The 57,671-nt window shown below is 66.6% G+C and carries 47 protein-coding genes and 1 tRNA gene (1 of these 48 running past the window's edge); 12 read left to right on the top strand and 36 right to left on the bottom strand.

Going from position 1 to position 57,671, the window contains the following annotated elements; translation table 11 throughout:
* The 3 genes in view from tilS to dacB are tightly spaced (each overlapping or abutting the next) and all read right to left on the bottom strand, a layout consistent with a single transcriptional unit that may run on beyond the window.
* On the bottom strand, positions 1 to 662 hold the 5' portion of the coding sequence (tilS, locus tag IHE57_RS07560; protein ID WP_209372204.1) for a tRNA lysidine(34) synthetase TilS. 379 nt of this gene lie to the left of the window's left edge; only the first 662 of its 1,041 coding nucleotides appear in the window; the start codon lies at positions 660 to 662; its stop codon lies off the left edge, out of view.
* Complete coding sequence (locus tag IHE57_RS07555) at positions 655 to 1,671, bottom strand: zinc-dependent metalloprotease (RefSeq protein WP_209372201.1); 1,017 nt, start codon at positions 1,669 to 1,671, stop codon at positions 655 to 657. The genes tilS and IHE57_RS07555 overlap by 8 nt, the downstream gene beginning before the upstream one ends.
* Entirely contained in the window at positions 1,668 to 3,161 is a 1,494-nt protein-coding gene (gene dacB / locus IHE57_RS07550; protein WP_253720053.1) for a D-alanyl-D-alanine carboxypeptidase/D-alanyl-D-alanine endopeptidase, read from the bottom strand. The genes IHE57_RS07555 and dacB overlap by 4 nt, the downstream gene beginning before the upstream one ends.
* 106 nt (positions 3,162 to 3,267) lie before the next feature.
* On the opposite strand from dacB, the gene IHE57_RS07545 reads away from it, so the two are divergent.
* Positions 3,268 to 3,756 carry an inorganic diphosphatase gene (locus tag IHE57_RS07545; protein ID WP_209325880.1) on the top strand — a complete coding sequence of 163 codons (489 nt, stop codon included), beginning with the start codon at positions 3,268 to 3,270 and terminating at the stop codon, positions 3,754 to 3,756.
* Between the two features lie 144 nt (positions 3,757 to 3,900).
* A complete protein-coding gene (locus IHE57_RS07540) occupies positions 3,901 to 4,542 on the top strand; it encodes a VOC family protein (RefSeq protein WP_209325881.1) in 642 nt (213 codons plus the stop codon).
* A 67-nt stretch (positions 4,543 to 4,609) separates the two neighbouring features.
* Here the strand turns inward: IHE57_RS07540 and IHE57_RS07535 are convergent, their stop codons facing one another.
* The 12 genes from IHE57_RS07535 to IHE57_RS07485 all read right to left on the bottom strand — a co-directional run bounded on the left by IHE57_RS07535 (position 4,610) and on the right by IHE57_RS07485 (position 17,981).
* A complete protein-coding gene (locus IHE57_RS07535) occupies positions 4,610 to 7,090 on the bottom strand; it encodes a PhoX family protein (protein WP_209372189.1) in 2,481 nt (826 codons plus the stop codon).
* 172 nt (positions 7,091 to 7,262) lie between these two features.
* On the bottom strand, positions 7,263 to 8,024 hold the full coding sequence (locus IHE57_RS07530) for a CPBP family intramembrane glutamic endopeptidase (RefSeq protein ID WP_209372187.1): 762 nt from the start codon (positions 8,022 to 8,024) through the stop codon (positions 7,263 to 7,265).
* Positions 8,025 to 8,048: 24 nt separating this feature from the next.
* On the bottom strand, positions 8,049 to 11,849 hold the full coding sequence (locus tag IHE57_RS07525) for an efflux RND transporter permease subunit (protein ID WP_343071908.1): 3,801 nt from the start codon (positions 11,847 to 11,849) through the stop codon (positions 8,049 to 8,051).
* Positions 11,850 to 11,950: 101 nt separating this feature from the next.
* Positions 11,951 to 13,237 (bottom strand): MFS transporter, encoded by a 1,287-nt coding sequence (locus IHE57_RS07520; RefSeq protein WP_366933892.1) that lies wholly within the window; start codon positions 13,235 to 13,237, stop codon positions 11,951 to 11,953.
* A complete protein-coding gene (locus tag IHE57_RS07515; RefSeq protein WP_209372183.1) occupies positions 13,234 to 14,067 on the bottom strand; it encodes a nitroreductase family protein in 834 nt (277 codons plus the stop codon). The genes IHE57_RS07520 and IHE57_RS07515 overlap by 4 nt, the downstream gene beginning before the upstream one ends.
* Positions 14,067 to 14,597, bottom strand: coding sequence for a peptide-methionine (S)-S-oxide reductase MsrA (gene msrA / locus IHE57_RS07510; protein ID WP_209325886.1), 531 nt, complete (start codon positions 14,595 to 14,597; stop codon positions 14,067 to 14,069). Before msrA ends, IHE57_RS07515 begins: the two co-directional genes overlap by 1 nt.
* Positions 14,598 to 14,930: 333 nt before the next feature.
* Positions 14,931 to 15,596: a peptide deformylase gene (locus tag IHE57_RS07505; RefSeq protein WP_209372181.1), complete on the bottom strand. Its 666-nt coding sequence runs from the start codon at positions 15,594 to 15,596 to the stop codon at positions 14,931 to 14,933.
* Positions 15,597 to 15,609: 13 nt separating this feature from the next.
* Complete coding sequence (locus IHE57_RS07500; protein WP_209372372.1) at positions 15,610 to 16,413, bottom strand: HpcH/HpaI aldolase/citrate lyase family protein; 804 nt, start codon at positions 16,411 to 16,413, stop codon at positions 15,610 to 15,612.
* Positions 16,414 to 16,421: 8 nt separating this feature from the next.
* On the bottom strand, positions 16,422 to 16,955 hold the full coding sequence (locus tag IHE57_RS07495) for a MaoC family dehydratase (RefSeq protein WP_209325889.1): 534 nt from the start codon (positions 16,953 to 16,955) through the stop codon (positions 16,422 to 16,424).
* A gap of 111 nt (positions 16,956 to 17,066) precedes the next feature.
* A complete protein-coding gene (locus tag IHE57_RS16340; RefSeq protein WP_366933905.1) occupies positions 17,067 to 17,363 on the bottom strand; it encodes an SRPBCC domain-containing protein in 297 nt (98 codons plus the stop codon).
* Positions 17,246 to 17,545, bottom strand: coding sequence for an SRPBCC family protein (locus IHE57_RS16700; protein WP_366933904.1), 300 nt, complete (start codon positions 17,543 to 17,545; stop codon positions 17,246 to 17,248). The genes IHE57_RS16340 and IHE57_RS16700 overlap by 118 nt, the downstream gene beginning before the upstream one ends.
* Positions 17,546 to 17,669: 124 nt before the next feature.
* On the bottom strand, positions 17,670 to 17,981 hold the full coding sequence (locus IHE57_RS07485) for an ArsR/SmtB family transcription factor (protein WP_209372179.1): 312 nt from the start codon (positions 17,979 to 17,981) through the stop codon (positions 17,670 to 17,672).
* A gap of 171 nt (positions 17,982 to 18,152) precedes the next feature.
* Here IHE57_RS07485 and IHE57_RS07480 point away from each other — a divergent pair, with 171 nt between their 5' ends.
* From IHE57_RS07480 to IHE57_RS07470, 3 genes are read left to right on the top strand one after another with little or no spacing between them, the layout of a single operon-like run.
* Positions 18,153 to 18,320 carry a hypothetical protein gene (locus tag IHE57_RS07480; protein ID WP_209372177.1) on the top strand — a complete coding sequence of 56 codons (168 nt, stop codon included), beginning with the start codon at positions 18,153 to 18,155 and terminating at the stop codon, positions 18,318 to 18,320.
* On the top strand, positions 18,317 to 19,777 hold the full coding sequence (locus tag IHE57_RS07475; protein ID WP_209372175.1) for a purine-cytosine permease family protein: 1,461 nt from the start codon (positions 18,317 to 18,319) through the stop codon (positions 19,775 to 19,777). The genes IHE57_RS07480 and IHE57_RS07475 overlap by 4 nt, the downstream gene beginning before the upstream one ends.
* A gap of 45 nt (positions 19,778 to 19,822) precedes the next feature.
* Complete coding sequence (locus IHE57_RS07470; protein ID WP_209372173.1) at positions 19,823 to 20,644, top strand: HAD-IIA family hydrolase; 822 nt, start codon at positions 19,823 to 19,825, stop codon at positions 20,642 to 20,644.
* A 170-nt stretch (positions 20,645 to 20,814) separates the two neighbouring features.
* Here IHE57_RS07470 and cls read toward each other — a convergent pair whose 3' ends face one another.
* The 4 genes from cls to IHE57_RS07450 form a co-directional block, all read right to left on the bottom strand.
* Positions 20,815 to 22,287, bottom strand: a complete 1,473-nt coding sequence (cls, locus tag IHE57_RS07465; protein ID WP_209372171.1) for a cardiolipin synthase — start codon at positions 22,285 to 22,287, stop codon at positions 20,815 to 20,817.
* A 190-nt stretch (positions 22,288 to 22,477) separates the two neighbouring features.
* Positions 22,478 to 23,650 carry an acyl-CoA dehydrogenase family protein gene (locus IHE57_RS07460; protein ID WP_209372163.1) on the bottom strand — a complete coding sequence of 391 codons (1,173 nt, stop codon included), beginning with the start codon at positions 23,648 to 23,650 and terminating at the stop codon, positions 22,478 to 22,480.
* A 35-nt stretch (positions 23,651 to 23,685) separates the two neighbouring features.
* Positions 23,686 to 25,698: an acetyl/propionyl/methylcrotonyl-CoA carboxylase subunit alpha gene (locus IHE57_RS07455; RefSeq protein WP_209372161.1), complete on the bottom strand. Its 2,013-nt coding sequence runs from the start codon at positions 25,696 to 25,698 to the stop codon at positions 23,686 to 23,688.
* 8 nt (positions 25,699 to 25,706) lie between these two features.
* Entirely contained in the window at positions 25,707 to 27,320 is a 1,614-nt protein-coding gene (locus tag IHE57_RS07450; RefSeq protein WP_209372159.1) for a carboxyl transferase domain-containing protein, read from the bottom strand.
* A 131-nt stretch (positions 27,321 to 27,451) separates the two neighbouring features.
* Between IHE57_RS07450 and IHE57_RS07445 the strand changes: the two genes are divergently transcribed.
* The gene (locus tag IHE57_RS07445) at positions 27,452 to 28,078 is read left to right on the top strand and encodes a TetR/AcrR family transcriptional regulator (protein ID WP_209372157.1); all 627 of its coding nucleotides are present in this window, start codon (positions 27,452 to 27,454) and stop codon (positions 28,076 to 28,078) included.
* Positions 28,079 to 28,087: 9 nt separating this feature from the next.
* Here IHE57_RS07445 and IHE57_RS07440 read toward each other — a convergent pair whose 3' ends face one another.
* The 4 genes from IHE57_RS07440 to IHE57_RS07425 form a co-directional block, all read right to left on the bottom strand.
* A complete protein-coding gene (locus IHE57_RS07440) occupies positions 28,088 to 29,008 on the bottom strand; it encodes an NADP-dependent oxidoreductase (RefSeq protein ID WP_209372155.1) in 921 nt (306 codons plus the stop codon).
* Between the two features lie 128 nt (positions 29,009 to 29,136).
* Positions 29,137 to 31,308 carry a 3-hydroxyacyl-CoA dehydrogenase NAD-binding domain-containing protein gene (locus IHE57_RS07435; protein ID WP_209372153.1) on the bottom strand — a complete coding sequence of 724 codons (2,172 nt, stop codon included), beginning with the start codon at positions 31,306 to 31,308 and terminating at the stop codon, positions 29,137 to 29,139.
* A 1-nt stretch (position 31,309) separates the two neighbouring features.
* Positions 31,310 to 32,518, bottom strand: coding sequence for an acetyl-CoA C-acetyltransferase (locus tag IHE57_RS07430; RefSeq protein ID WP_209372151.1), 1,209 nt, complete (start codon positions 32,516 to 32,518; stop codon positions 31,310 to 31,312).
* A 396-nt stretch (positions 32,519 to 32,914) separates the two neighbouring features.
* A tRNA-Thr gene (locus tag IHE57_RS07425) sits at positions 32,915 to 32,987 on the bottom strand.
* 195 nt (positions 32,988 to 33,182) lie between these two features.
* On the opposite strand from IHE57_RS07425, the gene IHE57_RS07420 reads away from it, so the two are divergent.
* Complete coding sequence (locus IHE57_RS07420) at positions 33,183 to 34,301, top strand: M20/M25/M40 family metallo-hydrolase (RefSeq protein ID WP_209372149.1); 1,119 nt, start codon at positions 33,183 to 33,185, stop codon at positions 34,299 to 34,301.
* Positions 34,302 to 34,337: 36 nt separating this feature from the next.
* On the opposite strand, the gene IHE57_RS07415 is transcribed toward IHE57_RS07420, so the two are convergent.
* Both IHE57_RS07415 and tmk read right to left on the bottom strand, forming a co-directional pair.
* Positions 34,338 to 35,495, bottom strand: coding sequence for a DNA polymerase III subunit delta' (locus IHE57_RS07415; protein ID WP_209325500.1), 1,158 nt, complete (start codon positions 35,493 to 35,495; stop codon positions 34,338 to 34,340).
* A gap of 1 nt (position 35,496) precedes the next feature.
* On the bottom strand, positions 35,497 to 38,310 hold the full coding sequence (gene tmk, locus IHE57_RS07410) for a dTMP kinase (protein WP_209325721.1): 2,814 nt from the start codon (positions 38,308 to 38,310) through the stop codon (positions 35,497 to 35,499).
* A gap of 109 nt (positions 38,311 to 38,419) precedes the next feature.
* On the opposite strand from tmk, the gene IHE57_RS07405 reads away from it, so the two are divergent.
* Together IHE57_RS07405 and IHE57_RS07400 are read left to right on the top strand one after the other, a co-directional pair.
* Entirely contained in the window at positions 38,420 to 39,175 is a 756-nt protein-coding gene (locus IHE57_RS07405; RefSeq protein ID WP_343071890.1) for a lipoate--protein ligase family protein, read from the top strand.
* A gap of 16 nt (positions 39,176 to 39,191) precedes the next feature.
* The gene (locus IHE57_RS07400) at positions 39,192 to 39,686 is read left to right on the top strand and encodes a GNAT family N-acetyltransferase (RefSeq protein ID WP_209325501.1); all 495 of its coding nucleotides are present in this window, start codon (positions 39,192 to 39,194) and stop codon (positions 39,684 to 39,686) included.
* A 155-nt stretch (positions 39,687 to 39,841) separates the two neighbouring features.
* On the opposite strand, the gene topA is transcribed toward IHE57_RS07400, so the two are convergent.
* Together topA and IHE57_RS07390 are read right to left on the bottom strand one after the other, a co-directional pair.
* On the bottom strand, positions 39,842 to 42,667 hold the full coding sequence (topA, locus tag IHE57_RS07395) for a type I DNA topoisomerase (protein WP_209372147.1): 2,826 nt from the start codon (positions 42,665 to 42,667) through the stop codon (positions 39,842 to 39,844).
* 168 nt (positions 42,668 to 42,835) lie between these two features.
* Entirely contained in the window at positions 42,836 to 44,437 is a 1,602-nt protein-coding gene (locus IHE57_RS07390; protein ID WP_366933889.1) for a methyltransferase, read from the bottom strand.
* Positions 44,438 to 44,471: 34 nt separating this feature from the next.
* Between IHE57_RS07390 and IHE57_RS07385 the strand changes: the two genes are divergently transcribed.
* Positions 44,472 to 46,748: a DEAD/DEAH box helicase gene (locus IHE57_RS07385; protein ID WP_209325503.1), complete on the top strand. Its 2,277-nt coding sequence runs from the start codon at positions 44,472 to 44,474 to the stop codon at positions 46,746 to 46,748.
* 5 nt (positions 46,749 to 46,753) lie between these two features.
* Here IHE57_RS07385 and IHE57_RS07380 read toward each other — a convergent pair whose 3' ends face one another.
* From IHE57_RS07380 to IHE57_RS07340, 9 genes are all read right to left on the bottom strand, one after another.
* Positions 46,754 to 47,071, bottom strand: coding sequence for an Rv3654c family TadE-like protein (locus tag IHE57_RS07380; protein WP_209325504.1), 318 nt, complete (start codon positions 47,069 to 47,071; stop codon positions 46,754 to 46,756).
* Complete coding sequence (locus IHE57_RS07375; protein WP_209325505.1) at positions 47,068 to 47,454, bottom strand: TadE family protein; 387 nt, start codon at positions 47,452 to 47,454, stop codon at positions 47,068 to 47,070. The genes IHE57_RS07380 and IHE57_RS07375 overlap by 4 nt, the downstream gene beginning before the upstream one ends.
* A 6-nt stretch (positions 47,455 to 47,460) precedes the next feature.
* Positions 47,461 to 47,760, bottom strand: coding sequence for a DUF4244 domain-containing protein (locus tag IHE57_RS07370; RefSeq protein WP_209325506.1), 300 nt, complete (start codon positions 47,758 to 47,760; stop codon positions 47,461 to 47,463).
* Between the two features lie 186 nt (positions 47,761 to 47,946).
* Positions 47,947 to 48,549 carry a GNAT family N-acetyltransferase gene (locus tag IHE57_RS07365; RefSeq protein ID WP_209325507.1) on the bottom strand — a complete coding sequence of 201 codons (603 nt, stop codon included), beginning with the start codon at positions 48,547 to 48,549 and terminating at the stop codon, positions 47,947 to 47,949.
* Positions 48,550 to 48,595: 46 nt separating this feature from the next.
* Complete coding sequence (locus IHE57_RS07360) at positions 48,596 to 49,249, bottom strand: type II secretion system F family protein (RefSeq protein WP_209325724.1); 654 nt, start codon at positions 49,247 to 49,249, stop codon at positions 48,596 to 48,598.
* A gap of 5 nt (positions 49,250 to 49,254) precedes the next feature.
* Entirely contained in the window at positions 49,255 to 49,950 is a 696-nt protein-coding gene (locus tag IHE57_RS07355) for a type II secretion system F family protein (protein WP_209325508.1), read from the bottom strand.
* The gene (locus tag IHE57_RS07350) at positions 49,947 to 51,119 is read right to left on the bottom strand and encodes a TadA family conjugal transfer-associated ATPase (protein WP_209325509.1); all 1,173 of its coding nucleotides are present in this window, start codon (positions 51,117 to 51,119) and stop codon (positions 49,947 to 49,949) included. The genes IHE57_RS07355 and IHE57_RS07350 overlap by 4 nt, the downstream gene beginning before the upstream one ends.
* Positions 51,116 to 52,123, bottom strand: coding sequence for a septum site-determining protein Ssd (gene ssd, locus IHE57_RS07345; RefSeq protein ID WP_209325510.1), 1,008 nt, complete (start codon positions 52,121 to 52,123; stop codon positions 51,116 to 51,118). The genes IHE57_RS07350 and ssd overlap by 4 nt, the downstream gene beginning before the upstream one ends.
* Positions 52,124 to 52,367: 244 nt before the next feature.
* On the bottom strand, positions 52,368 to 54,656 hold the full coding sequence (locus IHE57_RS07340) for a hypothetical protein (protein ID WP_209325511.1): 2,289 nt from the start codon (positions 54,654 to 54,656) through the stop codon (positions 52,368 to 52,370).
* A gap of 336 nt (positions 54,657 to 54,992) precedes the next feature.
* Here IHE57_RS07340 and acs point away from each other — a divergent pair, with 336 nt between their 5' ends.
* Entirely contained in the window at positions 54,993 to 56,930 is a 1,938-nt protein-coding gene (gene acs / locus IHE57_RS07335; protein WP_209325512.1) for an acetate--CoA ligase, read from the top strand.
* Between the two features lie 112 nt (positions 56,931 to 57,042).
* Complete coding sequence (locus IHE57_RS07330; RefSeq protein WP_209325513.1) at positions 57,043 to 57,450, top strand: phage holin family protein; 408 nt, start codon at positions 57,043 to 57,045, stop codon at positions 57,448 to 57,450.
* Positions 57,451 to 57,671: the final 221 nt, after the last annotated feature.

Raw genomic sequence — 57,671 nt, 5'->3', positions numbered from 1 at the left:
GTCCGCACTCGAGCGAAGGCGGTGTCGGCGTTCATCGGGTCGTCCCAGATCTCGATGCCCTGCGCCCGGCAGGCCGCTTCCGTCTGCTCCCGGTCGAGGCCGAGCAGCGGACGCAGCAGCCGACCGGTGCGCGGGCTCATGCCGGCCAGGGACCGGGTGCCCGATCCGCGCATGAGTCCGAGCAGAACCGTCTCGGCCTGATCGCTGCGGGTGTGGGCGGTCAGCGTCCAATCGGCTCCTGCGTTCGTTCGTGCGGACTCGAGTGCGGCGTAGCGTGCGTTCCTCGCCGCGGCCTCGAGCCCTTCGTCCGTCGCGCTGACATCGACACCCACGACCTCGGCGGGCATACCCCAGGACTCGGCAGTGGCGGCGACTCTGTGGGCCACCTCGGCGGTCTCGGATTGGAGCCCGTGGTCGACGGTGACGGCGCGGGCGCGGATGTCGCCTCGGCGGTGGAGGAAGGCGCAGGCGTGGAGCAGCGACATCGAGTCCGCTCCCCCGGACACGGCGACGATGAGCTCGGGCACGACCGCGCCCTCCGCCCCGCTCACAGGACCCGAAGGCAGGTCGGCCGCGGCGGCGAGACACGCCCGCACGGCGTTGCGGACGGCGCCGCTGGCAGGATCGAGGGTCGGTCGCCTCGGCGGAATGCGGTCAGCCATGGACACGGTCGAGCCAGAGCCGCGGTTCGTGGATCTCTTCGGTGCTCGGCAGGTTGGCCGGTTCGGTGTAGATGTGGGAGAAGCCCTTCTGTCCGACCTCGCGGCGGACTGCGCGGACGAACTTCGCCCCGTCGCGGTACTGAGCGAGCTTGAGGTCCATCCCGAGCAGATTCGACAGGAAGCCGCCCTGACCCGCGTCCCGGCGCGCTTCGAACTTCCGGCGCAGTCTGCGCACGCTCGGGATCACATCGGCCCCGACCTCGTCCATGACGACATCGGCATGGCCTTCGAGCAGAGAGAGGATCGCGGTGGCCTCGTCCAGGGCCGCCCGCATCTCCTCGTCCCGAATGAGATCGACGAGGCTGGCCTCGCCCTTGAGGATGCGTCCGACCGTGGCGAAGAGATCCACGATCCCTCCGAGTTCGGGCATGCCGACGCGGGTCGACACGACGCCCGAGAGCAGAGAGCGCATATGGTCGCGCAGCCAGGGTGCGGTGGCGAACTGGACCTGGTGGGTGGCTTCGTGGAGGGCGACCCACATACGGAAGTCTCGAGCGTCGACCTGCATGGCCTCCTCGGCGATGAGCACGGCCGGGGCGACGAACATCAGTCGTCCGGTCTCGACGGCGAAAGGATCGAACTGACCGAGCACTCGGGTCGAGAGCAGGGACAGCACACCGGCGATCTCGACGGCGGCGCCCTTGGCGGTGGTCGGCCCGACGGGCGCCGGCAGAGCGGCCTCGTCGACCATGCCGTTGACGGACTGGGCGTTGGCCTTGACCCAGCCGACTTGGTCGAGCACGAGCACAGTCCCGGCGGCCAGTCGGGTCCGCACATCATCGGCGTGTGCGGGGTCGAGCAGGAAGGAGTTGAGCACCAGATCCTGCGCGGTCAGCGCATTGTCCTTCATTCCGGTCACGAGATCATCGAGTTCACCGGGGTCGGGGACCTGCGCGGCGGAGACGAGCTCGCGGGCGGTGCGGGCGGCGAACCTCTCATCGACGATCATCGGCAACCGCAATTCGCAAGGGCGGTGACGATGTCGTCCACAGTCTTCCTGGCTTCCAAGATCTTGTCCTTGTCCACGTCGTCGATTTGGATGGAGAACACGAGGTAGCGTCCCTCGGCGTCGAGCACGCCTCCGGCCAGGGAGGTCACGGTCGACAGTGTTCCGGTCTTCGCGTGCACCACTCCGGTGGCGTTCCTCTCCTTGGCGAATCTGTCCGTCAGGGTGCCCGTCAGGCCTCCGACCGGGAAGTGGCTGATGAGGCCGGCGAGCGAATCATCGGCGTCGACGGAGGCCTGGAGAACGGTCGTGAGGTCATGTGGGGCGATCCGATTGTCGTAGGACAGCCCCGAGGTGTCCACCAGGTGGGTGCGTCCGAGATCGATCGAGTCGCCGAGGGCCGAGAGCACAGCCCGCGGGCCGGTCTCGAGGCTCCCGTCCTCCCCTTGGGCGATCGCGACCTCGTTGCCGAGCATCTCGGCGACGACATTGTCGCTGTGGACGAGGGCGTACTCGACGATCTCGGAGATCGTCGCCGATTCGACCCGGGCGATCTCCTCGGCACCTTCGGATGCGGGTGCGCGCTGCTCGGCGCGGTTGACGGTGATTCCGGTCCTCTTCAGCTCCTTCTCGAAAGCTGCGAAGGCATCGGCGGCCGGGTGCTCGCTGCGCGCGCGCCACTCCCTGTCCTTCGAACCGATGTAGGCAGTGTCGATCATCAGCGGACGGATCGGGGTGATCACGCCCTTGGCGATGTCGGATCTCTCCCACCCGGAGTCGAAGGGCTCACCCGTGTACCGGCTCGTGTCCAGGCCCAGAGTCACCTCGGTGACGTCGTCGGCCTTGAGCGCCTCCGCAGTGTCCTCGGCCAGCGTGCGCAGCCCACCGTGCCCATTGACCGAGCCCGGATCGGAATCCCCGGACGAGAGCAGCACGTCCCCTCCCCCGGTCAGGGTCAGCGTGCCCGTCTCCTCGTCGAAGCTCGTCGTCGTCGCCAGGCGCTTCTCCCCGCCGATGGACGTGAGTGCCGCAGCCGCGGTGAGCACCTTGGTCACCGAGGCGGGTGTGCGAGGCTTCGTCTCGTTCTTCGCGTAGAGGATCTCGTCGCTGAGGCCGTCCCGGACTTCGAGGCCGAAGCCCTTGACCTCGGATGCTTCGAGGATGGCATCGATCTTCGCCGGGACCGTCGTCGGCACGGGCGCGGAATCATCGACCGCCGAGGTCGGTGCGGGCACCCGGGTGCCATGAGCGTCAGGCCTGGGGACGGCCTGGACTTCGATCGGCGGGTCGGTGGTGAGGATGCCGGGAAGTTCGGGAACGAGATCGTAGGCGTCGACGACGGCGTAGGCCCCGAGAGCGAGCACGAGGACTCCGGCGGTGACGGCGCCTCCTTTCCTCCGCCTCCTGCGACGCTTCGCGGCGGTGCGGTCGGCGCGTGGGGAATCGGACTCCGGCGGGTGCGGTGGGTCCGCCTCATCGGGGATGTCGTTCAAACGCGCTCTCATTCCTCGACGACCGGGCTGCGGTCGCCGTCGGTGGACGGTGACGGGGACTTGTACCATCTATTCTAGTGATGCACCCCTAACGTGAAGGAGCACTATGGAACTGTTGGCCACAATCGAGATTCCGCGCGGATCTCGCAACAAGTACGAGGTCGATCACGAGACCGGTCGGGTCAAGCTCGATCGCTACCTCTACACCTCGATGCAGTATCCCGCCGATTACGGCTTCATCGAGGACACTCTCGGAAACGACGGTGACCCGCTCGACGTGCTCGTGCTGCTGCCCGAGCCCCTGTTCCCCGGTGTGCTCATCGACGTCCGCCCCATCGGCATGTTCCAGATGGAGGACGAGGCCGGCGGCGACGACAAGGTGCTGGCTGTGCCTGCCGGAGACCCCCGCTGGGACGACGTCAACGACATCTCCGACGTCGACAAGTTCACGCTCGACTCGATCGAGCACTTCTTCAGCCGGTACAAGGACCTCGAGCCCGGCAAGTACGTCAAGGGTTCGAGCTGGGCGGCCCGTGAGGCCGCCGAGGCCGAGATCAACGCCTCCATCGAACGCTTCAAGGCAGAGGGACACTGAGCCTCTCCCCGCTCTTCGTCTGATCTTCGACCGCCCGGATGCTCTCGTCCGGGCGGTCTTCTCATTCACAGTCCGTGATGTCGGTCACGATTTATTAGGTGACCCTAAGGGGCAGTGTGAGCCAGGTTATGCGATTGTCGAGTCATGAAACTCGATCATGTGTCATACGCCAGTGAACCCGATGGCTACCGTGCGACCGCCGAGCGGATCTCGGAGAAGCTCGGAGTGGTTCCCTACGACGGCGGTGTGCATCCTCGATTCGGCACCAGAAATCTCATCTTCCCCCTCGCGAACGGCCACTACCTCGAAGTCGTGGAAGCCTTGGAGCACCCGGCCGCTCTCTCGACCCCTTTCGGCCAAGCGGTTCGGGCTCGGTCCGAACTCGGAGGCGGCTGGATGGGCTGGTGCGTATCGGTCGATGATCTCGCCGAAGTCGAGACCCGCCTCGACCGCAAGGCCGTCGACGGCAACCGCACACCTGAGTCCGGTCTGGAACTCAGGTGGCTGCAGATCGGGGTCAAGGGGCTCATCGCCGATCCCCAGCTCCCGTTCTTCATCAAGTGGTCCGCCGACTCCTCGCAGCATCCGTCGACCTATAAGACCAATGGCGACGTGTGCATCGACACCCTGCAGATCGCCGGCGATCGGGACCGTCTGCGTGACTGGCTGGGAACCCAGGTCGCCAAGCCGATCCCAGAGATCCACATCGACTGGTCCGCGCCTCATGGGACGCCGGGCATCATGTCGGTGAGCTTCGAGACGAAGAACGGCCCCATCACCATCTGAGGCTCACACTCGCCGCTGTCGCCGAGACAAAGGTGGAGCACCGTTGTCTCGGCGCCGCTGCTGCGGCTCAGTCGGCGGAAGTCTCCTTCACCGCCTCCTCTGCGCCATCGGCAGCGAACGCATTCTTCCTCCGCAGATGAGCCGCGGTGGCCATGGCACCGCCGACGGCGAGGAGCCCGGCACCGCCGCCGAGCAGAGGCAGAGTGCCGTCCGCACCGGTCCACGGCAGCTCACCTCCGTCCGAGGCGCCCGCTCCGGCGCCCGAACCGCTGCCGCCGGACCCGCCTGCGCCCGTATCACTGCCGGCGTTCGACGCCGCGCTCGCGGCTGCGGCCTCCTTCGCCCCGTCCTGAGAACTGTCCGTCGAACCGGACTCGCCGGCCTCCGTGCCCTTCTCATCCCCGTTCGAATCAGCGTCCTCGGTCGACCCGCTGCCGTCGGCCGAACCGTTCTCATCGGATGCGTTCTCATCCGCACCATCGGCGTCGGCGTCCTTCGGCGGATCCGTCGGATCCGGATCCGCTCCGCCGTCGCCCTTGATCACTTGGACGACCGTCGGGCGGGGCAGTGCGGCGACTCCCCGCTCGACGTCGGTCTCGTCCACATAATCGGGGAACTGCGAATGCTGAGCGGACCATTCGCCGTCCTCGCCCGGATGCTGGACGGCCACGAAGGCCGAATCGTACTCATCGTGCACAAGCGGTCCACACACCTCGGCCTCGCGCGGCACGGAGAGGAACTGCTCGACCCGACCGCGCTGCTCGCCGTCGATCGTGACCCTGAACAGCCCATCGCAGTACCCGATGCCGTCGGGGGCGCCGTCGGTGGAGATCCACAGATTGCCCGCGGTGTCGAAGGCGACATTGTCCGGGCACGAGATGGGTGAGACCTGATCTGCGGGAAACCCCGAGAAGTATGTGGCGTCCCCCTGCTTCGGGTCGCCGCAGACGATGAGCAGCGTCCAGTCGAATTCCGTTCCGGTGTGGTCACCGGAACGCTCGGTGATCTCGACGATGTGCCCGTCTCTGTTCTCGGTTCGCGGGTTCGTCTCGTCGGCCGCGGCCTTCCCGCCGGTGCCGCGATCGGAATTGTTCGTGCAGGCGACATAGATGCGCCGGTTGACCGGGTTCGGTTCGACGTCCTCGCAGCGGTCCATCTTCGTGGGCCCGACCTTGTCCGCGGCCAGTCGGGTGTTGACGAGGACCTCCTCGACGGAGAATCCCGACACCTGCGACTTTCCGTCCTTGACCAGCGGCAGCCACTGACCGGTGCCGTCGAATTCGCCGTCGGAGGGCACGTCTCCGCTGCCGTCGATCTCGGACTTCGGCGAGTTACCGGTGAACTTCGCAACGAAGAGGTCGCCTTCGGTCAGCAGAGTCTTGTTGTGCTCGCGGTCGCCATCGACATAGGTGCCTTTGGACACGAACTTGTAGAGGTAGTCGAACTTCTCGTCATCACCCATATAGGCCACGGCATGGCCCGAGTCGGAGATCGTGATGTTCGCACCTTCGTGCTTGAACCGACCCATGTTCGTGTGCTTGAGCGGCGTGGAATCCGGATCCCACGGATCGACCTCGACGATCCATCCGAAGCGGTTCGCCTCGTTGGCGTATCCGGCATTGTTCGTATCGAAGCGATCGAGGTCGGCCTCCCAGCCGTTGGCCGAATCCTCGCTGCTCAGTCCGTAGCGTCTGTCTGCCGCTGAGGCGCCCTGCGCTTTGAAATAGGAGTTGAAGTTCTCCTCACCGGAGACCAGGGTCCCCCAGGGGGTGAGCCCGCCGGAGCAGTTGCCGAGGGTGCCCTGCACCCTGTCGCCGTTCGGGTAGTCCTTCGTCCTCAGCAGGTCGGAACCGGCGGCCGGTCCAGTGAACTCGTATTCGGTGTCGATGAGGAAGCGGCGGTTCCTCTCTCCGTTGACATCGACTCTCCACGTGGACTTCTCATCCCTGCGGTTGAGTTCGGCAACGGTCAGTCCGTGGGCTTCCCGGCTGATCGCTCGTTTGTCGGCCTCGTCCATGTCGTCGGGGTACATGATGGCGTCGTTGGTGTACTCCTGGTTCGCGAACAGCACCGCCCGGTTCGGGTCCCTGTCGTCGACCTGGATCGAGAGGAAGTCGTTGTTGTACCCGAACTGACGGCGTTGGGACTCCGGACTCTGGTTCTCCGGGTCGAACTTCGGAGAGTCGGGGAACAGCGGATCGCCCCACCGCACGACCGGGTGCCAGGTGTAGCCGTCGGGGACGATGAACTCGTCGACTTCGTGCTGGACCGGATCGATGGCGGCGAAGTCGAGGCTGCCGGCGTCGGCGGCTGCCGCACGGCGAGCCGTCGGGCTCGGCGCGGTGGTCACCGCGACTGCCAGAGCTCCTGCCGCAGAGGCTCCGAGAACGGCACGCCGGCTGAGCTTGGCATCGACGATATCGCGGAAGTAGCCGTTCGAGGAGGTGTTGCACGTCGCCTTGAGGCAGGCGTTATCGCATTTCAGGGCGCAGGTGACCGGGCTGCGCTTGCCTCGCACATGGGCGGCCATCGGCAGAAGTCGTCTCATCGGTTCTCTCCTCGGTTCGGAACTGGGACTCCCTCCTGGCGCCCGCAGCTGCGACGAGCGGTTCCGGAGGGCTCACTGGACCGAGCCTTCCAGTGCCAGCTGGCCCGATTTCAACCCGACGATGAACGGAGTGTGAACCCCGAACGATCTGTGGATATCAGTTTGAGCCGCTTCAGGCGAGGTCGACGAGGGCGAGCACTCCCGGTGCCAGGAATCCCACCGCGTCGATGGCGAAGTGCGCCCACACCAGCGGCATGAGACGCCCCTTGCGCAGGAAGTACCAGCCGAAGATGATGCCCATGGCGAGGTTGCCGATGAACGGGCCGATGCCCTGGTACAGGTGGTAGCTGGCGCGGAAGACGGCAAGAGAGATGATGATCGTCCAGGGACCGTATCCGAGCTGCCGCAGCCGCTGCGCACCGAAGCCGAAGATGATGACCTCTTCGAGGATGCCGTTCTTCGCCGCCGAGAGGATGAGCACCGGAATGGTCCACCAGTGGTCGCCGAGGTTGGCCGGCTGGACCTCGGCAGTGATCCCCAGCGCTCTGCCAGAGGCATAGACACCGAGGGTGCCGATTCCGATGACGAGGAAGATGAGGAGCCCGTGCCCGAGGTCCCTGGCTCGCTGTCCTTCGGCGCCGAGGCGGGCGCGGAGGCGACGCGGATCACGGTCGCGCGTGAGCAGGTAGAGGGCCAGCGCGACGGGTACGAGGGTGAAGGCGATGTCGAGGAGCTGGTAGACCAGGTCGAAGCCGGGTCGGGACGACAGAGACGTGTTGAGCTTGGCCTGGGCTTCGCTGATCGGCCCGCGAGTGGCGATGTCGGCCAGGCGGACGATCGCGTAGGCCGCCGACTGTCCCAGGGACAGCGCCGCGACGAGTCCGAGCTCGAACCACAGGCGCGTTCTCTCCTGCGGTTCGAGCTCGGTCGTCATGAACTCAACTGTAGCCGGGGCGGCTCAGTGTTTGGGCTCGTGTCCTCCGTCGCTGCTGCGCGGCGTGGAGCTGCGCAGACTGAAGTCAGTCGCCCCTGGCCCGGAGTCCTCGCCGGACGGATCGGCTTCTTCCGTCTGCGACGTTCTTTCCGGCACGGAGTCCGTCGACCCCGGATCCGCCGATTGCATCGGTTCCTGCGCCGTCCCCGCTGCCGGGCCCCCGGCACCGATGCCCGCGCCGGCCGACGGCCGTTCGGTGGTGCGGGCGTCCGCGCGTGCCTCGGCGGCGTCGAGGACCTGGCCGCGGGCCGTGTTCTTCACATACTTCTTCTCGGCCCGCCGTTCCTTGGCGCCTTCGAGCAGCAGGTAGAGCACCGGCACGAGGATCAGCGTGAGCAGGGTCGAGCTGACGAGGCCGCCGATGACGACGATCGCCAGCGGTTTCGAGATGAACACTCCCCCACCGGTCAGGCCGAGTGCCATCGGCAACAGCGCGAAGATCGTGGCCGCCGCGGTCATGAGGATCGGACGGTAACGCAGCCGGGCGCCGTGGACGATCGCAGTGCGCAGGTCGACTCCGCGCAGCCGGAAGTGGTTGATGAGGTCGATGAGCACGATCGCGTTCGTGACCACGATGCCGATGAGCATGAGCAGACCGATCATCGACGTCAGGCCCAGCGGCGTATCGGTCAGCAGCGACAGCGCGATCGAACCGGTGGCCGCGAACGGAATCGAGACCAGGAGGATCAGCGGCTGCAGCAGCGACTTGAACGTGGCGACCATGATGACGAAGACGATGAGGATCGCGGCGAGCATCGCCAGCCCCAGCTGTGCGAACGCTTCGTTCTGCTCCTGGGTCGCACCTCCGGTGTCGACGCTGACCGAATCCGGCAGGTCCACCTCGTCGAGGGCGGACTGCACATCGGCCGAGACCGCACCGAGGTCGTCGCCTTCAGGGGTCACCGAGACGGTGGTCGAACGCTGCGAATCCGTGTGCCGGATCGTCGGAGCGGTCTTGACCTCCTTGACGTCGGCCACATCATCGAGCTTGATGAACCGCGGTTCCGACGTCGCGGGTGCGCCGGCCATGGCCCCGGGGTCACCGGCAGCACCGGCTCCCCTGTCGCCACCAGCGCCGCCGGCCGAGCCAGCACCTTCGCCCCCGGCCCCACCTGCGCCGCCAGCGCCTTCGCCGCCGGCGGCACCGGCACCACTGCCGCCGCCGGCGGCACTGCCACCAGCACCGCCTGCCGCTCCCGCACCACCGGCCGCTGGGGCCGTCGCCTTCGGCTTGCCGGGGATCTTGAGGTCACGCAGCTTCTCCACGGTGTCGGCATTGCGGTCGAAGAGCATCACCGAGTGGGAGACATCGTCGATGACGACCTCGCCGATCTGCTGTCCGTGCATCGCTCGCTGCACGTACTGGCCGATGGAGGCTTCGGTGAGATTCTCCTTCGCAGCCTTCTTGTGATCGACCTTGACCTCGATGACGGGCTGGACCGCTTCGACATCGCTGGTGACCGACTGGGTCCCCGAGACGCCGTCGAGCTTGTCCGTGACCTTCTTCGTCGCGTCCTCGAGCTGCTTCGGGTCCGAAGCCGAGAGTGTGATGTCGATCGTCTGCGAACCGGGAGCCGAGCTCTGGCTGAGCACCTCGACGTCACCGACGCCCTCGAGATCGTCGAACTGCTTCTGCAGATCGGTGGAGATCGACTGTGCAGAGACTCCGGACTTCGAATTGACGATATAGGTGCCCGTCAGCGAGGAGTCGTCGGTGTATCCGAAGGTCGAGCCGCCCAGGGACAGCTGATAGGACTCGACGTCGCCGGCATCGGCGAGGATCTTCTCAACTCTCTCAGCCTGTTCCGAGGCCTCATCGAGATCCGTGCCCGGGTCGAACGTCTGCGAGATCTGGAGGGAATCCTGACCAGTGTCCCCGAACAGCTCGGTCTTCAGCTGCGGGATCATCGCCCCGGTGCCGGCCAGCACGAGGACGGCGACGAGGATCATCACGATCGGATGCTTCGTCGAGAACGAGATGGCCGGCATATAGGTCTTCTGCAGCCGCGTCACCGGCGAATGCATGCCAGCGAGCTCGTCGACCTCCTCGGTGCCGTCCTCGGATTCGCCGTAGCGCGGATGGTTCGCTGCGACTCCGGCGGCCCCGCCCCGGGGTGAGCTCGAGGCTTCCTCGGCCCTGTCCCCGTCCGTGGTCTCCTCGGCGCCGGCAGAGATGTCGCGTTTCCTCTCCGCCTTCTTCGCGGCCCTCTTCTCCGACCGCCAGCGGGTGAGCATGGTCTTGCGGCTGCGGCGGATCTCGGCCTTCTCCGCGCGGCTCAGCTTCACCTTGGCCTCTCGCTGGCGCAGGAACCAGTAGGCGAGGACGGGAACGATCGTCAGCGCCACGAACAGCGAGGACAGCAGGGCGATGGTCGCGGTCAGGGCGAAGGGCCGGAACATCTCACCGGTCTGCCCGGTGACGAAGGCCAGCGGCAGGAACACCGCCACGGTCGTCAGGGTCGAGGCTGTGATCGCTCCGGCCACCTCGGAGACGGCCGCGAGGATGTTCGAGAACTTGTCACCGCCGGAGGCATGCCGTCGTCTGATCGCCTCGATGACGACGATGGAGTCGTCGACGACGCGTCCGACGGAGATCGTCAGCGCGCCGAGGGTGAGCATATTCAGCGTCTCCCCACCCATCCACAGGCCGACCAGCGCAATGAGGAGGGACAGCGGGATCGAGATCGCGGTGATGATCGTCGCCCGCACTGAGAGCAGGAAGACGAGGATGACCAGGACGGCGAAGAGCAGACCGAGCCCGCCTTCGTTGAGCAGGTCGTGGATCGACTGTTCGATGAACGGCGCCTGATCGAACGCGGAGACGAACTCCGTGTTCTCGCCCATCGTCTTCTCGAGTTCCGGCAGCTTCTCGGCCACCGCGTGCGAGACATCGACGGTGTTCGCATCGGATTCCTTCATCACCGACACCGACAGCGAGGGCTGGCCGTTGGTCCGCGAGATCGATTCGACGGGTTCGTCGACGAGTTTGACGTCGGCGACGTCGGAGACCGTGATCGGGCCGTCCTCCCCGCTGATGACGAGGTCCTTGATCGCGTCGAGGGATCGGATGCGGGTGCCGACCTCGACCGGGGCCGTACCGTCGGCCCCCTTGAGTTCACCCGCCGAGGTGGGCACGCCGTTGGACTGGAGGATCCCAGCCACCTCGTCGAGGTTGGCTCCTTCGTCCTCGAGGTCGTCGCGTCGGATGCTGATCTCGACCTGTTTGGTCTTCGCCCCGGCGATCTGGACCTGGGAGACACCGTCGATGCGCTTGAGCTCCGGTTCGACGATGTCCTCGAGATCCGCTGCCAGGTGGTCCTCATCGGCGTCGGAGGTCACGGACAGCGCGAGCACCGGGATGTCGTCGGTGCCCATCATCATCACATTGGGTTCGACCCCTTCGGGCAGGGTCGGCTGCACCTGGGAGACGGCACGCTGCAGGGCCTTGATGACGTCATCGGAGTCGTCGCCGTACTTCGTGCTCACAGTGATCTGCGAGCTGCCCGCCGACGAGGTCGAAGTCATGTCCTCGACCTCGGGCAAGGCAGTCAGCGCCCCTTCGAGCGGGTCGGTGACCTCGGATTCGACGGCTTCGGGAGTGGCGCCCTCATAGGAAGCGCTGACTGTGGCCTGCGGGTTCTCGAGCGAGGGGAACAGTTCTTGTTTGAGAGCCCCGGCTCCGATGACGCCGAAGATGACGGCGACGACGGAGATGAGCGCGATCAGCGCCCGGTTCTTCAGGCTCAGCCGGGTCAGGAAACTCACGAGGGGGACTTTCTTATCGAAGGCAGGGCGCCGACGAAGCACGCCGACGTGACCATCCTAGTGAGTGTCCGATGAGAGTCACATGAGGAAAACCTGACTCCTCAGGCTCCGGCAGCCGCACCTCGCACTTCCCGCGGACGGGTCTCCCGCCCGAAGAACCAGAGACCGGCGGCGATGACGCCGAGGACGCCGGTGAGCAGGAACGCCCAGGAGTAGTCGAAGCGGTCGACGATCGCACCGGCGATGATGGGGCCGACGATGGCACCTCCGTCGAGGGCCATCTGATACTTCGCGAGCACGCGACCGCCCTTGCGCTCGCGCCCGATGACATCGGCGACGGTCGCCTGCTGGGCGGGATTGGCCAATCCCGAGCCGATGCCGGCGACGACGGAGAAGACGAAGAACACCCAGATCGCGTCGGTGAAGGCCAGGGCCGCGGTGGTCACGCCGAGGACGAACAGACCCCATTGGATGAAGGGTTTGCGGCCGAGCGTGTCCGCGAAGCGTCCGACGACGGTCACTGCCGAGGCATTGCCGATGGCGAACATCGTCAGGGCCAGACCGGCCACAGCGGTGTCGGCCTGCAGCGCCTGGATGGCGAACAGCGGGTAGATCGCCACCCGGATGCCCATCGCCGACCAGCCTTGGACGAACGCAGAGACCAGCGCGGACCGATATGCGGAGTCCTTCCACGCCTGGCGGAAGGTCATGACCTCCTGCTGCGGTTCGTTCTTGGCCGCTTCCAAGCGTGCGCGCCCGGACTTCGTCGAGGAGCCGAAAGCCGCAGTCGAGGCCAGGAAGACGCGAACGACGATGGCCGCCAACAGCAGGCCGACGGCGTAGATGACGAATGGGATGCGCATCCCCCAACCGGCCATGGCCCCGCCGAGGACGGGGCCGGCGATATTGCCGACGAGGAAGGCAGTGGCATAGGTCGACGAGGCCTTCGCGCGGGCATCGATCGGGGCGAGCCGGACGATGAGCGCCATCGCCGAGACGCTGAACATCGTCGAACCGATGCCTCCGAGTCCGCGGAAGATCAGCAGCTGCCAATAGTTCTGGGCGAAGGCCACAGCGGCGGTGGAGGCGGCGACGATGAGGAGCCCGGTGATGTAGATCCGGCGTTCGCCGAAGGCATCGACGAGGCGGCCGGACGAGGGCGAGAAGACGAAGCGGAAGAACGCGAAGGATGAGACGACGATGGTGGCGGCAGTGACGCCGAAGTCGAAGCTCGCCGCGAACTGCGGAAGGACGGGGGCGATGATGCCGTAGCCGAGCGCAACGATGAACGCCGCAGCGACGAGGACGTAGATCTCCTTGGGCAGTCTTCGGCCGGCCCGATCGGCAATTGCGGCGTCGGTCGTCGCCTCATCGTTGTCCGCGGTCACAGGGTATCGAGGAACTGCTCGGGGCGGGGAAGGGGGCGGGTGCTCGAGGCCAGCCGCTGACGGTACCGTTCGGGCACGGCTCCGATGTAGAACCATCCCATGAGGAGTTCGGAGTCCTCCAGCCGATGGAGTCGCCGGACCGGTGGTGTGTTCGCCAAGGTCCCCGATCGCCACATCACTCCCCAGCCGGCCTGCCAGAGGGCGAGTTCGAGCAGGTGTCCGGCACCGGCGGCGGTGGCACGCTGCTCCCATTCGGGGACTTTCTCGTGCTCGGTCGGTGAGCACACGAGCGCGAGCAGGAGTTCGGCTCGCAGAGGCTTCCTGTTGACCTCTCCGGGTTCGCGAACCACACCGGCGGCCTCGTCGAGTGCCGCACCGAGGCGGTGCCGGTCGTCTCCGCGGAGGATGAGGAAGCGCCAGGGCCGCAGGCCCTTGTGGTCCGCGACCGAGGAGACAGCCCGGATCAGCTCGAGCAGGTCTGAGTCGCTGGGTGTCTCCGGATCGACCTTGGAGATCGAACGGCGGGTGGACATGGCGTAGAGGACGGGATCGGCGACGATGTCGATCGACGAGGGCATCGAATAGTCCGGGCCACGACGAGTGTGCGCAGTGCCGGCGGAGTCGGGATCGGCCTCTTCCGCCGCCGGAGATTCCCGGGCATCCTGGGCGGCCAGAGCCTTCGCCCACGGACCGGTGCTGCCGTCGAGGAAATGGGCTCGCGCACGTTCCCGTTCGAGCTTGCCGGCTTTCTTCTCCGCGCACTCTGCGGTCTGCCCGGAACGATGCCGGTGCTTCTTCTCTTTGTGCTTGTCCTTCTTGTGTCTGCCCATCAGCTCACCCACTCGGCGAAGGCCGCGCGGGCACGGCTGAGCTTCGGGTCGATGATGACGCGGCAGTATCCGCTGTCCGGGTTCTCGGTGTAGAAGTCCTGATGGACCGCCTCGGCGGGGTAGAAGGTCCCCAGAGGTTCGAGCGTGGTGACGATCGGAGCGTCGAAGAGCTTCTGCGCGGACTCGATGGCCTGGGCAAAATGCTCACGTTCCGTTTCATCGCGGTAGAACATCGCCGACCGGTACTGGGTTCCGACATCGTAGCCCTGGCGGTTGAGGCTCGTGGGGTCGTGGCCGGTGAAGAAGAGCCCGAGGATGATGTCCTCGGGAACGGTCTCGGCGTCGAAGGTCACCTGCAGCGCTTCGGCATGACCGGTGGTGCCGCTGCAGACCTCCCGATAGCCGGGATCGTCGGTGTGTCCGCCCGTGTACCCGGAAATCACTTCGGTCACACCAGCGGTCCGCTGGTAGACGGCGTCGAGGCACCAGAAGCAGCCGGCGCCGAGGGTGAGGGTGCGAAGATCACTCATATCTCGTACAACGATGACGCTCTCAGGTTATTCCCCGTCGATGCGAATCCTCAGACGCCGCAGGCGACCGTCATCGATGTCGAGGCTCAGCCGCAGCCTGCTGGTCGAACCACCATTGCTGGCCGAACCACCATCGGCGGTCCCTCTGACCGGGTAGGTCTGCGTCGCCGGGCACCACTGTCGGGGTCGAGGCGGCGGGGCGAACGTCGATCCCGGTCACATCCTCGCCGTCGAGGAGCTGAGTCAGCTGCTGCGGGTCCCGGTGAGCCAGGTCGGGCCCGCATCGGCGAACGCGGTGCCCAGGCGCAGGACGGGCTCGTCCGCAGAGGGGTTTCACATCACCATGCCCGAGGGCAGGGCGAAGCCGAGTTCGGCGGCGGCTTTCTGCGTCGAGGGCTGGTGCCAGAGTCGTGCCACTGAGTCGTTGGTCGCCAAGGAGCGCATCTCGGCCCTGTCGAGGAACAGGATCCCCGAGAGATGATCGGTCTCGTGCGCCACGATGCGCGCCGACCAACCGGACACCACCTCGGCGAGGGGATCTCCTGTCAGGTCGAGCCCTCGCAGTTCGATCTCACGCGGGCGGGCGACCACAGCCTGGTAACCGGGGATCGACAGGCAGCCTTCGTAGAAGGCGACGTCGGCACCGGTGGCGCGTTCGTAATGAGCGTTGAGGACCACCCGCAGAGGCAGCGGCGAGCGCTCACGCACCTCGGCGACCTCGGGGTCGCGGGCTCCGGGATCCTCGGCGACGAACATCGACAGACCGATGCCCAGCTGCGGCCCGGCCAGGCCGACGCCGGGAGCGGCGAGCATGGTCGCGCGCATCACCTCGGCGAGCTGCGCCAGCTCCGCATCGTCGACCTGTCCGTCGAAGGGGCGGGTCTTCGCGCGCAGGATCGGGTCGCCCGCCTCGACGATGGGAGCGATGCCGTCGCCTGCCTCGGCTGCGGCGAGGACGGTTCGGATCTGCTCGGCGATGGTCGCATCGGCGGGAGTCATGGGCGCTCGCTCCTCAGACTGCGCGGGCGACGATGAGCTCCGCGTGCTTGAGCAGCGGTGCGTCGATCATCTTGCCTTCGTAGGCGAAGGCGCCCTTCTCCGTCGCGGCGAGGTCGAGGACGGCCTGGGCCCAGCGCAGCTGTTCGTCGCTGGGACGGAAGGCGTCGCGGACGACCGGCACGTGGCTGGGGTGGATGGACACCTTGCCGGAGAAACCGGACTGCACGGCGTCCTCGGCCTCGCCGGCCAGTCCCTCGAGGTTCGGGATATCAGCCCAGATCGAGTCGAGAGCATACTTGCCGTGAGCGCGGGCGGCGAGCAGGGTCGAGCTGCGCACGTGCTTGGCGACGTCGCGATAGTCTCCCTCGTCGGTGCGGGAGGAGCCGCCGCCGAGGTCGGCGATGAGATCCTCGGAGCCCCACATGAGGGCGTAGGCGTTCGGGGCGGCGGCGATCTCTGCGACGTTGACGGCTCCCAGCGCGGTTTCGATGAGTGCGATGACTTGGTAGTCGGCGAGGATCGTCAGGTCCGCGCCGCGCTCGGACTTCGGCAGCATCACGGCCGCATAGTCGGTCTTCGCAAGCATCTTGAGGTCCTCATCGAGGTGCTCCGAATCCCGGGCGTTGACTCGCACGACCGTCCTCGTGGGGTCGAGTGGGAAGTCGATGATCGACTCCCGGGCGGCGGCCTTGTCCGCGTCGTTGACCGCGTCTTCGAGGTCGAGGATGACGATGTCGGAACGCTCGGCGGCTTTAGTGTATCGGTCGGGGCGATCGCCGGGGACGAAGAGCCAGGCGGGTTTGAATTCCAGGGCCATGCTGCTGCTCACTTTCCGGATTCGGTCGCTGGGTTCTCGGGCTGCGCTTCCGTCTGGGCGGCTTCAGCGGAGTGGCTCGAGTCGAACATCATCGTCTGGCGCACGGCTTTGGCCACCAGCGTGCCGTTCTGGTTGTAGCCGCGGTGCTCAAGGGTGACGATGCCCTGTCCGGGCCGGGACTTCGAATTGCGCTTGTCGAGGATCGTCGTCTCCGCATAGAGCGTGTCCCCGTGGAAGAGAGGCGCGGGGAAGGCGACCTCGGAGAAGCCGAGATTGCCCACGATCGTGCCCTGAGTCAGCTGCGTCACGGACAGGCCGATGAGCGTGGCCAGGGTGAACATCGAGTTGACCAGTCTCTGGCCGAAGGGCTCGGTCTCGGCGAAGGCCGCGTCGAGGTGCAGGGCTTGGGTGTTCATGGTCACGGCGGTGAACCAGGTGTTGTCCGCCTCGGTGATGGTCCGTCCCGGCGCATGCCGGTAGGTGGCCCCGACTTCCATCTCGTCCAGCCACAGACCTCGTTGTTCGATGACCTTATCGCTCATGTGTCGCTCCTCACTCGTGATGATTCGAGTTTATCGTCATTCACCGAAGCCCGGTGAACCAGGGGTCGGGACCGGTGCGCCGGCTCCGACCCCTGCTCTGCGTTCCGCGGCTCAGATGTCGCCCTCCGTCGCTGATGCCTCGCGTTCCGAGGCGAGCGCCTCCTCGAGGACGCGGAAAGCTGATGTCCAGCCGTCGTAGGCGCTTGCGTCCTCGCCGGAGTCGTCGGGAAGTCCGATGAGGGTGAAGGTCATGCGCGTGCGGTCAGCGGCGATCTCTTCGAGTTCGACACTCACTCGCGGAGCGTCGTCGATCGAGCCGGGAACTCCCCATGTGAAGTCGAGACGGACAGGTGGGTCGATTCGCAGGTATCTGCCGGCTGTCGGAAACTCCTGACCGGTCTCCTCGATGCGCATGGTGTGAAGTCGAGACGGACAGGCGGATCGATCCGCAGGTATCTGCCTGCGGTCGGAAACTCCTGACCGGTCTCCTCGATGCGCATGGTGTAGGTGTAGGTTCCGCCGACCCGGAGGTCGACGCTCACGGTTTCACGCGGAGTTTGCAATCCCTCCGGGTGGAACCATCGGGCCATGACGTCCGGGTCCGTCCAGGCCTGCCAGATTCGCTCCCGGGGCGCGGCGAAGTCACGGACGATGGTGAAGCCGGGCTCCTCGTGCGATGGGCTGTTCGGGTTCACGATGGTTCTCCTCCTTGGGTCAGCGATCGTCGTTGAGCACCTGGTCGAGCGCGTCGAATCTCCGCTGCCACTCCTCATGGGCTGCGACCAGCCAGTCGGTTGCGGCGGAGAGCCTGTCGCCGTTGAGCGAGACGATTCGCTGCTGCGCCCTTTTGCTCCTGGTGACCAGGCCGGCCTCCTCGAGCACCTTCAGGTGCTGGGAGACCGCGGATCTGCTGATCGGCAGCGGATCCGCCAGCTCCCCGGAGCTCATGTCTCCGTGGCGCAGATGGTCGACGATCGCCCTCCGCGTCGGGTCGGCGAGAGCTCCGAAGACCAGATCGAGATTCATTTCAGTCTTTCCTTAATTAAGTAGTTGCTACAATACTCTCTTCGAGTCGAGTGTCAAGGTCGGCGTCGACAACAGAAAAGACCGTCCAGACGGTATACAGTCGATCCTGTGAAACGGTCATCAGAAGCCGACGATGACAGCACCGACTCTGGTTAAAGGAGACCGCAGCCGATGATGGACAAAGACTTCCGCGTCGAACTCGAACGCCGCCTCGATCTCTACGAGGACCCCGAAAGCGAGGAGGGCGTTCTCGGTCCTCTCCCCGCCGGGGATATCGCCATTTCGGTTGTCGTGCTCGCCCTTTCGTCGCTCGGGCTTCTGGGATGGTGCTTCCTGTGAGCACGACATCCCGAAGATTCGAGCGCACCGCGCTCACCGAAGCCGGGTCAACCAGCGACCTGCCCCTGCTGAAGAAGGACCGCATCTGGAGTTTCTGGGACTTCTCGGCAGCGAACATCGGGCTCGCCATCGCCACCTGGGCCTTCCTCCAGGGCGGAGCCGTTGCTTACTATGTCGGAGCCAAAGAGGCGGTCGCCAGCATCGTCATCGGTTACGGGATTTCCATCGTCTTCGTGGCTCTGGTCCCATGCATTCCCGCCGTCCGCTACGGAATCGAACAGTTCGTCTCGCTGCGGTCCTCCTTCGGCACTGCCGGCGGCCGTGCTGTCATGCTCGTGCTCTCCGCTCTGCTCGCCGCCGCGTGGGCGGCCGTGCTCGCCATCATGTGCGGGCACGCATTCGCCAATGTCAGCAATGAACTGCTGGGCACGAGGATCGAGTCCGACAGTCTCACCGTCAAGTTCATGGGGCTGACAGCTGTGGTCGTCTCCTGGCTGATCCTCATGCGAGGGCCGAAGTCCATCGAGACCGTCAACAAGGTCGTCTCCCCCGGCCTCGTCCTGGTCACACTGATCATGCTCGCGCTCATCTTCACACAGATCGGTTGGTCGCAGCTGCTGGAGCTGCCGCCCCTGGCGGCCGACTTCGACAGGCATATGGCGTTCATGATCGCCATCGAGCTCAATGTCGCCGGCGGTCTGGCCTGGTGGCCCAACGTCGGCAACCTCGCCCGACTGACCCGCAGTGCTCGTGCTGCGTACTGGCCGAACATGATCGGTCTGTTCCTCGCCTCGGTGATCGCCGCCGTGGTGGGCGCGTTCTCCGCACTCGCCCTGGGTTCGGATGATCCGACGCAGTGGATGATTCCGCTCGGAGGCTTCGTCCTGGGCGGTTTGGCCCTCGTCTTCGTCGGCTTCGCGAACATCACGTCGATCGTCGCGCAGGGATATGCCGCGCTGATCGCCGTTCGCGGAGGCACGGGCAACCTGGGCCGCCGGCTTCCGTGGCCGGTGCTCGGCGGCCTCATTCTCATCCCCGCTGTGGTGCTCGTGTTCTTTCCGGACGCGACGTACAACAACTACGGGCGCTTCGTCTCCTGGGGTGCGATCGTCCTCGGCCCGCTGTGCGCCATCCAATTTGTCGATTTCTTCATCCTCCGTCGTCAGCGCCTCGACATCCGCGCGATGTACGACAATCGTCCGGACTCGCCCTACCATTACACCGGCGGATTCAACCTCGTCGCATTCGTCTCCATGGCCTCGGGCGCCGTCGTCTACGCTGTGCTGCTCGACCCGATCGACTACGTTCCAGTCGACGCGTTCCGCTGGCTGACGGCGTCGATCCCGTCCATGGCCGTATCGGGGATCCTGCACCTCACCCTGACCAGAGCAGTGACCGTCCCCCGCGGCAAGGGCGGGCTCGCCTCCCGTTCCGAAACCGGCGCGAAACGCGACTAGGCTGTCGGTAGGCGCTTCGGCCCACACCCGAGCTCGAGGAGAGACATGGATCGCGATTCGATCGAATGCTGGCTGACCGATATGGACGGCGTCCTGGTCAAGGAGAACAACCCGCTGCCGGGAGCCGCCGAGCTGCTGGCTCAGTGGCGGCAAGCCGAGATCCCGTATCTGGTGCTGACGAACAACTCCATCTACACGGCGCGTGATCTCTCAGCTCGGCTGCGGTCGAACGGGCTCGATGTGCCGGAGACGAATATCTGGACCTCGGCGATGGCGACTGCCGATTTCCTGTCCAATCAGGTCGATCACGGCACGGCCTTCGTCGTCGGCGAGGCGGGCCTGACCACAGCCATCCATGAGGCGGGCTTCGTCATGACCGAACACGACCCGGACTTCGTCGTCGTCGGCGAGACCCATTCCTACTCCTTCGAGGCCATCACGAAAGCGATCCGCCTCATCCAGGACGGTTCCCGCTTCATCGTCACGAACCCCGACGCCACCGGTCCGAGTCCCGAAGGCGTTCTGCCGGCCACCGGGGCCATCGCCGCACTCATCACCAAGGCGACGAACCGCGAGCCCTATGTCGTGGGCAAGCCGAACCCGATGATGTTCCGTTCGGCCCTCAACAGGATCGGCGCACACTCGATGAGCACGGCGATGATCGGCGATCGGATGGACACCGACATCATCGCCGGCATGGAGGCAGGAATGCACACCGTCCTCGTGCTCTCCGGCATCTCGACCGCCGAGGATGTCCGCCGTTTCCCGTTCCGCCCGAATGAGATCGTCGACGGAGTCCACGAACTCCTCGACGTTCCGCTCGAGGCCCGCAGCGAACTCGGCCCCGACACGACCGGCTCCGCCTGACGTTCAATTCGCCGGCGCTCGGCTCCCCCAGCGGCGGCGCTCGGCTCCCCCAGCGGCGCACGTGTCTCCTGCAGGTGGATCCGTTTCGATTCGCGCGAGGATTTCGCGATGGATCCACCCGCAGGAGACACCGCAGCAGCCGTCACGGCTGAGCCGACTCCCTGCACCCCTCACTGCAGCGCCGAGGTCAGCCGCATCGCCGATTCCATGTAACGGCGTCCCAGCGGCCGCTTCTCCCACTCCTGCAGAGTCAGTTCATGACTGGCGCTCCGGTAGTCGGCGACCACCTCGATGATGTCGTCGACGAGATCGCCGCCGGTGGCCAGGAGGCTGATCTCGTAGTTGAGGCCGAAGGAGCGCATGTCCATGTTCGACGACCCCATCACCGCGTAGGTGTCGTCGACGATGAAGCACTTCGTGTGCAGCACGGCCGGCTTCGGGAACAGGAAGATCCGCACCCCGGCTTCGAGCAGCGACCGGTAGTAGGAGGACTGGGCCCGGTCGACCATGTACTGGTCGGCCTGCTCGCTGACGTAGAGCTCGACATGGACTCCGCGCCTGGCGGCCGTGCTCACTGCGGCCAGCAGCGACTCGTCGGGCACGAAGTAGGGACTGACGATGGCCAGACGCGTCTGCGCCAGATACATCAGCGAGGTGAAGACCTTGAGGTTGGGTTCGGTGGTGAATCCGGGACCTGAGGGGATGAGCTGCATCGCGCTCGTCGCTCCGCCCACCTCGGGCTCATTGCCTTCGCGTTCGTAGGGGCGGATCCCCAGCGCCTCGCCGGATTCCGAGTACCAGTCGGTGGAGAACACGGCTTCGAGACCGGCGACGATGGGGCCGCTGAGCTCGACCATGATGTCGTGCCAACGTCGGCCGATCCGGGCATTCTTCGGCTTGAGATAGGTCGAGTCGATCATGTTCTGCGAACCCATCATCGCCCGTCTGCCGTCGACGACGAGGAGCTTGCGGTGATTGCGCAGGTCGACGCGTCGGGCCTTGCCCCGCCAGGGGATGAACGGCAGCATGAGGTGCCATTCGATGCCCGCGTCGCTCAGGCGTTTGCCCAGCCGGTGGAACCCCGGATACTTCCGTGAGCCGATGTGGTCGAACAGCACTCTCACTTCGACCCCGCGGCCGGCGGCGCGTTCGAGAGCGCGGAAGAAGACATCGGTCGTGTCGTCCCACGCCATGATGTAGATCTCGGCGTGGACATACTCCCTCGACTCGTCGACGAGTTCTGCCATCCGCGAGATGCTCGCCTCATAGTCCGAGATCACCCCGTGGCTGTCACCGGTGACCATCGGCAGTTCCGTCAGCGCCCGCCCCAGCTGCGCTACCGAGACGAATTCACGCGTTGCCTGCAGCGATGGTGGGACATCGGGCAGCTCGTCGGCACCTTCGTGCATGAGTTCGTTCGCCTCGGCCTGGATCCGCGCCCGCCGCTGATTGATGTAGGGACTGCCGAGCATGAGGAAGGCCGGAATGCCGACGACCGGGACGAACAGAATGAGCAGGAGCCAGGCCGAGGATGATGAGGGCCGCCGGTTCTCCGGCACGACACCGATCGCAACGATCTTGACGAGGTATTCGATGACGATCAGAGTCACCGACGCCACCGAGGCCACCACACTGAAGTCCATCCGATCCCACTTTCCTTTCGGCCGGGCGCTCACCTCCGCCCCACACTATCGCCTGGCACCTGCGTCCTGACCTCAGGACATGACAAGCCCGCCGAGGCGGCCCGGCGCAACCGTATGGAAGTGCGGGGCCGCCTCGGCGGGCGGAATCGGATCAGTGCCCGAAGAGCGGCTCAGAGTGCGAACGGACCGTTCAGAGCCCGAGTTCGCGGGCGATGAGCATGAGCTGGACCTCGGTGGTGCCCTCTCCGACCTCGAGGATCTTCGAGTCCCGGTAGTGGCGGGCGACGAGGTATTCGTTCATGAAGCCGTACCCGCCGTGGATCTGTGTGGCGTCGCGGGCGTTGTCCATCGCAGCCTCTCCGGCGACCATCTTCGCGATGGCGGCTTCCTTCTTGAACGGCAGACCGGCGATCATGCGTGAGGCCGCGAGGTAGTACGCAGAACGGGCGGCGACGACGCGTGCCTCCATGCGGGCGATCTTGAACGAGATGCCCTGGAAGTCCGAGATCGGCTTGCCGAAGGCCTGACGTTCCTTCGCGTACTTCACGGATTCGTCCACACAGCCCTGTGCCGCACCGACGGACAGGGCGCCGACGGCGATGCGTCCCTCGTCGAGGATGCGCAGGAAGTTCGCGTAGCCGCGGCCGCGTTCGCCGAGCAGATTGGCTTCGGGCACCTGCACGTTATCGAAGGTCAACGGGTGCGTATCCGAGGAGTTCCAGCCGACCTTGTCGTAAGCGGGCTCGGCGGTGAAGCCGGGAGTGCCGGTCGGGATCATGATCGTCGAGATCTCCGGGACCTCGCGGCCGGAGCCCGACGTGCGGGTCCCGGTCACTGCGGTGGCGGTGACCAGCCGCGTGATGTCGGTGCCCGAGTTCGTGATGAAGCATTTGCTGCCGTTGATCGTCCAGGTGCCGCCGTCCAGGGTGGCCTTGGTCTTCGTGCCGCCGGCGTCGGAGCCCGCCTCGGGCTCGGTCAGTCCGAATGCCGCCAGTCCGGAGGCGTCCGTGAGCTTCGGCAGCCATTCGCGCTTCTGCTCCTCGGTGCCGAACCGGTAGATCGGCATCGCGCCCAGCGAGACTCCGGCCTCGAGGGTGATCGCCAGCGACTGGTTGACCCGGGCGATCTCCTCGATGGCCAGGCACAGGGCGAAGTAGTCGCCGCCCATGCCGCCGTACTCTTCGTCGAAGGGCAGACCGAACAGGCCCATCTGCCCCATCTTGGCAACGAGGTCATAGGGGAACTCGTGCTTGGCATCGAGTTCGGCGGATACGGGTGCGACCTCTTCGTCGGCGAACTTCGCGACTCCTTGACGCAGGTCCTCGTATTCTTCGGGCAGCATGCCCGGAACGAACGTTTCCATTTCTTTCCTCCCCGCTCGCGGCGTGGTTGTCGTGATCAGCTGACTGGTTGTTCTTCGGCGGCTTCGGCCTGCGGTTCGTCGACGACGGCGGCGAGCACCTCGTCGAGTCCGACCTGGGCGCCTTCGACCACAGTGACGGTGACGATGCCGGCCGCGGGTGCGGTGAGCACGTGTTCCATCTTCATCGCCTCGACGACGACGATCGGGTCACCCTGCTCGACCTTGTCGCCGGTCTCGACTCTGATGGCCACGACGGAGCCGGGCATCGGTGCGAGCACCTCTGCGCCTTCGAGGCCGGGAGTCAGCGAGGCGTCGGCCAGCGGGCGGGTGAAGACGTGGATCCCGTCTCCGGTGCTCACCCAGACGCTGCGTTCACGCGCATCGGAGAAGATCCGTGCGGTGTGCTGGATTCCGTCGAGGACGATGTGCCAGAGGCCGTCGGAGTCGATGCCGGCGTGGTCGGCTTCGGCCTCGATTTCGACGGTCTGCCCGCCGGCGGCCAGGCGGACCGTGGGTCGGAACTCCGGTCTGGAGGTCCGCCAGGCACTCGGTCCGGCCCACGCCGAGGCGGTCGTGCGCTTCCCCGACAGGTCCGTTTCCGTGATCGGGCCGGTGATGGTGGTGCCGGCCGCTCCCCCGGTCGCCAGCACGGCCGCAGCCACCAGCTGTGCATGGGTCTCGGAGGCGGTGTGGGCGAGCTGCTCCTCGTCGAGATTGTCGATGAGAGAGGTGTCGAGGTCACCGGCGACGACTTCGGGCAGGGACATGAGCGTGCGCAGGAAGTCGATGTTCGTCACGATCCCGGGCACCGCGGAAGCCGACAGCGCAGCGTCGAGGCGGGCGATGGCCGCGCTCCGATCGTCGGCGTGGACGATGAGCTTGGCGATCATCGGGTCGTAGTCGGAAGCGATCGTCTGCCCGGCGTCGAGTCCGGCATCGACGCGGATGCCCTCGCCTGTGGGGAAGACGACGTCGAGGGCACGTCCGCCCGTGGGCAGGAAGCCTCGCGAGGGGTCCTCGGCGTAGATGCGGGCTTCGATCGAGTGCCCAGTCAGCGTGATGTCGTCCTGGGACAGCGGCAGCTGCTCGCCGGCGCCGACGAGCAGCTGCAGTTCGACGAGGTCGACGCCGGTGACCTCCTCGGTCACGGGGTGCTCGACCTGCAGGCGGGTGTTCATTTCCATGAAGAAGAACTCGTCGGGACGGTCGGCGCCGACGATGAACTCGACCGTGCCGGCTCCGACGTAGCCCACGGACTTCGCGGTCTCGCAGGCGGCCTGACCGATGCGAGTCCGGGTCTCCGGATCCAACAGCGGCGATGGTGCCTCTTCGATGACCTTCTGGTGGCGGCGCTGGAGGGAGCATTCGCGTTCACCGAAGTGGATGACATTGCCGTGGGCATCGGCCATGATCTGAACCTCGATGTGCCGCGGGGTGGCCACGAGCCGTTCGAGGAACAGGGTGTCGTCTCCGAAGGAGCTCGCGGCCTCGCGGCGAGCGGTCTTCAGCGCCTCGGGCAGCTTCTCGGCCTCGAAGACCGCGTGCATGCCCTTGCCCCCGCCGCCGGCGGAGGGTTTGATGAGCACGGGGAAGCCGATATCGGTCGAAGCGGCGATGAGGGCTTCATCGCTCATGGCGGCGTCCTTCGTGCCGGGCACGAGCGGAACTCCGCGAGAGGACACGGCCTGTTTGGCGGTGATCTTGTCACCCATGGTCCGGATCGCTTCCGGGCCGGGGCCGAGGAAGACGATTCCAGCGGCTTCGCAGGCCGCGGAGAACTCCGCGTTCTCGGACAGGAAGCCGTAGCCGGGGTGGATGGCCTCCGAGCCGGTCGCCTCGGCGGCGGCGATGACCTTGTCGATGCGCAGGTACGATTCCGAGGCGGCTGCCGGGCCCAGGTGCACGGCCGTGTCGGCGGCTTTGACATGGGCGGCCTGGGCATCGGCGTCGGAGTAGACGGCGACGGTCCTGATGCCGAGGTCGCGGCAGGTGCGGATGACGCGCAGGGCGATCTCTCCGCGGTTGGCGATGAGTACAGTCTTGAACATCGAGGGGCTCACATTCTGAAAACGCCGTAGCCGCTGGCATTCAGCGGGCGTTCCATCGGTCCGAAGCGGGCGAGTTCGAGGGCGAGGGCGAGCACTTGACGGGTGTCACCGGGTTCGATGATTCCGTCGTCCCACAGCCGCGCCGTCGAATAGTACGGATTGCCCTGTGCCTCGTATTGGTCGCGGATGGGCTGCTTGAAGGTGTCTTCGGCCTCTTCGCTCCAGGTCTCTCCGCGGGCTTCGAGCTGATCGCGCTTGACGGTCGAGAGGACGCTGGCGGCCTGTTCGCCGCCCATCACCGAGATGCGCGCGTTGGGCCACATCCACAAGAAGCGAGGTGAGTAGGCGCGACCGCACATCGAATAGTTGCCGGCTCCGAAGGAGCCGCCGATGACGACGGTGAACTTCGGGACGCGGGCGGTCGCGACGGCGTTGACCATCTTCGCTCCGTGCTTGGCGATGCCGCCGGCCTCGTAATCGCGGCCGACCATGAAGCCGGAGATGTTCTGCAGAAAGACCAGCGGCACGCTGCGCTGATCGCAGAGTTCGATGAAGTGGGCGCCCTTCTGGGCGGATTCGCCGAAGAGGATGCCGTTGTTGGCGACGATCCCCACCGGGTGTCCGTCCAGGTGGGCGAACCCGGTGACGAGGCTGGTGCCGTACTCGGCTTTGAACTCGTGGAACTCCGAGGCGTCGACCAAGCGGGCGATGACCTCGTGGACGTCGTAGGGGGTGCGCGAGTCGACGGGCACGACCGAGGTCAGCTCCTCCGGCGGATGCGCGGGCAGACGGGATTCGATGACGTCCCAGTTCGGAGCGCTCTTGGGCCCGAGTGTGGAGACGACGTCGCGCATGATCTCCAGGGCATGAGGGTCGTTGGCGGCGAGATGGTCGGTGACGCCGGAGACGCGCGAGTGCAGCGCACCGCCGCCGAGTTCCTCGGCGGTGACTTCCTCGCCCGTGGCGGCCTTGACCAGGGGTGGGCCGCCGAGGAAGATCGTGCCCTGCTCGGAGACGATGATCGACTCGTCGGCCATGGCGGGGACGTAGGCGCCGCCGGCGGTGCAGGAGCCGAGGACGGCTGCCAGCTGTGGGATTCCGGCGGCCGAGAGCGTGGCCTGATTGTAGAAGATGCGGCCGAAGTGCTCACGGTCGGGGAACACGTCGTCCTGGTTGGGCAGGTTCGCCCCACCGGAGTCGACGAGGTAGATGCACGGGAGACCGTTGTCCTTCGCGATCTCCTGGGCCCGCAGGTGCTTCTTCACCGTGACGGGATAGTAGGTGCCGCCCTTGACCGTGGCGTCATTGGCCACGATGACGCATTCGCGGCCAGCGACCCGGCCGATGCCGGTGATGATCCCGGCGCCGGGGCTCGCATCCTCGTACATGCCGTTGGCTGCGAGCGGAGAGAGTTCGAGGAACGGAGTTCCGGGATCGAGCAGGTGCTCGACCCGGTCGCGCGGCAGCAGCTTGCCGCGGTCGATGTGACGCTGCCTGGACTTCTCCGACCCACCTCGGGCGGTGGCCCTGACGCGTTCGCGGAGCTCAGCGATGAGTTCGGCATGGGCATCAGCATTGACCTGCCCCGTCGCCGGACTGACCGCAGTTCCCACTGCTCTCATTCCATCCTCATTTCAGTTAATTCTTCTTAACTGACTGCTATGATACTGCTCACAGGCAGAAGTGACAACGCGCGGACTCTGCGAAGCATCCGCCGCGGGAAACGACATCGGAACAGGAAAAGAGGTCGGCGATGACGACCGAGGATGTGGCCAGGCCGACCTCGCGGGCGGAGGCGAAGGCCGCCCGCCGCGAGCAGCTGCTGAACGTCGCGAAGGCACTGTATGCCCGGCACGGCTTCCATGGTGTCCGCCTCGACGACCTCGGAAAGGGCGCGGGCATCTCGGCACCGGCGGTGTATCGGCATTTCTCCTCGAAGGAGGCCGTGCTCGAGGAGCTTCTCGTCGGGATCTCGAAGTACCTGAAATCCGGCGGGGACGAGATCGTCGCTGCGACAGAAGAGCAGCCCGCTGCAGCTGTCGAAGCCGAGGCAGCCGGAACGCTGCACCGACTCATCGACTTCCATGTCGACTTCGCGATGAGCGAACCCGAGCTCATCCGCATCCAGGATCGTGACCTCGCGGCACTCCCCGAGGCCTCCCGTCGGACCGTGCGCCGCCTGCAGCGCGCCTATGTCAGCCGGTGGGCCGAGGTCGTCGCCGCCGCCCACCCCGAGTGGACGCTCGAGGCCGCCACGGTGCGCGTCCACGCGGTGTTCGGCATGATGAATTCGACCCCGTACCAGGCACGACGCTCAAGCGCCGAGGTGGTCGGGGTCGAATTGCGCGCAGCGGCGGCCGCCGCGCTGGCGATCGGCTGAGATTCCGCCTCAGGGGACGATGACGAGCTTTCCGCGGACGTGGCCGGCGGCGCTGTCCTTGAACGCCTGCGGAACCTCGTCGAGACCGTAGGTCCCGGCGACTTCGACGGTGAGCTTGCCTTCGTCGACGAGGAGACCCAACCTCGCGGTCTCGCTGCCGTCGGGGCGCACCCAGATGTAGCGGCCGCCGTGCTCAGCGACCGAGGGATCGGCGACGGAGGCGTGCATGCCGCCCTCAGCCAGCAGGGCCAAGGTGTCGTCGAGGACGCCTCCGACGAAATCAGCGACCCCGTCGACGGGCCCGCCCACGGCCTCGCGCACACGATCGACCAATCCCGCGCCATAGGTCACGGGCTCGGCGCCGAGACGGCGCAGATAGTCGTGATTGGACTCCGACGCCGTGCCGATGACCCGAGCCCCGGCTGCCGCGGCGATCTGCACGGCGAAGCTGCCCACACCCCCGGATGCACCGTGGATGAGAACGGTTCTGCCCTCGAGGGCGCCGAGGGATTCGAGAGTTCGCAGAGCCGTGCCGCCGGCCAGCGGCAGGCCGCCCGCCTCTTCCCAGCTCAGGCTCTTGGGTTTCGGCGCCACGGAGCGGACAGGGACCGCGACCTTTTCTGCGAAGGTCCCAGAACTCAGCACATCCTTGCGGGCATAGGCGATGACCTCGTCTCCGATGGAGAATTCGGGAGTGTCGAAGCCGAGCCCGACGACGACGCCGGCGACATCCCAACCGGGCGTGACCGGGAACTGGACCGGCATGAAAGCGTCGAGGTGACCGCCGACGAGCTTCCAGTCGACGGGGTTGACTCCTGCGGCCTTGACCTCGATGAGCACCGAGGCCGGTGGAAGCTTGGGGTCGGGCAGATCACGGACCGTGATGTCGTCGAAGTTCTCGGTGTAGGCGTCGTAGACGGCGGCGCGCATAGCAATGGCCTTCCGGTAGCTGTCAGTGCGACTGAACAGATTGTCAGTGTCACTGAACAACGCCGGAAGGCCATCAGGCTATTCCTGCGGATGCGACGCCGGGGCGGCGAGGCACCGGGAGAGACCTCCTACTCGTAGGTCTCCCCGGACTTCGCCCGCTCGATCAGCGAGGCCGGCGGGGTGAAGTGCTCGCCGTACTTCGCGGCGAGTTCCTTCGCACGGTCGACGAAGCCTGCCAGGCCGCCCTCGTACTGATTGACGTACTGGAGGACACCGCCCGTCCACGCCGGGAACCCGATACCGAAGATCGACCCGATGTTGGCGTCCGGCACCGAGGTGAGGACTCCTTCGTCGAGGCACTTGATCGTCTCGATCGCCTCGGCGAAGAGCATCCGCTCCTGCAGGTCGGCGAACGGCTGATCGGTCGATCCCGAGTCGTACTTCTCGCGCACGCCCGACCACAGCGTGGTGCGCTTGCCGTTCTCGTCGTAGTCGTAGAAGCCCGCCCCGTCCTTGCGGCCGGTGCGCGCCTGTTCGACCATCCAGTCGATGACCGCTTCGGACGGATGCTCGGTCCAGGTGCCTCCGGCCGCCTCGGTGGCGGTCCTTGTCTCCTGGCGGATCTTCTGCGACAGGGTCAGCGTCAGCTCGTCGAGGAGCTGCAGGGCACCGGTGGGGTAACCGGCCTGCAGTGCTGCCTGCTCCACCGAAGCCGGCTCCACACCCTCGCCGACGGCGGCGACCGCCTCGGCGATGTAGGTCCCGATCACGCGGGAGGTGTAGAAGCCGCGCGAGTCGGTGACGACGATCGGGGTCTTCTTGATCTGTTGCACGAGGTCGAAGGTGCGGGCCAGGGTCTCATCGGAGGTGTTGTCTCCGCGGATGATCTCGACCAGGGGCATCTTGTCTGCCGGCGAGAAGAAGTGGATGCCGATGAAGTCCTTGTCGCGGTCGACCCCGGTGGCCAGTTCGGTGATCGGCAGGGTCGAGGTGTTCGACCCCAGGACGGCGTCGGGTTCGACGACGTTCTGGATCTCGGCGAACACCTGCTGCTTGACCGGAACGGACTCGAAGACGGCCTCGATGACGAAGTCGACACCGGCGAAGTCCTCGGCCGAGGCGCTCGGCGTGATCCGATCGAGGACGGATCGGGACTTCTCGGCGGTCGTCTTGCCCTTCTTCAGGGCCGACTCCTCGCGCTTGGCGGCATAGGCCTTGCCCTTCTCCGCGGCGGCCAGCTCGACGTCTTTGAGCACGACCTCGATCCCGGCCTTCGCGGCGGTGTAGGCGATGGCCGCACCCATCATTCCGGCCCCGAGCACACCGAGCTTCTTGACCTGACGAGGTTCATAGCCGTTCGGGCGGGAACCGCCGGAGTTGATGTGGCCGAGGTCGAAGAAGAACGCCTTGATCATGTTCTTCGCCACCGGAGTATGGGTGAGGTGGACGAAGTAGCGTGACTCGACCGACAGCGCAGTGTCGATGTCGACGTTCGCGCCCTCGACGGCTGCGGCGATGACCGCTCGCGGGGCCGGCATCGGTGCGCCCTTCGTCTGGCGTCGCAGCATGGCCGGCAGCGCAGGCAGCATCGCACCGAGCTTGGGTGAGGACGGCGATCCGCCCGGGATCCTGAAGCCCTTGACGTCCCAGGGCTGGACCGCTTCCGGGTTGTCCTTGATCCAGGCCTTCGCCCGGTCCTCGAGCTCGGCCGCCGGGGCGAGCTCATCGACGAGGCCGAGTTCCTTGGCTTCGGCGGCCTTGAACTTCGTGGAGGGCAGGATCGCCTTCTGCAGGGCGTCCTGGATTCCGAGCATGCGCACCGTGCGGGCGATGCCTCCGCCGCCGGGCAGCAGTCCGAGGGAGACCTCGGGGAACCCGAAGCGTGCGCTGGGGTTGTCCTCGGCCGCGATCCGGTGGTGGGTGGCGAGGGCGATCTCGAGTCCGCCGCCCAGCGCAGCTCCACCCAGCGCGGCGACGACGGGCTTGCCGAAGGTCTCGAGCCGGCGCAGGACGGCCTTCATGCTCTCGACCTGGGCGAATTCCGCCTCGGCGTTCTCCGGACTCGCCGCCCGGATCTTGTTGAGGTTGCCGCCGGCGAAGAAGGTCTTCTTCGGCGAAGTGAGGACGACGCCGGTGATGTCGTCGACGTTGGCTTCGAGCCACTCCACGGTCGCCTGCATGGCGGCCGCGTAGTAGTCGTTCATGGTGTTGACCTTGGCGTCCGGTTCGTCGATGACGACAGTGACGATGCCGTCAGCGTCGGTGGTGCGCTGGTAGTCGATGGTGGTCGTTGTCGTCATGTCAGACCCTTTCGATGATCGTCGCGATGCCCATTCCGCCACCGATGCACAGGGTGACGAGTCCGCGCTTGAGGTCGCGGCGTTCGAGTTCGTCGAGCACGGTGCCGAGGATCATAGCTCCTGTGGCGCCGAGCGGGTGGCCCATGGCGATGGCCCCACCGTTGACGTTGACCTTCTCATGCGGGATGTTCAGGTCCTTCATCCACTTGAGCACGACGGCGGCGAATGCCTCGTTGAGCTCGAACAGGTCGATGTCGTCGACGGTCAGCCCCGCCTTGTCGAGGGCCTTCCGGGTCGCCGGAGTCGGACCGGTGAGCATGATCGTCGGCTCGGAGCCGGTGACTGCGGTGGAGACGATGCGGGCCCGCGGCTTCATGTTCATCTTCTGGCCGACTTCGGAGTCGCCGAGGATGACCAGGCTGGCCCCGTCGACGATGCCCGAGGAGTTCGCGGCGGTGTGGACGTGGTCGATCTCTTCGACCCAGTGATACTTCTGAAGGGCGACTTCGTCGAAGCCGGTCTGGGCGGCGAGCTTCGAAAACGCCGGGTTGAGCTTCGACAGCGATTCCACGGTGGAGCCGGGTCGCATGTGCTCATCCGTGTCGAGCAGGGTCACACCGTTGATGTCCTTGACGGGCACGATCGACTTCTCGAAGTACCCCTTCTCCCAGGCGTTGGCCGCCCGCTTCTGCGATTCTGCGGCGAAAGCGTCGACGTCCGTGCGGCTGAAGCCCTCGGTGGTGGCGATGAGGTCGGCACCGATGCCCTGGGGCACGAAATACGTGTCGAAGTTCGTCGTCGGGTCCTGTGACCAGGCGCCTCCGTCGGAGCCCAGCGGCACGCGGGACATGGACTCGACGCCGCCTGCGAGGACGAGGTTCTCGAATCCGCTGCCGACCTTCTGCGCCGCGAGGTTGACGGCTTCCAGGCCCGAAGCGCAGAACCGGTTGATCTGGACACCTGCGACGGACTCGTCGAGTCCGGAGACCAGAGCGGCTGTGCGGGCGATGTCGCCGCCCTGTTCACCGACCGGAGAGACGACGCCGAGTACGAGGTCGTCGATGGCACTGTCATCGAGTTCGGGGTTGCGCTCGCGCACGGCGTCGATGAGCCCGGTCACGAGGTCGATGGGTTTGACGCTGTGGAGCGCACCATCGCGGTTCTTGCCGCGTGGGGTGCGCACCGCGTCATAGATGAACGCTTCGCTCATGTGTTCCTCACAGTCTCGGTGGAAGGCCGACCAGCAAATCTGATCGATCGTTCAGTAACATTCGCACGTTCCATTGTGTACCAGTTTCCAGTGACGATCAACACACGCAGCTCCTCGCCGGACCCATCGCCGTCGATGCGGCACCGGCGGAAGACCCTCAGGAAGTACGCCGTGTCTCGCAGGGGCGGATCCACCTCGAAATCATCGTCGTTATCGAGCCGGATCCACCTCTACGAGACACTCCGGCGCATCGACGGTCCGATATCGGCGCTGCCTGGTTGTTCGGGTGCTGGCCGAATGGCTGCAAAACGCATCGCAACCGCATCATTCGGTGCTCCGGGAAACGAAAAAGCCCCTCCCGGTCCAGTGGTGTTCCTGATGGGAGGGGCGTTGCCGAGCCGCCTGCGGGAATCGAACCCGCGACCTATTCATTACGAGTGAATCGCTCTGCCGACTGAGCTAAGGCGGCAACCGACCTAACTTTAGCCAACTTCTGCACCGCCGGTCAAAATGAGGGACGCTCCCGAACCGGAGCCGCTCCGAGCGAGACCTCGCAGCTTGCCTCAGGCCCGGATGGGCGGCGAAACAGCTGTCGGGCGCGGTCTGCTGCCGGCACCAGTTAACCTTGAAAGTGCAGACAAAGCATAGATCAGAGGGAGACCCCGTGGCCGAGTTCGACTCCGACGACTTCATGAGTGACTTCCAAGCTCTCATCGAGTGTGAGTCGTTCTCGCAGGATCCTGCATCGTTGGCGCGCAGCGCTCAGCTCGTGTCCCGCATCGGCACCGGAATGCTCGGCGCCGCGCCTCGCATCATCGAAACGGGCACCCACCCTCATGTCCTCTGGCGTTTCGGAGCCGGCCCGCGCAAGGTCGTGCTCATCGGCCACCACGACACCGTCTGGCCGACCGGAACCCTCAAGGACTTCCCCTACTCCGTCAAGGACGGTGTCGTGCGCGGCCCCGGCGCCGATGACATGAAGGGCGGACTGCTCATCGCCCTCTACGCGCTGGCTCAGGTGCGTGCCGAACTAGGAAGCATCGACGGCGTCAGCCTCCTCATCACCGCCGACGAAGAGCTCGGTTCCCCGGGATCTCGACAGATCATCGAGAACGAGGCCCGCGGCGCGAAGGCAGCGCTCGTCTTCGAAAGCGGGGCGGCCCAAGGCGCGGTGAAGATCGCCCGCAAAGGAGTCGCGATCTACCAGCTCGAGGTCACCGGTCTGGCCTCACACGCCGGCGTCGAGCCCGAGAAGGGCATCAACGCCACCATCGAGGTGGCCAATCAGGTCGTCGAGATCGCCAAACTGCACAAACCGTCCATGGGCACTTCGGTCGTGCCGACCGTGATGACGAGCGGGTCGACGACGAACACCGTCCCGGCCCGAGCAGTCGTCGGCATCGATTCGAGGGCCGCCTCGACGAGTGAGCAGGTGCGCATCGACGAGGCACTGCGCGCGCTCACCCCCACGGTCGCCGGCGCCGAAATCGAACTCAAGGGCGGGATCAACCGCGCCCCGCTCGAAGAGGATATGGCGATGGGCCTCTACGCCCGGGCCCAACGGCTGGCGGGAAAGCTCGGGCATCCGCCGCTGCGCTCGGTCGCCGTCGGCGGCGGTTCGGACGGCAATTTCACGGCCGGTGTCGGAACCCCGACACTGGACGGTCTGGGAACCGTCGGCGGAGGCTCGCACGCTCGCACCGAGCACGCGCTTCAGATCTGGATCCCGCGACGCATCGAACTCACCGCGGCCCTGGTCGCCGAGCTTTTGGCCGGAGACTGAGAGCCGCTCCTCTCCCCGGGCTCATAGGCGCGACGTTCAGATCGTCCCCGTGCGGTCTTCCTGCAGCCACGGATTCGACAGCAGCACGAAAGCCGCCTCGACGATGAGCACGGGCGACATGTTCGTCTGCAGTCGCTGCCGGGCCTCGGTGATGGCATCGATGCGCAGCAGAGTGGTATCCGGCCCGTCCCGATTCGCCTGTTCGGCGATGAGGTCGACCTCTCCGGCATTGATCCACCCGTCGCGGATCCCCAGCTGGTACATGAGGATGTCGCGGTAGAGGCTCATGAGTTCGAGGAAGATCCGGTCGAGCTCATCGTTCCGTGCTCGCACCGATCGTCGTTTCTGCTCCTCCTCGAGCTTCCGGATCTGGGCCCGGGCCGATGGTGGGATCGTCTTCTCCCCCTCGATGCCCAGTGTGGTCATGAGCTGTCTGCGTTCGGCGGCGTTGCGCTCCTCGACTCGAGACTTCGCGGTTTCCGCGGCGGCGTCGACGATTCTGCCTGCCAGCCGTATGGTGGCTCCCACCGAGGTGAGTTTGCCTGGAATCGCGAGGATCTGCTTGCGTTCGGCATCGGCGGATTCATTCAGCGCCAAGTACTTCGCACGCCCGATATGGCTCTGGGCCACGGCAGCGGCCCATCTGGCCCGATCCTCACCGACGTGATCGCGTTCGATGAGCAGCTGAGCGACGGCATCGCGTGAGGGAATCCGCAGCCGCACCGGGCGGCACCTCGACCTGATGGTTGTCAGCACATCGATCGGGCTGGGCGCGCACAGCAGCCATACCGTGGCTGGAGGCGGTTCCTCGATGGCTTTGAGCAGCACGTTCGCGGTGCGTTCCATCATCCGGTCGGCGTCTTCGATGATGACGACTCGCCACTGTGAGTTGACGGGAGCCGTCTGCGCCTTCGTGACGAGCTCGCGCACTTCATCGATCGAGATGACCGATTTCTGCGTCGACATGATCGTCAGGGACTCGTGGTGGCCCGAAAGCACCCGGGAGGTGACGTCGTTCGATTCCGTGCCTCCGGAGATCAGAGCCGCGGCGAAGGCTCTGGCGGCGTTCGACCTCCCCGACCCGGGCGGACCGGTGAACAGCCACGCGTGGGTCATTGCCGCCGGACTGTCCAAGGCGTATCCGAGCTGAGTGCTCACCTCGTCCTGACCGACGAGTTCGTCGAAGACGCTCATCTCAGGATCCCTCCGGATTGTTGAAGCGCCGATTGTTGCGCTCGCGCTGCCTGCGCAGGCGCTCGCGGGCCTGTCGTTCGATCTCCGCCTGCGCCTGCAGTCGTTCGCGGCTCGTCTCTCGAGCGCTGCGCGCCGGCAGCACAGTCGTCTCGGCATCGTCCGGGTCGACCTGGTCTTCCCGATCGCCGGTTTCGACTACACGCGTCTCGGCCTCGTCCGGGTCCACTTGATCGACGACTCGGGTCTCGGCCTCCTCAGCTGAATCGGTGGCGATCCTGTCCGTCGCAACGCCTTCGGCCTCGTCGCTGTCGTCGATGAGTGCCTCGGGGGTGAATCCGCGGGCCGGCAGAACCGTCGTGGTCGCGTCCTCGTCGGATTCGGTTTCGTCCTCTGACTCCAGGAACGACGGAAGCTCCTCTTCGACATCGGCGTCCGGCTTCCGGGCTGCGGGCGAGGGCTCCAACGCCGGTTCAGACTCTGCTTCGCCTGCCCGGGCCTCAAACGCGTCTGCCGACGAGATTGAATCCTCCCGCAGATCGGCGCCGAGGTCGACCCGTTCGGTGGGAACGCTGCCGGAGATCTCCACCTCGTCGTCGGTAACCGCGGCGGGAATGAAACGGTCGCCGGTCACCGGCACGAAACGCGGCCCACGCTCATGCCACGACTCATCACCGTCGGCCGAGTCCTCAGATGCGGCGGATCCACTCGTCTCGGCGTCCTCACCAGCCGCATAGGATTCGTGGACGGCAGGGTCGTCGCTCTCGGCAGAGGAGGGCACGACGGAACCGGCTGCGGCATCGTCATCCGCTGCGGAATCGGCCGCAGTGGGCACCTCTCCCGCAACCGCCGACGATGCCTCGGCGCTGGTCCTGTCACGGCTCAGCAGGGTCTGCGGAAGTCGTTCGCGGATGGCTTCGAGAATGCGTGCGGTGAGTTCATCGACTCCTACCGAGGCGTCGAGGACGACGTAGCGGTCGGGTTCCCGGTGCGCACGGGAGAGGTAGGTCTGGCGCACACGCTGGTGGAACTGCTGATTCTCCTCATCGAGATAGTTGCTCTCCCCACGCTCGCCCATCCTCTCGGCTGCGGCCTCAGGTTCGATGTCGAGGACGATCGTCAGGTGCGGGACAAGCCCCTGGGTGGCCCAGCGGCTCAGCGCCAGGATCGTCTTCTCGTCGAAACTGCGTCCCGCGGCCTGGTAGGCGATCGTCGAATCGATGTAACGATCGGTGATGACGATGTTTCCCTCATCCAGGCTGGGATCGACCAGTGAGGCCACATGGTGAGCGCGGTCGGCCGCGAAGAGCAGCGCCTCGGTGCGAGTGCTCGGCCGATCGGAGTCGAAGAGGACCGAACGGATCTTCGTGCCCAGTTCGGTGCCGCCGGGCTCACGAGTGGACTCCACATGGTATCCGTCGTCGGCCAGGGCACGGGAGATCCGTTTGATCTGCGTGGTCTTTCCCGATCCGTCCCCGCCTTCGATGGCGATGAAGAATCCCGCGCCGAGGCGTTCGGCGGAGTTGCCGAGCCCACCGGCGGCGTTCTCGGCCTGGTTGGGCGGACGGAAGCCATGGACGATGTCGACCGACAGGCCCTGCAGCTTGTGGGGGTCGAAGGTGAAGAGCCCGATGATGCCGGCGACGAGGGCGCCGATGCCGAAGATGAGGAACGCCACATCGCTGGGGACGAGCACCCAGTCGGGGCTCGAACCGACTTCGACGGTTCCGCCGAGGTCGAAGGCGTTGATGACCAGCGCCAGGCCCGCGCCGCCGACGGCTCCGTACCGGCGCGAGAAGTCATAGGGCTGGGCACGCACGCCGATGCCGACGAGGAACGCGATCGCCGCAGACAAGACGACCTTGCCGGAGAGTTCGCCGATGCCGCCCGTCGCCAACAGCAGCACGCCGGAGACGAGCAGGGCGAAGGTGGATACGCGGGGGCGTGACATTCCCGGAGCGAAGGTCGGGCCCATCTCGAAACCGATGGCCCAGCCGACGAGGCAGCAGGCGATGATGAGAGCGAACCCGGCCTGTCCGTAGTCATGGGCGACCGCGGTGGGCTGGGCGAGGATGAAAGTGGCACCGAGCACGGCGAACAGGCCGATGCACACCCACGGATTGGCGATCGCCTCCGGGGGCCTGGCCACACGCGCCTTGAGTTCGGGGAATGAACCCGTGGTCGCGGTCTCCGCATGCAGAGCACGTTCGGGCGTGAGGAAGATGATGATGGACCCCGCGGCCATGCCGACTCCGACCAGCAGCGACATCCAGCCGAGAGCCTGAGTTCCTGCGGCGGATCCGCCGAGGATCTGGAAGGCGCAGGAGACGAAGACGAGGATCGCGGCGGGAATGCCCACGCGGCGCCACGGCTTCTCGTTCGTGAACGGGTTGATGCTCATGAGCAGACCCACCACGGCCCCGAGGAACAGCGCCGCGACCCACGTCAGCCAGGCGCTGGGAGCCAGGCTGAGGACGATGAGCACGGCCGCCTCGATGATCGCGGAGATGCTCAGTGCGGTCTTGCGCACGGCGGGAGGGCGGGTCGCGAAGACCTTGCTGGGGATGAAGAGACCGGTGCAGGACAAGGCGAAGACGATGAGCAGCGACAGGCTGCCCACGCGATTGTCGAACCCTCCGGCGCTGATCGAATCGGCCGTGGCGGTGAACGCGTGTCCGCCCACTGTGGCGAGGAGTCCGCTCGTGCCTGCCACCACATAACTGATCGCGACAAGAACGATCAGGGCTCCCCAGGCCGCGGTCTCGGTGACAAGGCGGCCGGGGGCTCCGGGCAGTCGGTGTCCTGAAGTCGTCAACATGCTCACAGCCCTACACTATCTGTCCCGACTGACATATCTCTTGGAACCCGGTGCGATCTCGGACAACCCGGACCATGATGGCGTGCTCCCATCCTCTACTCTTGTTCTCGTGCACACAGTCAATACAGCGATGACCACCGTGGCCGCTCAGGGGCTGGGACCGGCCGAGGAACTGGCCTTCGCTCGCGTCCTCCTCGATTCGGTCAAGGCCGGCCGCCGAGGCGCAACGCTGCGAATGTACCGTCCAGCGCCGACCCTGGCCTTCGGCGCCCGCGACCGGTTCCTGCCCGGCTTCGCCGCCGCCATCGAGGCCGCCAGAGACCACGGCTTCACACCAGCGCTGCGCAGCCTCGGCGGCCGGGCGGCGGCGTACCATCCGGGTTCACTGGTCATCGATCACATCGAACCGAGTGATTCCTTCATCACGGACACGACCGCCAGGTTCACCGGTTTCGGTCTCGACTATGTCGAAGTGCTGCGTGGCCTAGGCGTCGACGCCCGCCTCGGCGAGATCCCCGGCGAGTACTGTCCCGGAGAGCACAGCGTCAACGTCGCCGGCCGGATCAAGGCGATAGGCACGGCCCAACGCGTCGTCTCCGGGGCGTGGCTGTTCTCCTCCTCCGTCGTGGTCGAAGACCCGGAACCGATCCGCGCGGTCCTCACCGATGTCGAAGCCGCCCTCGGCATCGAATGGGACCCCTCCACGGGCGGCTCGATCAGCGAGATCCACCCCGAAATCACCGTCGATGCCGTCGCCGAGGCATTCGCTTCCTACTATGCCTCGGCCGATCCGCTCACGCCCGTCGCCCCCACCGCCGATGAGCTGGCTGCCCTGGCCGACTACGTGGGCAAGCACGTGCTGTGAGCTCATAGGAGGAAGAATGACTGTCACCATCCGCGAAGCGACCGAAAGCGATCTGCCACAGATCCTCCGCCTTGTCCACGCGCTGGCCGTCTATGAGAAGGAACCCAATGCTGTGGAGGCCACCGAGGCGGACTTCGCCGCGGTGATGTTCCCGGCCGAGGGCAGTCCGAATACGTTCGGGCTCATGGCCGAAGTCGACGGAACGGTCATCGGCTTCGCCGTCTGGTTCCACAGCTTCTCGACCTGGACGGGCAGGAACGGAATCTGGCTCGAAGACCTCTTCGTCGATCCCGAGTACCGCGGGCATGGTGCCGGCAAGGCGCTGCTGGGTCGTCTCGCACAGATCTGCCGGGACCGCGGACTGACCCGCCTCGAATGGTGCGTGCTCAGATGGAACACGCCCTCGATCGGGTTCTACGAGTCCCTGGGCGCGAAGCCGCAGGACGAATGGGAGACCTACCGCCTCGACGGGCAGGCGCTGGCCGACTTCGCGGCCGCATCACGTTCCTAGACGAGTCCGCTGCACCACCGGGGCTGGGCTCTGCGTGCGACTGCGATCGGACCGGCTGGGCTGCAGTGGGCGGTGCTGGAGCAGCGCTCACGCCATGGTTGAGCCCCGCGAGCCCTGGTGAGCAGGCCCATTTCGCCCACCTACGAGAGGTGTGTTCAGGGAGTCTTCGGTTTCGACGTGCTCGTCTTACTCGCCGTGGTCTTCTTCGCGGCAGTGGTCTTGCCCGCAGATTTCGACGTCGTCGACTTCGATGCAGAGGACTTCGACGCCGTCGACTTCGCTGCTGTCGATTTCTTCGCCGCAGTCGTCTTCGATGTCGTCGACTTCTTCGCAGGGGCCTTGCGAGTGGTCTTCTTCTTCGCCGGGCCCTTCGCCCGCTTCTCGGCCAGCAGCGTCGCCGCTCGCTCGAGCGTCACGGCCTCGACGGAGTCGTCCTTGCGCAGGGTCGCATTCGTCTCTCCGTCGGTGACGTAGGGACCGAAGCGACCGTCCTTGACGACGACCGGCTTCTTCGTCTCCGGATCCTCGCCGAGTTCCTTCAGCGGAGCCGCAGCGCGCCGGCCGCCTCGCTGCTTCGGTTCGGCGTAGATCTTCAGCGCCTCGTCGAGGGTGATGTTGAAGATCTGCTCCTCATCGGTCAGCGACCGCGAGTCCGTGCCCTTCTTCAGATACGGTCCGTAGCGACCGTTCTGGGCGGTGATGTCCGTGCCCTCTTCGTCCTGACCGACGATGCGCGGCAGGCTGAGCAGCTTGAGCGCGGTCTCGAGGTCGATCGAGTCCAGATGCATCGACTTGAACAGGGATGCCGTCCGCGGCTTCGGCTTCTTGGCTCCGCGCTTGGGCTTCTCCTCTGGTTCGGGCAGCACCTCGGAGACGTAGGGGCCGAAACGACCGTTCTTCGCCACGATCGTGTGCCCGGTCTCCGGGTCGACGCCGAGCTCGCGGTCTTCGCCGCCCTGGGTCTCGATGAGCTCGGCGGCCTTGGCGGCGGTCAGCTCGTCGGGGGCCAGATCATCGGGTACCGAGACCCGCTTCGGGTCCTCGCCTTCGGCCTCGGCTGCGACTTCGAGGTAGGGGCCGTATCGGCCGACGCGCAGGTTCACGCCCTCGCTGATGGCGACGGTGTTGACCTCACGGGCGTCGATGTCGCCGAGGTCGTCGACGATCGCCTTGAGACCCTCACGGTCCTGGGTCTGGTCGCCGAAGTAGAATCCGGCGAGCCATTCGTTGCGGTCCTCTTCGCCCATCGCGATCCGGTCGAGCTCAGATTCGAGGTCGGCAGTGAACGCATAGTCGACGAGCCCGGTGAAGTGCTCCTCGAGCAGCCGCACCACGGAGAACGCCAACCAGCTGGGCACCAGCGCATTGCCGCGAGTGCTCACATAGCCGCGGTCTTGGATGACGGAGATGGTGGCCGCATACGTCGAAGGACGCCCGATGCCGAGCTCCTCGAGCTGCTTGACCAGGCTCGCCTCGGTGAAGCGCGGAGGCGGGGCCGTGGTGTGCCCATCGGCCTCGGCCTTGATGACGGACAGCGCCTGGCCCTCTTCGACCTGCGGCAGCCGCGACTCGCCGGACTTCGTGTCGTAGCGGGAAGCGTCCTGGCCCTCCTCGTAGGCGGCGAGGAAGCCGCGGAAGGTGATGACGGTGCCGCTGGCGCTGAAACCGGCCTCGTGTCCGTCGGCGAGCGCGGCACGGACCCTGATCGTCGCGGTCTTGCCCTTGGCATCGGCCATCTGGCTGGCCACGGTGCGCTTCCAGATGAGGTCGTAGAGACGGAACTCGTCGCCGGACAGCTGCTTGGACACCTGGGCCGGGGTGCGGAAGGAGTCGCCGGAGGGGCGGATCGCCTCGTGGGCCTCCTGCGCGGACTTCTGCTTGCTCGCGTACTGGCGCGGTGACTGGGGCACGAATTCGGGACCGTAGAGTTCGGTCACCTGCTTCCGCGCGGCCGCGATGGCCTGGCCCGACAGCGCCGAGGAGTCCGTACGCATATAGGTGATGTAGCCGTGTTCGTACAGCGACTGGGCGGTGCGCATGGCTTGGCGGGCGCTCATGCGCAGTTTGCGTCCCGCCTCCTGCTGCAGCGTCGAGGTGGTGAACGGCGCGGCTGGACGGCGGGAGTATGGCTTCGACTCCACTGCGGTCACGGACAGGGAGTCCTTGGCGTCGCCGCTCAGCTCGGCGGCCAGAGCCTCGGCGCGGGCCTGATCGACCACCGTCGCCGAGGTGTTCTTCAGCCGGCCTTTGTCGTCGAAGTCGCGGCCGGTGGCCACCCGCGCCCCGTCAACGGTGGTGAGGTTAGCCGCAAAGGGGTTCGATCCGTCGGGCAGGCCGAGATCGATGTCGAGGTCCCAGTAGTCGGCGGGCACGAAAGCCATTCGCTCCCGTTCGCGTTCGACGACGAGACGGGTGGCCACGGACTGCACCCGTCCGGCGGAGAGTCCGGCACGGATCTTGCGCCACAGCACAGGTGAGACCTCATAGCCGTAGAGGCGGTCGAGGATCCGGCGGGTCTCCTGCGCGTCGACGAGCGAGGAGTCGATATCGCGGGTGTTCTCCAGTGCCCGTTCGATCGCCTCGGGAGTGATCTCGTGGAAGACCATGCGTTTGACGGGGATCTTCGGTTTGAGCACCTCGAGCAGATGCCAGGCGATGGCCTCTCCCTCGCGGTCCTCATCCGTTGCGAGATAGAGTTCGTCAGCGTCCTTGAGCAGACGCTTGAGTTCGGTGACCTTCTTCTTCTTGCCCGGGTCGATCCGGTAGTAGGGGTCGAAGCCGTTGTCGACGTCGACGGCGAATTTCCCGTACGGCCCCTTCTTCATATCGGCGGGCAGTTCCGACGGAGTCGGCAGGTCGCGGATATGGCCGACGGAGGCCTCGACGTCATAACCATCGCCGAGGTATCCCACAATCGTTCGCGCCTTCGTCGGAGACTCGACGATGACGAGGCGACGGGGCTTCTTCTCGGTTGTGGTCACGCTTTCACATTCCTCTCACGGCATCTGCTGCTCATTGCAACGGACGATCCGGCCCAATGTAACACTGTTGAACGGAGACGATACTCATCGGGCGGCTCGGCCCCGATACGGCGTCAACGGTAATCGATCCTATCCCCATTCCCCGTCGGCCCCGCTCGTCGCAGTGTCTCAGGAAGCGATGTCGGGCAGCAGCACGCCGGCCGCAGCCAGGGCTCTGACCTGGGCGATGAGTTGGTCTTCCAAGGCTGTGGCGTCCACTTCGAGCAGCTGTGCGAGTGCTCCCGCCGTTTGGCGCACAGTCAGTGTTCCGTCGGCCACCGAGACGAATCCGGCCAACGCCGTGTCGAGGTCGAAGACCTGCCCGAACCCGATGCCCTGCTCGAGGGTGATGGAACTCGGCTCCGACTGACCGGGCACGAAATGTCGGTGCTCGACGAGATCCGGGGACCGGGTGAAGGCGGTGGCTGCGATCTCCTCGGGGCCGACCGAGGACAGCCATGACCTGATCGCGAAGACTGTCGTGAGGAACTCGGCGAGCCCGTGCGGGTTGTTCGCCGGAGACGAGGTGACTAGTTCCCTCGCTCTGAACACACCGTCGTCGACCTGCGGGCTCGTGCTCGTGCCGGCGCTCGTGGCCGTTGAACCGGCATCCTGGCCGGTCGATCTGGCCATGAGCACATAGCCGAAGACGACCTGTTCGACGCTGCGGGAGGTGAAGTCCTCGAGCCACTCCCCAACGGCGGCGTTCCAGGCGGCTGTGGCTCGCGGGATCCCTCCGTCGCGGATCCACGTTTCCGCGTAGGCGACCGGGTCGAGGGCCTCGCGCTCGATGACGAGCACCGAGGTGTCCTCAGCGCCCACCCAGGCCTCAGGTCCCCGCTTGTCCGCCGAGGTGGTCTCCCAGTTGCCCAGGCAGACGCTGCGACCGCCCGGGGCCAGGACCGAGGGGATGGCGCTGAACAGTTCCCGCACCAGTGCGTCTCCGATCATCCCCGCATCCCGGTATTCGAAGGTCGTGTCCGTGGTGCGGGGAGTGATGACGAACGGCGGGTTCGACACGAGCAGGTCGACCGGCTCCGGCAGCGGCTCGAGCAAGGACCCGTGCCGGAATTCGATCGTGCTCACCCCGTTGAGCTCGGCCGACAGCGCAGCCAGGTGCAGGGCGCGGTGTGAGATGTCGGTGGCGATGACACGCCTGCTGTGTCGCGCCAGCAGCAGGGCTTGGATGCCGCAGCCGGTGCCGATGTCGGCAGACACGCCGACCTGGTCCCGCGGGATCAGGGTCACGAGTGTGCGTCCGGCCCCGCCGAGACCGAGCACGTACTCACCGGCGAGGACGTCCGGGGTGACCAGTGTCCCGTGATCGGCCACGAGGTAGAGGTTCTCGTCCCCGGATCGCAAACCGCGCGGCACACCGACCGGCAGGTCATACGGGGTGAGAGCGAACGGGGCGATCGCCTCATCTGCCTCGATGTCGATCAGGCCCGCCTCGGCGGCGGTGGCGAAGGTCTCCCCCAGCACCTGCCGGACGTCTGCGACAGCGACCCGACAGTGGAAGTGGAACAGCAGCGCCAGGCTCGCCAGGCCACGGTCGAAGGCGTCGGCCGATTCCGCGGCCAGAACATCGATGCAGTGGTGGATGGCGGGGGCGGCGTTGTTGCGGGCGAGTGCCTCCGAGGTCGCCGGACCCCAGAACTGCCGCAGCCGCGGCTCGGTGTATCCGGCACGGTAGAGGGTGTCACCCAAGTGGGTCAGCGGAAGATCAGTCACAGAAGAATCCTAACGACTGCGCCATAATTGACTCATGGCTTCCTCCGCTCTGCTCGACATCGTCACCGGTTTCGGTGCCCGGGATGAGCGCATCGTCCATGTCCGCGACATCCCGCAGCGTTTCGAACGCGACGCCGAATGGCCCGAGTGGATCGATGAGGAGCTCCGGCACGCCTGCCATGCCGTCGGCGTCGATGCACTGTGGCAGCACCAGCTCGAGGCGGCGCAGACGGCCAGGGACGGCTCCGATGTCGTCATCGCCACTCCGACCGCCTCGGGCAAATCCCTGGGCTTCTGGCTGCCGGTGCTCGAAGCGATCCAGGCGAGCCGGGACAGGCTGCGCACCGCCTCGGCGATCTACATCGCCCCGACCAAGGCGCTGGCGGCCGACCAGCTTGCCAAGCTCGAACGGTTCGTCGTCCGCGGGATGCGTCCGGCCGCTTATGACGGTGACGCCTCGCAGGCGTCGAAGGACTGGGCGAGGCGGCACGCGAATATCGTCTTCACCAACCCGGACATGCTCCACAGGAGCATGCTCCCCCAGCACGAACGCTTCACCCGGCTGTTCAGATCTCTGCGCTACATCGTCGTCGACGAGGCGCACCGCTATCGCGGGGTGTTCGGCTCCCATGTCGCGCTCGTGCTGCGCCGCCTGCTGCGCATCGCCGCCCACTACGGCGCCGCTCCTGTCGTGATCGGCGCCTCGGCGACGATGGCGGACCCCGATGCGGCCTTCGCCAAACTCACGGGCCGTGACGTCCATGCCGTGACCGCCGACTCCTCACCGCGGGCGTCCGGCAGCTTCGCCCTGTGGGAGCCGCCGGTCTCCCCCGGCGGCGACCGCCGCAGCGGATTGGCCGAGGCCGCCGATGTCATCACCGATTCGATGTGTGCCGGCTACCGGTCGATCACCTTCATCGCCTCCCGCCGAGGCACGGAGGCACTCGCGCAGACCGTGCGCGACCAGCTCGGGCAGGTCGACGAATCGCTGACCGGCAAGGTCGCCGCCTATCGGGGCGGATATCTGGCCGAGGAGCGTCGGATGCTCGAGACCGCTCTGCGGTCGGGTCAGCTGCTGGCGGTGGCATCGACGAACGCCTTGGAATTGGGCATCGACATCTCCGGGCTCGACCTCGTCATCATCTCCGGATGGCCCGGGACTCTGGCCTCGCTGTGGCAGCAGGCAGGCCGAGCCGGACGTGCCGGGCAGCGGTGGATGGCCGTGTTCATCGCCCGTGACGACCCCCTCGACACGTACGTCGTCCACCACCCCGAGGTCATCTTCGACGCGCCCGTCGACGCCGGAGTCATCCATCCGGGCAACCCGCATGTGCTCTCCGGTCACCTGTGCGCGGCCGCCGCCGAAGTGCCTCTCAAGTCGGCGGATCTCGTGCACTTCCCGGCGAACTCGGCCGAGGTCGTCGACGACCTCGTCGAGAAGAAGATGCTGCGAGCGCGCCCGACCGGCTGGTTCTGGGCCAAGGACACCCCGGCTGCCGATCTCGCCGACATCCGCGGGACCGGAGGCGGCCAATTCAGCCTCGTAGAGGCGAGCACCGGAACCCTGCTGGGCACGGTCGATGAGTCCGGAGCGCATACAGGGGCTCATCCCGGGGCCGTGTACACGCATCAGGGCATCGACTTCACGGTGCTCGATCTCGACCTCGAGGAGCGCATCGTGGCAGTCGAACGCGCCGAGGTCGACTACACCACCCAGCCGCGTTCGCAGACGGAGATCGCGATCGTCGACACCGATGCCCAGAGAGTTCTGCCTTCTGGGGCGGCCGTGTGCAGCGGCACCGTCGACGTCAAGGATCAGGTCGTCGCCTACCGGATGCGGGCGAAGAGAGGCGGGGCCATCATCGCCGAGCACGAACTGGACCTGCCCGAACGCACTCTGCGGACGAAGGCCGTGTGGTGGACGATTCCTCAGACGGTGCTCGACGAAGCCGAAGTCTTAGGCGCTGATCTGCCCGGTGCTGTGCATGCCGCAGAGCACGCCTCGATCGGCCTGCTGCCGCTCTTCGCCGGCTGCGACCGGTGGGATATCGGCGGGGTCTCAACCGCCCTGCACGCGGATACAGGGCTGGCCACGGTGTTCGTCTACGACGGGCTGGCCGGTGGCGCCGGGTTCGCCGAACGCGGCAGCGAGGTCTTCGAAGAGTGGCTGTCGGCGACACGGTCCGCCATCGCTGCCTGCGAATGCATCGATGGGTGTCCGTCGTGCGTGCAGTCGCCGAAGTGCGGAAACGGCAATGAGCCCTTGGACAAGGACGCCGCGCTGCGTCTGCTGCGCACCGTGCTCGGCTGAATGGGCTATTTTCCGGCCACGGCCTTCTCCCGGACCTTCGGCAGCGGGCCGGGAATGTCGACCTCGACGGCGACATAGGCCGACTGCTCACTCAGCGAGGCACGGCAGTCGCTCATCTCGCCTCCGTTGCGTTCGGCCACCTCCTCCGCGATCTCACATGGCTCTCCTGTGGCCAGTCCGCGCACGGCGTCCGCGGCGGCGAGCGCCGCCAGGTCCGCGGCACTCTGGGCCCGGGTGTGAGCCACGAACGCCTGCCCGAGGCTGCCGACCGCGGTCACGAGTACGAGGATGATGGAGCAGAGCCCGACGACGATGTTCGTCATGAGGATCCGCCTCTGTCCCCTTCGTACCTGGCAGTGGCGGCCGCATCGACCGTGTCGAGGAAGAAGATCGCGTCGGGCAGGCGGATGGTGACCGTGACGACCGAATACCCGCCATCGGCGCGAACGGTGACCTTCGATGAGGTTCCCGCGTGTTTCCTCGCCTCGGCGACGACGGCCGTCTGGGGCTCCCCGCGTGCGATCTCACGCGCCGCGGATCGTGCTGCATCGAAAGCTCGCAGCTGGGAGAAACCGACTGCGGCGGCTCCCGTGAGCAGCACGACGAGGAGCACAATCGCCGGCATGACGACGGCGAATTCGGCAGTCGCCGTGCCCGCGTCGCGGCTCTGGTCACTGTGCCGCTCACGGGAGCGTCCGCGTTCCATCTCCGTTCAGCTTCCCATTCCGAGAGCGGTCTGGATGACTCCGGTGACGAGCTCCTTGATCGGTTCGGATTTGAGGATCACGACGAGCAGGGCCGCGAATCCGCAGGCGGCAAGCGTGGTGATGGCGTATTCTGCGGTGGTCGCTCCGGTGTCCGCTCTCCAGAACTCCTCGGCGGCCTGACGGCCGGCGAACGGCTCGATCTCCCCTCCAGGCTCGATCTGCCTCGCGGGCTCGATCTGCCTCGCGGGCTCGATCGGACCGGCCGGTGGGTCGTCGATCTCCGGGGCAGGTGACGTGGTGCTCATGCTCTCCTCCTTGGCAACGGCTCCGTTCGCACTCTGCGAGCGGAAGATCAGCCTGCGAGGCGGGAGGCAGTCATGTCCAGGAGTGAAACCGTGCCTGTGGAAGCCGTTTCACCCTCCACAGGTCAATGACGTGCAAGTCGCGGCAGCGTCCACAGCCAGCGGCGACGAAGTCGGTTCGGAGTCGGTTCAGGTGTTGCTCGCCCAGTCGTCCCTGAGGATGGCCATGATCACCTCGTCGTGGCGCCGCCCGTTGAAGAACACGGCTTCTCGGCGGCGCCCCTCCTCGACGAAGCCGGCCTTCGTGTAGGAGGCGATGCCGCGGGTGTTGAACGCCCAGGTCTGCAGTTCGATGCGGTTGAGTCCCAACTGCAGGAATCCGTAGTTCACGGCCAACCGCACAGCGTCGGAGCCGTATCCGCGACCGTGGAACTCAGGACCGAGGACGATCGCCAGGGTCGCAGACTGGTTGATCGGGTTGCGCCCGTACAGGGTGACGTGCCCGACGAACTCCTCGGTCTCGATGAGTTCGATGCTCAAGCCCACGGCGTCGCTCGTAGTGTTCGCACTCCACTGCGAGAACTGTTCCGAGACTCCCCCTTCGGGCCGCGGCAGAACCGTGTGGTTCTGCAGGACGACGATCGAGGGGTCGTACCACCACTGCTCGAGATAGGGCAGATCGTCCTCGCGCAGGGGTCGCAGTCGCACGGATCGACCGACGAAGAGCTTCTCTGCGTATTCTTCCGCCTGTTCGACGCTGGACAGTTGGCTGAAGGGTGTGACCGGTGACATGCATCGACCCTATCGGCCCTTCCTGAAAATCGGTTCAGCACCCTGCTCAGAAGAAGACGGTCCCCAGATCCGAGAGGAGGGAGATGACGACGGGCACGACGGACAGCAGCAGGAAGGCCGGAAGAATGCACACACCCAACGGCAGCACCAGCCGCACCCCCAATGCCGCTGCGGCCTCCTGCTGTCGGCGGCGGGAGGAATCACGCAGCTCCTTGGCCACGGACTCGATGAGCGGAGCCGGTCCGACTCCGGTGTGTTCGGAGAATTCGAAGACCTCGAGAACCGGCAGCAGCCGGTCGTCCTCGGCGAGCTTCCGGCCGCCGATCGTCATCGCCCTGCCGATCCGCTGGAGGCCGGAACGGTCCCCGGTGGCCTCAGCGGTGAGTGCCAGTGCCACGGGGATCGGCAGGCCGGAGGTCAGACAGATCGCCACGAGATCGAGGTCGAAGGCCAGTTGGTCATCGGCGACGACTGTGCCGGTTCCGGTACGGTCGGCTCGACCTCTGCGGGGCTCCTGGGCGGCATCATCGTGCCTGCCCGTGGAATGCCCGGCCGCGGACGTCGCGCCCTTCCCCGCCCGGGGTCCGGGGCCGTGCCCGGCAGCGGTGTGGCCGAGGAGTCCCTGCAGGCGCGAACGGGTCGTTCCCGACCACAGCAGCACTCCGAGTGCGACGAAGGCGGCGATGAGCACAGGCAGCATCACGATCACCGCTGCGCCCGCAGCATCATCGTCCTCATCCACCAACGGCCGAGCACGTAGAGGGCCACACCCCCGCCGATGCTCAGCTGACCCGGCAGACCGGTGGCCAGATCCGTCGGCTCCACGCCGATGAGCAGCCCCAGGCCGATGCCGATGAGCGGCAGCCAACTGAGTACGCGCACCGTCGATTTCGGTCCGGCCATCGCGATCCGGCGTTCGCGCTCGGCATCGAGGGCATCGCGTTGGGCGGCGGCATAGCGCAGGATCATCTCGGCTGCGGGCGCCCCGGACCGTTCGGAGACGGTCCACACCGCGGCCATTCCGATCAGCACCTCGGCGGCAGGAGCGGGCAGTTCGGCGCTGCGTGTGGCGATGGCTCGGCCCGGTTCCTCGCCCAAGGAGATCGCCCGTGAGATCGGCACCAAGGCCTCGTTCTGTCGGCTCAAGGTCGTCATCACCGCCTGCGGGGTCATCCCGACCTTGAGCAGGTGTGCGCAGTTCTCCACCGCGCCGATCGCCCACAGCCTGTCCGCCTGTGACTCCTCTGCGGACCCGCCTCGGCGACGGATCCTGCGCAGGCTCCGTCGATCGGTCTCCGCGCCCTCGCTGCGGCGCAGGAGTTCGCGCAGACGCGCGCCCGGCGCCGACGGGGCCGCGAGGATGATCCCTGCGGCCACGAGAACTGCGATGAGCACGGTCATCCGGCTGACTTCTGCTCGAGCACGGCCTCGAACCGTGCCAGGGCACGCCGGTTGACGGTCCCTTCGGCCGAAGGCGAGGGCCGCCCCCACACCGGTTCCATCACTACCCCATCGGCACCGGTCCGGATCGGGATCGCCAGTTCGGTCACGCCCCGGTCGGACCCGGATCGGCGCAGGTGGACGACGAGGTCGATGGCCGTGGAGAACTGCGAATACACGGCCTCCGGGCTCATTCCCGCCAGCGCACCGAGTGAGGCGACCCGACTGGGCACGGCGTCGGCGGTGTTCGCGTGGATCGTCGCGCATCCGCCTTCGTGGCCGGTGTTGAGCGCGGTGAGCATGTCCCTGACCTCGGCCCCGCGGCACTCACCGACCACGAGGCGGTCAGGCCTCATCCGCAGGGCGTTGCGGACGAGGTCGGTCAGGGTCACCTCCCCGCCGCCTTCGACGTTGGCCTGTCGGGCCGCGAGCTGGACGACATGGGGATGGGTGACGATGAGTTCGCGGGAGTCCTCGACGATGACGATGCGCTGAATGGCCTCGACCTGCGAGAGCAGAGCACCGAGGAGGGCCGTCTTGCCCGTTCCGGTGCCCCCGGAGATGAGGATGTTCGCCCGCGACGCAACCGCCTCGGCGAGCAGAGGGCTCACATCATCGGGGACGAACCCCTCGGCGCACAGCTGGGCGAAAGGGAATCCGGAGCGTTTGGGCACGCGGAAGGAGATCGTGGTGGTCTCGCCCGAGATCGGCGGGACGATCGCATTCATCCGCACCCCGTCGGGCAGTCGCACATCGACATAGGGACTCGCGTCGTCGAGGCGGCGCCCGCCGAGCGCGGCCAGCCGCACCGCCAGGGACCTCACCTCGTCCTCGGCGCCCAGGGAGAGGTCGAGCAGCCGAGGACCGTCACCGGTGTCGGCGAAGATCTCCCGCGGTCCGTTGACGAACACATCGGTGGTTCCCGGCACCTCGAGCACGGGCTGCAGAGGACCGGCCCCGGACAGCTGTGCGGACAGCCGGGTGACGAGTTCGAGCAGGGCGGCCGACCCGAGGACGCGGCCGGTGCGTTGGACCGCTTCGGCGACGGCTGCCGTGGTCACCGGTCCGGGATTGTCGAGCAGGGTCTTGCGGACGTCGGCGACGAGGGAGGCGTCGAGCCATTCGCTCATTCCACCCACTCCCCCAGCAGCCGATCGACGAGGCGACCGAGGTGGGCTCCTCCCGGGATGCCCTCGCCGCGGTCGACGGCGGCAGACAGCCCGCGATCATCGCGGATGCTTCCGGCCAGACTCAGCCCGATGGATTCGGCGAGGAGTTCGGCGTCGAGGCCGCCGACTCCGGTTTCGCGGACGACGAGGCGGACATCGGGGTGGGCCTGTGAGAGTCGTTTGGCGACTTGGGAGGCAGCGACCGCGGAGCGGACCCTGGCCGGGGCCACGAGCAGCACGTGATGGCAGCGGCGGGTCCACTGCGGTGGGGCGTGACGGGGCAGGTCGACGATGACGAGGTCGAAGGCCTGCCCGGCCGCGGCGAGGAAGTCGTCGAACACGTCCGGATCGAGGTCGACGGTGTCGTCACGTCCCCAGGACAGCAAGGCCAGCCCTTCGTGACGGGGCAGCGCGTCGGCCAGTGTCGAGGGGCGCAGCTGTCCGCGGGAGGCGCTGAGGTCGGTCCAACGGGGCCCGGGCACCTGCTCGGCCCCGAGCACGAGGTCGAGTCCGCCCCCGAGCGGATCGGCGTCGACGAGCACGGTGCTGATATCGGCACCGGCCCGACGAGCGAGCGCGCAGGCGAGCACCGAGGCGCCGGCACCGCCGCAGCCGGCGACGACGCCGACCGTCGTGCCCGGGGAGACAGGAGGTTCGATGGCCGCGATCATCCGCCCGCTCAGCCATTCCGCGGCGGCGGGCAGCACTGCCAGCTGATCCACGCCGAGGTGGGCCGCTTTCGCCCAAGTCGATGCGGGTTCGTCGCCGTCGAGGACGACGAGGATCCGGTCGGCGTGATCGGTCGCGGGTGCTTCCCCGACGTCCTCGCCGAGGAGGATGAGGGAGGCGGACTGCCAGCCTCCGGAGTCGGGAGGCAGAACCGTGAGGGTCACGCCGATGCTTTCTGCCACCCGGGCGCATTCTTCGGTGATTGCGCCGAGGTCGGTGATGAGGGCTACCTGCATGCCACGAGCCTGTCTGATGTTCCGGCGTGCGGACCAGACGGGCGCGGGCTCCTGTGGATGGGACAGCGAAAGGGCGCCTCCTGTGAGTTCGAGTCACAGGAGGCGCCCTTTGCGGTGCACCGCGGTCCCCGGTCCTGGTCAGCGGCGGTGTTCGTCTTGCCCGATCAGTGCAGGCGACGCCTGCGAGCGCCGTCCGCGCCGCACTGCGTCCACAGCGCGGACGTTCGAGTCGGTGCCGACCGGTTCAGCCGCGTTGGATTCCTTCGATATTGCGCAGGATTCCTTCGCGCCCGTCGGTGTCGCGGACCTTGAACCAGGAGCCCTTGTCCTCGAGGCTGAGGTACCAGTCGCCGGGGTAGATCGTGAACACCGGCATCCCGGTGGTCGGGTCCACGGCTTCGCGCGGTTCGGGAACGGCGAACCAGAACGCCTGGATGATGGGGCGCTCGCCGTCCTCACGGGCACCCTGCCCGGCGTCAGCAGGCACCGGCTCACCGTCGATGGCCGTCTGCGCCACCGTCTCCTCGTCCGAGCGGCCGGTCTCCGCACCTTCGGCCTCTGCCGCCGACCGGTCGCCGTACGAGGCGACCGGAACGTATTGAGTGGGCTCCTCGCTCTCGGGGACGGTGGTCGACTCGGTACGAGTCGCCGGCTGGTCGTTCGTCGCCTGACCGAGAGACGGTGATGAGTCCTCGCCCGTGCCGGCGTTCGTGTCCGAGGACTTCGCATTGACCTTGGACACGAGGTCGCTGCTCTCCGCCGGGGAGACGACGGTCGGAGCCTCCTCATCGCTCGCCGAGGCGGTGTCCGCGGAGTCCGTGAACCGGGCCGGTTCCGCGCTCGGGTCGACTGCACCCGCAGCTGCGGGTGAGTTCGCTTCGGCATCCGCGACGGCCTCATCTGCGTGCGGCTTCGGGGTCCCGATCGTATCGTCCGTCTCGGAGTCCGGGGCGGCGTGGCGGCCACGTCGGCGTTCGGAGTCATCAGCATTCGCCGAGGACGCACCGGCCACGGCGGCTCCGCCGAGGACGCCCGCACCGGCGGCTGCCGCCGCGGCACCGGAGTGAGAGTCTTCGCTCTCGGCCGTCTGCGGTCCTGTCGCGGTGGGCTGCTCGTCCCGGACGCCGCCCTGTTCGCGGTCTGCGCCGAAGCCGAAGGCCTGGGTGGGTTCGCTCTGCGAATGCTGTGGAGCATCCGAATCGCGAGCGCCGAGGTAGGTCTGGCCGTCACCGGTGCTGTGCACCGGCTGGTCGGAGGATTCGCCCGATGCCGGCGCCGAGAAGGCGTTCGCCGAGCGCTCCTGTTCCTGCTGCTCGGGCGGTGCGTAGGGGTTGGGCCGCTGATTGTCGTCGGGCTGCCCGGGCTCTGGCTGCCCGAACTGCGGCTGCCCGGGCTGTCCGTGCTGCTGCCCATACTGCGGCCCGCCGGGATGCTGACCGAACTGATCGGGTCCTGACTGGTCGGGCCCTCCGAAACCGCCCTGCTGGCCGGGGTCTCCGAATCCGCCGGGCCCGGGCTGTCCCGGTCCGCCGGGCTGACCGGCACCGGCCGGCGCCGAGCCGTAGGGGGCGAACCCGGGTGCGCCCGCGCCGCTGCCGGGAACATTGGCCACGGGGGCCGGGTGCTGAGTGTGCTTGGACACGGGGCGAGCCTTGGGATGGGTCTCGACGTCTTCGCGCCCGGCGAATTCCCGGGCGAAGAACGGGATCATCGTGAACACGCCGGCGAAGAAGGCGATGAGCGCGGCGAAGAAGGCCAGGTAGGCACCCACATGCCAGTAGACCGCCGAGGTGAGCAGATCGATGAACGCGTAGGTGAAGGCCATCGCCGAGAGCACCGAGATGAACTGGTCGAGACTGAGCGAGCCGATCCGCAGACGGCCGTTGCCGAGCTTGTTGACGAGGACGGCAGTCGCCAGCAGCAGGATCGAGAGGACGGTGAACACGAGCGCGCCCATATCGGCGACGTTCCAGTGCCATAGAGTCGTGGTCTCGAACCCGTAGTCACGATATGGCACGAACAGTGTGATGAACGCGAGCAGGCCTGCGAAGAGGAGGAACAGGTCGCGCAGCGTCAGCGGTCCGATGAGCCCTGGGCCCGACCGCTGCTTGGGAGCCGGTGCGGCACCGAACTGTCCTGGCCCCGCGCCGAACTGTCCGGGCCCCGAACCGTAGGGCCCGGGCCCTGAACCGTAGGGGCCGGGTCCTGAACCGTAGGGGCCGGGTCCCGAACCATAGGGGCCGGGGGCCGAACCATAGGGGCCGGGCGCGGAGCCGTACGGGGCGGGAGAGCCATAGGGGCCCGGGGCTGAACCATAGGCACCCGGTGCCGAGGCATTCTGCCCGGGCGCAGAGCCGTACTGGCCGGGCGCGGATCCGTAGGCCTGTCCGGGCGCAGAACCGTAGGGTCCAGGGCCCGATCCGTATGCCGGGGGCTGACCGCCCGCCTGGGGCGTGTTCTGCCCCGGGTGCTGCGGGGGCTGATCCTGCCACGGCTGTGGCCCGGACCCGGTTGGATGCTGCGGCGAACTCATCGCTTACTCCACTCGATCTCGGGAAAAGGTAACAGTGTTGCGGCGTCTGCGCGGGACGGATCCCGACAGACTCTGCTCCCATCCTTGCAGAACACAGGCCTCCTGTGCACTCATCCACACCTGATGCACCCTCCGGAAGCCAGGTTCTCCCACCGCCGAGGCGGGGCAAATCCCCAGTGCCGCGGCATCGGAGGCGTGTGACGCATAGCACATCAGAGCCTCTGTGGCTACCCCCACTCCCACCGCTCATCGCACGAAACACTGCTGTCCGGCCCCCGTCGGCGGGTATACAGTGCAACTAGAATTTTCGATCCACCAAAGAAGTCGGAGGGAAGAATGACCGAAAGCATCGCCGATCAGGCCGAGACCTTTGCCCCACCTGAGCAGTTCGCAGCCGCCGCCAATGTCGGTGCCGACGAATACCAGCGGGCCGACGCCGACTACCTGAGCTTCTGGGCCGAGCAGTCCCGTGAGCTCGTCGACTGGCACGAGGACTTCGACGAGGTCCTCGATTGGACCAACCCTCCGTTCGCGAAATGGTTCGTCGGCGGCAAGCTCAATATCGCGTACAACTGCCTCGACCGCCATGTCATCGCCGGCAATGGCGACCGCGTGGCCATCAACTTCGAGGGTGAGCCGGGAGACTCGCGCATCTTCACCTATGCCGAGCTCCTCGCCGAGGTGTCGAAGGCGGCCAATACGCTCACCGATCTCGGCGTCACGGCCGGCGACCGTGTCGCCATCTACCTGCCGATGATTCCCGAGGCGATGATCTCGATGCTGGCCTGCGCCCGCCTCGGTGCGGCCCATTCCGTCGTCTTCGGCGGCTTCTCCGCCGACGCCCTGCGCTCACGCATCATCGACGCCGAAGCCCGCGTGGTCATCACCGCCGACGGCAGCTATCGCCGGACCAAACCCACCAGCCTCAAGCCCGCCGTCGACGAGGCCCTGTCCGCCGGTGACACCCCCGTCGAGCACGTCCTCGTCGTCGAGCGCACCGGTCAGGACATCGACATGGTCGACGGCCGGGACCAGTGGTGGCATGACACCGTCGGCAAGGCCGACGCGAAGCACGAATGCGAGTTCTTCGACTCGGAGAACCCGCTGTTCATCCTCTACACCTCCGGCACCACCGGTAAGCCGAAGGGCATCCTCCACACTTCCGGCGGCTACCTCACCCAGGTGCTGTACTCGATGAAGGCCGTCTTCGACATCAAGCCCGAATCCGACGTCTTCTGGTGCACTGCCGACGTCGGCTGGGTCACCGGACACTCCTATGTCACCTACGGCCCACTGGCCGCAGGTGTCTCCCAGATCGTCTACGAAGGCACCCCGGACACCCCGCATCAGGGCCGCTGGTGGGAGATCGTCGAGAAATACAAGGCCACGATCCTCTACGCCGCACCGACGGCGATCCGGACCTTCATGAAATGGGGCGAGGAGATCCCGGCGAAGTACGACCTGTCCAGCCTGCGCCTGCTCGGCAGCGTCGGCGAACCGATCAACCCCGAGGCGTGGCGCTGGTACCACCGCGTCGTCGGCGGCGAACGCTGCCCGATCGTCGACACCTGGTGGCAGACCGAGACCGGTGCCCACATGATCGCACCCCTGCCCGGCGTCCTCTCGACCAAACCCGGTTCCTCGCAGCGGCCGATCCCCGGCATCTCCGTCGACGTCGTCGACGACTCCGGCGAGAACCCGGCCGGCCCCGAGGGCGGACTCCTCGTCATCCGCCAGCCGTGGCCTGCGATGCTGCGCGGCATCTGGAAAGACCCGGAGCGCTTCAAGGAGACCTATTGGTCTCGTTTCGAGGACACCTATTTCGCCGGTGACGGTGCCCGCAGGGACGCGGACGGCGACATCTGGTTCCTCGGTCGCGTCGACGACGTGATGAACGTGTCCGGCCACCGCCTGTCGACCGCGGAGATCGAATCCTCGCTCGTCGCCCACTCCAACGTCGCCGAGGCGGCCGTGGTCGGCGCCGCGGACGACACCTCCGGGCAGGCCGTCATCGCCTTCGTCATCGTGTCCAACGGCGTCGAGGACTCGGCCGACACCGCCGAGGAGCTGCGTCAGCATGTGGGCAAGGACATCGGTCCGATCGCGAAGCCGAAGAAGGTCCACATCGTCACCGACCTGCCGAAGACCCGGTCGGGCAAGATCATGCGGCGGCTGCTCAAGGACGTCGCGGAGAACCGCGAGATCGGCAACACGATGACCCTGGCCGATGCCTCGGTGATGGACAGCATCGAGAAGTCGGTCGCGAAGGTCTGAGCCGACCGCGTCCGGCGGGCTTTGCCGTTTTCCCGCCGATTCGCCTTGGCCGCTGGGCGCCTTCAGACTACTCTTAAGTTAGATTGTCCCCGTTCTCGATTTAGGAGCACTCATGGCCGAGAGGTCGATCAGCGAACTGATCAAAGGCATCAGCGACGATTCCAAAGCGATCGCCGAGGAAGAGATCGCGCTGGCCAAGGCCGAGGCCACTGCCGGTGCCAAGAACCTGGGCATCGGAGCGGGCCTCGCCATCGCCGCGCTCTTCCTGCTCTTCCTGTCGTCTTTCATGGTGATCTTCGCAGGTGCGGCTGCCTTCCATGAGGGCCTCGGTTGGCCGTGGTGGGGAAGCTTCCTCATCGTCTTCGGCATCCTTGCCGTCATCGCGATCGTCCTCGTCCTCGTCGCGCTCCCACTGTTCAAGAAAGGCAACCCCGTCCCGGGAACGGCGATCGGCTCGGCCAAGTCCCTGGTCGCTTCGGTCAAGCGTGCGCTGAAGAACCCCTCGGGTCCGAGGTACTGAGCCCAGCTTTTCGCCACGACAGAAGCGGGGGGGGGGGCGGCGGGGGGGGGCGCGGCGGGGGGGGGGGGGGGCGGGGGGGGGGGGGGGGGGGCCGGGGGGGGGGGGGGGGGGGGGGCGAAGGGGGGGAGAGCGGGCCCCACCCCGCACCGAGGCAGGGCCCGCAGCCCCCCCGCCGACCGAACCCAACCAACCGCCCCCAGAGAACGCCACCCACAACCAAC

Source organism: Brevibacterium renqingii (assembly GCF_017808105.1).
Lineage (GTDB): Bacteria > Actinomycetota > Actinomycetes > Actinomycetales > Brevibacteriaceae > Brevibacterium > Brevibacterium renqingii.
Note: the sequence above shows the minus strand (reverse complement) of the source record. Positions and strands in the feature narration are given on the sequence as shown.

Coding starts and splice junctions, on each gene's coding strand:
- acs (WP_209325512.1), top strand. CDS start 54,993: ATGACCGAAAGCATCGCCGATCAGGCCGAGACCTTTGCCCCACCTGAG.
- IHE57_RS16700 (WP_366933904.1), bottom strand. CDS start 17,545: ATGGCCCGATGGTTCCACCCGGAGGGATTGCAAACTCCGCGTGAAACC.
- IHE57_RS07385 (WP_209325503.1), top strand. CDS start 44,472: ATGGCTTCCTCCGCTCTGCTCGACATCGTCACCGGTTTCGGTGCCCGG.
- IHE57_RS07460 (WP_209372163.1), bottom strand. CDS start 23,650: ATGGAAACGTTCGTTCCGGGCATGCTGCCCGAAGAATACGAGGACCTG.
- IHE57_RS07440 (WP_209372155.1), bottom strand. CDS start 29,008: ATGCGCGCCGCCGTCTACGACGCCTACACCGAGAACTTCGACGACATC.
- IHE57_RS07435 (WP_209372153.1), bottom strand. CDS start 31,308: ATGACGACAACGACCACCATCGACTACCAGCGCACCACCGACGCTGAC.
- IHE57_RS07495 (WP_209325889.1), bottom strand. CDS start 16,955: ATGAGCGATAAGGTCATCGAACAACGAGGTCTGTGGCTGGACGAGATG.
- IHE57_RS07375 (WP_209325505.1), bottom strand. CDS start 47,454: ATGGAACGCGGACGCTCCCGTGAGCGGCACAGTGACCAGAGCCGCGAC.
- IHE57_RS07530 (WP_209372187.1), bottom strand. CDS start 8,024: ATGACGACCGAGCTCGAACCGCAGGAGAGAACGCGCCTGTGGTTCGAG.
- IHE57_RS07415 (WP_209325500.1), bottom strand. CDS start 35,495: ATGAGCGTCTTCGACGAACTCGTCGGTCAGGACGAGGTGAGCACTCAG.
- IHE57_RS07540 (WP_209325881.1), top strand. CDS start 3,901: ATGAAACTCGATCATGTGTCATACGCCAGTGAACCCGATGGCTACCGT.
- IHE57_RS07480 (WP_209372177.1), top strand. CDS start 18,153: ATGATGGACAAAGACTTCCGCGTCGAACTCGAACGCCGCCTCGATCTC.
- IHE57_RS07380 (WP_209325504.1), bottom strand. CDS start 47,071: ATGACGAACATCGTCGTCGGGCTCTGCTCCATCATCCTCGTACTCGTG.
- IHE57_RS07545 (WP_209325880.1), top strand. CDS start 3,268: ATGGAACTGTTGGCCACAATCGAGATTCCGCGCGGATCTCGCAACAAG.
- IHE57_RS07445 (WP_209372157.1), top strand. CDS start 27,452: ATGACGACCGAGGATGTGGCCAGGCCGACCTCGCGGGCGGAGGCGAAG.
- ssd (WP_209325510.1), bottom strand. CDS start 52,123: ATGCAGGTAGCCCTCATCACCGACCTCGGCGCAATCACCGAAGAATGC.
- IHE57_RS07555 (WP_209372201.1), bottom strand. CDS start 1,671: ATGATCGTCGATGAGAGGTTCGCCGCCCGCACCGCCCGCGAGCTCGTC.
- msrA (WP_209325886.1), bottom strand. CDS start 14,597: ATGAGTGATCTTCGCACCCTCACCCTCGGCGCCGGCTGCTTCTGGTGC.
- IHE57_RS07485 (WP_209372179.1), bottom strand. CDS start 17,981: ATGAATCTCGATCTGGTCTTCGGAGCTCTCGCCGACCCGACGCGGAGG.
- IHE57_RS07455 (WP_209372161.1), bottom strand. CDS start 25,698: ATGTTCAAGACTGTACTCATCGCCAACCGCGGAGAGATCGCCCTGCGC.
- IHE57_RS07400 (WP_209325501.1), top strand. CDS start 39,192: ATGACTGTCACCATCCGCGAAGCGACCGAAAGCGATCTGCCACAGATC.
- IHE57_RS07330 (WP_209325513.1), top strand. CDS start 57,043: ATGGCCGAGAGGTCGATCAGCGAACTGATCAAAGGCATCAGCGACGAT.
- IHE57_RS07365 (WP_209325507.1), bottom strand. CDS start 48,549: ATGTCACCGGTCACACCCTTCAGCCAACTGTCCAGCGTCGAACAGGCG.
- IHE57_RS07450 (WP_209372159.1), bottom strand. CDS start 27,320: ATGAGAGCAGTGGGAACTGCGGTCAGTCCGGCGACGGGGCAGGTCAAT.
- tmk (WP_209325721.1), bottom strand. CDS start 38,310: ATGTTGACGACTTCAGGACACCGACTGCCCGGAGCCCCCGGCCGCCTT.
- IHE57_RS07505 (WP_209372181.1), bottom strand. CDS start 15,596: ATGACTCCCGCCGATGCGACCATCGCCGAGCAGATCCGAACCGTCCTC.
- cls (WP_209372171.1), bottom strand. CDS start 22,287: ATGGACTTCAGTGTGGTGGCCTCGGTGGCGTCGGTGACTCTGATCGTC.
- IHE57_RS07355 (WP_209325508.1), bottom strand. CDS start 49,950: ATGACCGTGCTCATCGCAGTTCTCGTGGCCGCAGGGATCATCCTCGCG.
- IHE57_RS07535 (WP_209372189.1), bottom strand. CDS start 7,090: ATGAGACGACTTCTGCCGATGGCCGCCCATGTGCGAGGCAAGCGCAGC.
- IHE57_RS07350 (WP_209325509.1), bottom strand. CDS start 51,119: ATGAGCGAATGGCTCGACGCCTCCCTCGTCGCCGACGTCCGCAAGACC.
- IHE57_RS07370 (WP_209325506.1), bottom strand. CDS start 47,760: ATGAGCACCACGTCACCTGCCCCGGAGATCGACGACCCACCGGCCGGT.
- IHE57_RS07500 (WP_209372372.1), bottom strand. CDS start 16,413: ATGGCCCTGGAATTCAAACCCGCCTGGCTCTTCGTCCCCGGCGATCGC.
- IHE57_RS07470 (WP_209372173.1), top strand. CDS start 19,823: ATGGATCGCGATTCGATCGAATGCTGGCTGACCGATATGGACGGCGTC.
- IHE57_RS07360 (WP_209325724.1), bottom strand. CDS start 49,249: ATGCTGCCTGTGCTCATCGCCGCCTTCGTCGCACTCGGAGTGCTGCTG.
- IHE57_RS07515 (WP_209372183.1), bottom strand. CDS start 14,067: ATGGGCAGACACAAGAAGGACAAGCACAAAGAGAAGAAGCACCGGCAT.
- IHE57_RS07430 (WP_209372151.1), bottom strand. CDS start 32,518: ATGAGCGAAGCGTTCATCTATGACGCGGTGCGCACCCCACGCGGCAAG.
- IHE57_RS07340 (WP_209325511.1), bottom strand. CDS start 54,656: ATGAGTTCGCCGCAGCATCCAACCGGGTCCGGGCCACAGCCGTGGCAG.